At 63.2% G+C, this 55,661-nt stretch carries 57 protein-coding genes and 4 pseudogenes (2 of these 61 only partly in view); 20 read left to right on the top strand and 41 right to left on the bottom strand.

Annotated features, from left to right (window positions below):
* The 3 genes in view from IVB29_RS12140 to IVB29_RS12130 are tightly spaced (at most 60 nt apart) and all read right to left on the bottom strand, a layout consistent with a single transcriptional unit that may run on beyond the window.
* On the bottom strand, positions 1-247 hold the 5' portion of the coding sequence (locus IVB29_RS12140; RefSeq protein ID WP_247503604.1) for a hypothetical protein. The gene continues 980 nt to the left of window position 1, outside the view; the window shows 247 of its 1,227 coding nt (coding positions 1-247); its start codon is at positions 245-247; the stop codon falls past the left edge of the window.
* A gap of 60 nt (positions 248-307) precedes the next feature.
* Positions 308-1,630: a hypothetical protein gene (locus tag IVB29_RS12135; RefSeq protein ID WP_247503603.1), complete on the bottom strand. Its 1,323-nt coding sequence runs from the start codon at positions 1,628-1,630 to the stop codon at positions 308-310.
* Positions 1,631-1,648: 18 nt separating this feature from the next.
* Positions 1,649-1,942 (bottom strand): hypothetical protein, encoded by a 294-nt coding sequence (locus IVB29_RS12130; RefSeq protein ID WP_247503602.1) that lies wholly within the window; start codon positions 1,940-1,942, stop codon positions 1,649-1,651.
* 142 nt (positions 1,943-2,084) lie between these two features.
* Here IVB29_RS12130 and IVB29_RS12125 point away from each other — a divergent pair.
* A pseudogene (locus IVB29_RS12125) lies at positions 2,085-2,744 on the top strand (saccharopine dehydrogenase C-terminal domain-containing protein); the annotation flags it as partial.
* A gap of 178 nt (positions 2,745-2,922) precedes the next feature.
* On the opposite strand, the gene IVB29_RS12120 reads toward IVB29_RS12125, so the two are convergent.
* The 11 genes from IVB29_RS12120 to IVB29_RS12070 all read right to left on the bottom strand — a co-directional run bounded on the left by IVB29_RS12120 (position 2,923) and on the right by IVB29_RS12070 (position 10,968).
* Positions 2,923-3,261: a hypothetical protein gene (locus IVB29_RS12120; protein WP_247503601.1), complete on the bottom strand. Its 339-nt coding sequence runs from the start codon at positions 3,259-3,261 to the stop codon at positions 2,923-2,925.
* A gap of 101 nt (positions 3,262-3,362) precedes the next feature.
* A complete protein-coding gene (locus tag IVB29_RS12115; protein WP_247503600.1) occupies positions 3,363-4,079 on the bottom strand; it encodes an MgtC/SapB family protein in 717 nt (238 codons plus the stop codon).
* Positions 4,080-4,109: 30 nt separating this feature from the next.
* On the bottom strand, positions 4,110-5,129 hold the full coding sequence (locus IVB29_RS12110; protein ID WP_247503623.1) for a WD40 repeat domain-containing protein: 1,020 nt from the start codon (positions 5,127-5,129) through the stop codon (positions 4,110-4,112).
* Between the two features lie 2 nt (positions 5,130-5,131).
* Positions 5,132-6,172, bottom strand: a complete 1,041-nt coding sequence (locus IVB29_RS12105; protein WP_247503599.1) for a GTP-binding protein — start codon at positions 6,170-6,172, stop codon at positions 5,132-5,134.
* A 54-nt stretch (positions 6,173-6,226) separates the two neighbouring features.
* Complete coding sequence (locus IVB29_RS12100; protein WP_247503598.1) at positions 6,227-7,090, bottom strand: zinc ABC transporter substrate-binding protein; 864 nt, start codon at positions 7,088-7,090, stop codon at positions 6,227-6,229.
* Positions 7,091-7,092: 2 nt separating this feature from the next.
* Positions 7,093-7,962, bottom strand: coding sequence for a metal ABC transporter permease (locus IVB29_RS12095; RefSeq protein ID WP_247503597.1), 870 nt, complete (start codon positions 7,960-7,962; stop codon positions 7,093-7,095).
* 6 nt (positions 7,963-7,968) lie between these two features.
* Positions 7,969-8,724: an ABC transporter ATP-binding protein gene (locus IVB29_RS12090; protein ID WP_247503596.1), complete on the bottom strand. Its 756-nt coding sequence runs from the start codon at positions 8,722-8,724 to the stop codon at positions 7,969-7,971.
* Between the two features lie 2 nt (positions 8,725-8,726).
* Positions 8,727-8,954, bottom strand: a complete 228-nt coding sequence (locus IVB29_RS12085; protein ID WP_247503595.1) for a hypothetical protein — start codon at positions 8,952-8,954, stop codon at positions 8,727-8,729.
* A gap of 44 nt (positions 8,955-8,998) precedes the next feature.
* Positions 8,999-9,499: a hypothetical protein gene (locus IVB29_RS12080; RefSeq protein ID WP_247503594.1), complete on the bottom strand. Its 501-nt coding sequence runs from the start codon at positions 9,497-9,499 to the stop codon at positions 8,999-9,001.
* Positions 9,496-10,107 (bottom strand): permease, encoded by a 612-nt coding sequence (locus tag IVB29_RS12075; RefSeq protein WP_247503593.1) that lies wholly within the window; start codon positions 10,105-10,107, stop codon positions 9,496-9,498. The genes IVB29_RS12080 and IVB29_RS12075 overlap by 4 nt, the downstream gene beginning before the upstream one ends.
* 264 nt (positions 10,108-10,371) lie before the next feature.
* Positions 10,372-10,968: a superoxide dismutase gene (locus IVB29_RS12070; protein ID WP_063985730.1), complete on the bottom strand. Its 597-nt coding sequence runs from the start codon at positions 10,966-10,968 to the stop codon at positions 10,372-10,374.
* A 172-nt stretch (positions 10,969-11,140) separates the two neighbouring features.
* Between IVB29_RS12070 and IVB29_RS12065 the strand changes: the two genes are divergently transcribed.
* Positions 11,141-11,641: a hypothetical protein gene (locus tag IVB29_RS12065; protein ID WP_247503592.1), complete on the top strand. Its 501-nt coding sequence runs from the start codon at positions 11,141-11,143 to the stop codon at positions 11,639-11,641.
* Positions 11,642-11,693: 52 nt separating this feature from the next.
* Here IVB29_RS12065 and IVB29_RS12060 read toward each other — a convergent pair.
* Positions 11,694-13,422, bottom strand: a pseudogene (locus IVB29_RS12060) (caspase family protein).
* Positions 13,423-13,529: 107 nt separating this feature from the next.
* Between IVB29_RS12060 and IVB29_RS12055 the strand changes: the two are divergent.
* Positions 13,530-14,057, top strand: coding sequence for a GNAT family N-acetyltransferase (locus tag IVB29_RS12055; protein ID WP_247503591.1), 528 nt, complete (start codon positions 13,530-13,532; stop codon positions 14,055-14,057).
* A gap of 56 nt (positions 14,058-14,113) precedes the next feature.
* On the opposite strand, the gene IVB29_RS12050 is transcribed toward IVB29_RS12055, so the two are convergent.
* On the bottom strand, positions 14,114-14,278 hold the full coding sequence (locus IVB29_RS12050) for a hypothetical protein (protein ID WP_247503624.1): 165 nt from the start codon (positions 14,276-14,278) through the stop codon (positions 14,114-14,116).
* Between IVB29_RS12050 and IVB29_RS12045 the strand changes: the two are divergent.
* Both IVB29_RS12045 and IVB29_RS12040 read left to right on the top strand, forming a co-directional pair.
* Positions 14,208-15,525, top strand: a pseudogene (locus IVB29_RS12045) (MATE family efflux transporter). The gene IVB29_RS12050 and the pseudogene IVB29_RS12045 overlap by 71 nt on opposite strands.
* 108 nt (positions 15,526-15,633) lie before the next feature.
* Positions 15,634-16,068: a DUF2147 domain-containing protein gene (locus IVB29_RS12040; protein WP_247503590.1), complete on the top strand. Its 435-nt coding sequence runs from the start codon at positions 15,634-15,636 to the stop codon at positions 16,066-16,068.
* A gap of 131 nt (positions 16,069-16,199) precedes the next feature.
* Here IVB29_RS12040 and IVB29_RS12035 read toward each other — a convergent pair whose 3' ends face one another.
* The 6 genes from IVB29_RS12035 to IVB29_RS12010 all read right to left on the bottom strand — a co-directional run bounded on the left by IVB29_RS12035 (position 16,200) and on the right by IVB29_RS12010 (position 22,175).
* Positions 16,200-17,342 (bottom strand): DUF3095 domain-containing protein, encoded by a 1,143-nt coding sequence (locus IVB29_RS12035; protein ID WP_247503589.1) that lies wholly within the window; start codon positions 17,340-17,342, stop codon positions 16,200-16,202.
* A gap of 207 nt (positions 17,343-17,549) precedes the next feature.
* Positions 17,550-17,759 carry a hypothetical protein gene (locus IVB29_RS12030; RefSeq protein ID WP_247503588.1) on the bottom strand — a complete coding sequence of 70 codons (210 nt, stop codon included), beginning with the start codon at positions 17,757-17,759 and terminating at the stop codon, positions 17,550-17,552.
* A gap of 126 nt (positions 17,760-17,885) precedes the next feature.
* Positions 17,886-18,608, bottom strand: coding sequence for an SDR family NAD(P)-dependent oxidoreductase (locus tag IVB29_RS12025; protein ID WP_247503587.1), 723 nt, complete (start codon positions 18,606-18,608; stop codon positions 17,886-17,888).
* Positions 18,601-19,983, bottom strand: coding sequence for a class I adenylate-forming enzyme family protein (locus tag IVB29_RS12020; protein WP_247503586.1), 1,383 nt, complete (start codon positions 19,981-19,983; stop codon positions 18,601-18,603). The genes IVB29_RS12025 and IVB29_RS12020 overlap by 8 nt, the downstream gene beginning before the upstream one ends.
* A complete protein-coding gene (locus tag IVB29_RS12015; RefSeq protein WP_247503585.1) occupies positions 19,970-20,215 on the bottom strand; it encodes an acyl carrier protein in 246 nt (81 codons plus the stop codon). The genes IVB29_RS12020 and IVB29_RS12015 overlap by 14 nt, the downstream gene beginning before the upstream one ends.
* Positions 20,216-20,360: 145 nt before the next feature.
* Positions 20,361-22,175, bottom strand: coding sequence for a long-chain-acyl-CoA synthetase (locus IVB29_RS12010; protein ID WP_247503584.1), 1,815 nt, complete (start codon positions 22,173-22,175; stop codon positions 20,361-20,363).
* 182 nt (positions 22,176-22,357) lie between these two features.
* Between IVB29_RS12010 and IVB29_RS12005 the strand changes: the two genes are divergently transcribed.
* On the top strand, positions 22,358-23,338 hold the full coding sequence (locus IVB29_RS12005) for a tripartite tricarboxylate transporter substrate binding protein (RefSeq protein ID WP_247503583.1): 981 nt from the start codon (positions 22,358-22,360) through the stop codon (positions 23,336-23,338).
* Between the two features lie 179 nt (positions 23,339-23,517).
* On the opposite strand, the gene IVB29_RS12000 is transcribed toward IVB29_RS12005, so the two are convergent.
* The 5 genes from IVB29_RS12000 to IVB29_RS11980 form a co-directional block, all read right to left on the bottom strand.
* On the bottom strand, positions 23,518-23,787 hold the full coding sequence (locus IVB29_RS12000) for a DUF3551 domain-containing protein (protein ID WP_247503582.1): 270 nt from the start codon (positions 23,785-23,787) through the stop codon (positions 23,518-23,520).
* 34 nt (positions 23,788-23,821) lie between these two features.
* Complete coding sequence (locus IVB29_RS11995; protein WP_247503581.1) at positions 23,822-24,103, bottom strand: DUF3551 domain-containing protein; 282 nt, start codon at positions 24,101-24,103, stop codon at positions 23,822-23,824.
* Positions 24,104-24,279: 176 nt separating this feature from the next.
* Positions 24,280-26,154 carry a molecular chaperone HtpG gene (htpG, locus tag IVB29_RS11990; protein WP_247503580.1) on the bottom strand — a complete coding sequence of 625 codons (1,875 nt, stop codon included), beginning with the start codon at positions 26,152-26,154 and terminating at the stop codon, positions 24,280-24,282.
* Between the two features lie 128 nt (positions 26,155-26,282).
* Positions 26,283-26,678 carry a hypothetical protein gene (locus IVB29_RS11985; RefSeq protein ID WP_247503579.1) on the bottom strand — a complete coding sequence of 132 codons (396 nt, stop codon included), beginning with the start codon at positions 26,676-26,678 and terminating at the stop codon, positions 26,283-26,285.
* Positions 26,679-26,928: 250 nt separating this feature from the next.
* Positions 26,929-27,543: a nuclear transport factor 2 family protein gene (locus tag IVB29_RS11980; RefSeq protein ID WP_247503578.1), complete on the bottom strand. Its 615-nt coding sequence runs from the start codon at positions 27,541-27,543 to the stop codon at positions 26,929-26,931.
* A gap of 177 nt (positions 27,544-27,720) precedes the next feature.
* Between IVB29_RS11980 and IVB29_RS11975 the strand changes: the two genes are divergently transcribed.
* Entirely contained in the window at positions 27,721-28,506 is a 786-nt protein-coding gene (locus IVB29_RS11975; RefSeq protein WP_247503577.1) for a TonB family protein, read from the top strand.
* 67 nt (positions 28,507-28,573) lie between these two features.
* Here IVB29_RS11975 and IVB29_RS11970 read toward each other — a convergent pair.
* Positions 28,574-28,730, bottom strand: a pseudogene (locus IVB29_RS11970) (response regulator); the annotation flags it as partial.
* A 205-nt stretch (positions 28,731-28,935) separates the two neighbouring features.
* Between IVB29_RS11970 and IVB29_RS11965 the strand changes: the two are divergent.
* Positions 28,936-29,412, top strand: coding sequence for a TonB family protein (locus IVB29_RS11965; RefSeq protein ID WP_247503576.1), 477 nt, complete (start codon positions 28,936-28,938; stop codon positions 29,410-29,412).
* A 65-nt stretch (positions 29,413-29,477) separates the two neighbouring features.
* On the opposite strand, the gene IVB29_RS11960 is transcribed toward IVB29_RS11965, so the two are convergent.
* Positions 29,478-30,284, bottom strand: coding sequence for a response regulator (locus IVB29_RS11960; protein ID WP_164988600.1), 807 nt, complete (start codon positions 30,282-30,284; stop codon positions 29,478-29,480).
* 220 nt (positions 30,285-30,504) lie between these two features.
* Between IVB29_RS11960 and IVB29_RS11955 the strand changes: the two genes are divergently transcribed.
* Positions 30,505-30,738 carry a NepR family anti-sigma factor gene (locus IVB29_RS11955; protein WP_080135209.1) on the top strand — a complete coding sequence of 78 codons (234 nt, stop codon included), beginning with the start codon at positions 30,505-30,507 and terminating at the stop codon, positions 30,736-30,738.
* Positions 30,738-31,286 (top strand): sigma-70 family RNA polymerase sigma factor, encoded by a 549-nt coding sequence (locus IVB29_RS11950; RefSeq protein WP_247503575.1) that lies wholly within the window; start codon positions 30,738-30,740, stop codon positions 31,284-31,286. The genes IVB29_RS11955 and IVB29_RS11950 overlap by 1 nt, the downstream gene beginning before the upstream one ends.
* 72 nt (positions 31,287-31,358) lie before the next feature.
* Here IVB29_RS11950 and IVB29_RS11945 read toward each other — a convergent pair whose 3' ends face one another.
* From IVB29_RS11945 to IVB29_RS11910, 8 genes are all read right to left on the bottom strand, one after another.
* On the bottom strand, positions 31,359-32,060 hold the full coding sequence (locus IVB29_RS11945) for a nitroreductase (RefSeq protein WP_247503574.1): 702 nt from the start codon (positions 32,058-32,060) through the stop codon (positions 31,359-31,361).
* A gap of 113 nt (positions 32,061-32,173) precedes the next feature.
* On the bottom strand, positions 32,174-33,418 hold the full coding sequence (locus tag IVB29_RS11940; protein WP_247503573.1) for an acyl-CoA dehydrogenase: 1,245 nt from the start codon (positions 33,416-33,418) through the stop codon (positions 32,174-32,176).
* A 139-nt stretch (positions 33,419-33,557) separates the two neighbouring features.
* Positions 33,558-34,799, bottom strand: coding sequence for an acyl-CoA dehydrogenase (locus tag IVB29_RS11935; protein WP_247503572.1), 1,242 nt, complete (start codon positions 34,797-34,799; stop codon positions 33,558-33,560).
* A gap of 144 nt (positions 34,800-34,943) precedes the next feature.
* Positions 34,944-36,071, bottom strand: a complete 1,128-nt coding sequence (locus IVB29_RS11930; protein WP_247503571.1) for an acyl-CoA dehydrogenase family protein — start codon at positions 36,069-36,071, stop codon at positions 34,944-34,946.
* A 27-nt stretch (positions 36,072-36,098) separates the two neighbouring features.
* Positions 36,099-37,970, bottom strand: coding sequence for an AMP-binding protein (locus IVB29_RS11925; RefSeq protein WP_247503570.1), 1,872 nt, complete (start codon positions 37,968-37,970; stop codon positions 36,099-36,101).
* Positions 37,971-38,013: 43 nt separating this feature from the next.
* Positions 38,014-38,820: an enoyl-CoA hydratase/isomerase family protein gene (locus IVB29_RS11920; protein ID WP_247503569.1), complete on the bottom strand. Its 807-nt coding sequence runs from the start codon at positions 38,818-38,820 to the stop codon at positions 38,014-38,016.
* A 188-nt stretch (positions 38,821-39,008) separates the two neighbouring features.
* Positions 39,009-39,767 (bottom strand): SDR family NAD(P)-dependent oxidoreductase, encoded by a 759-nt coding sequence (locus tag IVB29_RS11915; protein ID WP_247503568.1) that lies wholly within the window; start codon positions 39,765-39,767, stop codon positions 39,009-39,011.
* Between the two features lie 54 nt (positions 39,768-39,821).
* A complete protein-coding gene (locus tag IVB29_RS11910; protein ID WP_247503622.1) occupies positions 39,822-40,424 on the bottom strand; it encodes a TetR family transcriptional regulator in 603 nt (200 codons plus the stop codon).
* A 207-nt stretch (positions 40,425-40,631) separates the two neighbouring features.
* Between IVB29_RS11910 and IVB29_RS11905 the strand changes: the two genes are divergently transcribed.
* Together IVB29_RS11905 and IVB29_RS11900 are read left to right on the top strand one after the other, a co-directional pair.
* Positions 40,632-41,804 carry an acetyl-CoA C-acetyltransferase gene (locus IVB29_RS11905; RefSeq protein WP_247503567.1) on the top strand — a complete coding sequence of 391 codons (1,173 nt, stop codon included), beginning with the start codon at positions 40,632-40,634 and terminating at the stop codon, positions 41,802-41,804.
* Positions 41,805-41,905: 101 nt separating this feature from the next.
* The gene (locus IVB29_RS11900; RefSeq protein WP_247503566.1) at positions 41,906-43,450 is read left to right on the top strand and encodes an acyl-CoA synthetase; all 1,545 of its coding nucleotides are present in this window, start codon (positions 41,906-41,908) and stop codon (positions 43,448-43,450) included.
* Between the two features lie 109 nt (positions 43,451-43,559).
* Here the strand turns inward: IVB29_RS11900 and IVB29_RS11895 are convergent, their stop codons facing one another.
* A complete protein-coding gene (locus IVB29_RS11895; protein ID WP_247503565.1) occupies positions 43,560-44,102 on the bottom strand; it encodes a methylated-DNA--[protein]-cysteine S-methyltransferase in 543 nt (180 codons plus the stop codon).
* 139 nt (positions 44,103-44,241) lie between these two features.
* Between IVB29_RS11895 and IVB29_RS11890 the strand changes: the two genes are divergently transcribed.
* From IVB29_RS11890 to IVB29_RS11865, 6 genes are all read left to right on the top strand, one after another.
* On the top strand, positions 44,242-45,060 hold the full coding sequence (locus IVB29_RS11890; RefSeq protein ID WP_247503564.1) for an alpha/beta hydrolase: 819 nt from the start codon (positions 44,242-44,244) through the stop codon (positions 45,058-45,060).
* A 2-nt stretch (positions 45,061-45,062) separates the two neighbouring features.
* Complete coding sequence (locus tag IVB29_RS11885; protein WP_247503563.1) at positions 45,063-45,875, top strand: alpha/beta hydrolase; 813 nt, start codon at positions 45,063-45,065, stop codon at positions 45,873-45,875.
* A gap of 176 nt (positions 45,876-46,051) precedes the next feature.
* A complete protein-coding gene (locus tag IVB29_RS11880) occupies positions 46,052-46,729 on the top strand; it encodes a GntR family transcriptional regulator (RefSeq protein ID WP_247503562.1) in 678 nt (225 codons plus the stop codon).
* A gap of 72 nt (positions 46,730-46,801) precedes the next feature.
* Positions 46,802-47,602 (top strand): phytanoyl-CoA dioxygenase family protein, encoded by an 801-nt coding sequence (locus IVB29_RS11875; RefSeq protein WP_247503561.1) that lies wholly within the window; start codon positions 46,802-46,804, stop codon positions 47,600-47,602.
* A gap of 159 nt (positions 47,603-47,761) precedes the next feature.
* Positions 47,762-49,075, top strand: a complete 1,314-nt coding sequence (locus IVB29_RS11870) for a Gfo/Idh/MocA family oxidoreductase (protein ID WP_247503560.1) — start codon at positions 47,762-47,764, stop codon at positions 49,073-49,075.
* A 368-nt stretch (positions 49,076-49,443) separates the two neighbouring features.
* A complete protein-coding gene (locus IVB29_RS11865) occupies positions 49,444-49,614 on the top strand; it encodes a hypothetical protein (protein WP_346731280.1) in 171 nt (56 codons plus the stop codon).
* 39 nt (positions 49,615-49,653) lie between these two features.
* Here the strand turns inward: IVB29_RS11865 and IVB29_RS11860 are convergent, their stop codons facing one another.
* Together IVB29_RS11860 and IVB29_RS11855 are read right to left on the bottom strand one after the other, a co-directional pair.
* The gene (locus tag IVB29_RS11860) at positions 49,654-51,378 is read right to left on the bottom strand and encodes a sulfatase-like hydrolase/transferase (RefSeq protein WP_247503559.1); all 1,725 of its coding nucleotides are present in this window, start codon (positions 51,376-51,378) and stop codon (positions 49,654-49,656) included.
* 117 nt (positions 51,379-51,495) lie between these two features.
* Positions 51,496-52,596 carry an NAD-dependent epimerase/dehydratase family protein gene (locus IVB29_RS11855; RefSeq protein WP_247503558.1) on the bottom strand — a complete coding sequence of 367 codons (1,101 nt, stop codon included), beginning with the start codon at positions 52,594-52,596 and terminating at the stop codon, positions 51,496-51,498.
* A gap of 289 nt (positions 52,597-52,885) precedes the next feature.
* Here IVB29_RS11855 and dctP point away from each other — a divergent pair, with 289 nt between their 5' ends.
* Both dctP and IVB29_RS11845 read left to right on the top strand, forming a co-directional pair.
* Positions 52,886-53,977 carry a TRAP transporter substrate-binding protein DctP gene (gene dctP, locus IVB29_RS11850; RefSeq protein ID WP_247503557.1) on the top strand — a complete coding sequence of 364 codons (1,092 nt, stop codon included), beginning with the start codon at positions 52,886-52,888 and terminating at the stop codon, positions 53,975-53,977.
* 337 nt (positions 53,978-54,314) lie between these two features.
* Positions 54,315-55,406, top strand: a complete 1,092-nt coding sequence (locus tag IVB29_RS11845) for a TRAP transporter substrate-binding protein (protein WP_247503556.1) — start codon at positions 54,315-54,317, stop codon at positions 55,404-55,406.
* Positions 55,407-55,633: 227 nt separating this feature from the next.
* Here IVB29_RS11845 and IVB29_RS11840 read toward each other — a convergent pair whose 3' ends face one another.
* Positions 55,634-55,661: the end of a hypothetical protein gene (locus tag IVB29_RS11840; RefSeq protein WP_247503555.1), read on the bottom strand. The gene runs 560 nt beyond the window's last position; the window shows 28 of its 588 coding nt (coding positions 561-588); its start codon lies off the right edge, out of view; the stop codon is at positions 55,634-55,636.

The following is a 55,661-nucleotide window of genomic DNA, read 5'->3' as shown; positions in this document are numbered from 1 at the left end:
CCATATCCGCCGCCAGCCTAAATATCTTCTTCGGCTGCCCTGGTCGACCATTTGGAGCCACACCAACCTGCTCAAGAAGAAGAACTCCCTCCTTCTTCCAGTGGGACAGCTGAGAGCCAAGAGTTCGAGCCGAGATACCAGCAATGGCTGCCAATTTTGCCAAAGTAAACCGATCTATCAGCTGCATCGCCTTCAAGGCGCGCAACTGCTCGATCGTGCTGACACGTATGTTGGACGGTTCGGACACTTGCCCCCCGGATCCTTGCATCCAAAAGTAGAATAACATAATATTATTGAGTATACAATCTTATTCCATCCGCACGCCGCATTCTGATTTAGCTAATTCTATCAATGGATTGACTGAAAATGGGTCGCTACCTTGCCTCACATCCAGCAGGCATTCGAGCGTCCGCCCAAGAAGATCCTTGCTCCAATAGGCAGACTTGAGGTCCGGCCAATCGAGCACGTCCTCGATCGCATACTGATCTCTCACGATGCCCAGCAATTCGATCACATCTTGCCTCTCGACCTCAGATAGGGAAGCAACGTTCAACGCGAGCACGGTCTCATGCGTCCAAAATTTCGCGTCAGCCACTTTCGATCTAGATAAGTGCGAAAACAATCCACCAACCACATACTGACCAATCATGAATAGGGTTTCGTAAGCACTGCGGCCGAGGCCCACATCGGCCGACCAACACCCCTGCGCCCCACTTTCTTCAGCTAGCTCGTCCCGCTGTGAATGGAATCGCCGAATTTGCGGAATCGCACGGAAGCTCAACGCGGTACTGGGAAAGAACTTTCGTTTTCTCAGAGCAGAGGTCAATTCTTGCCAAATCACATGATCGACAAGCCCCTCCGCGAATGCGACCCAGGATCTAGGAGGCTTAGGTTGCTGGCCTCGCAACCATTCCTGCACTACGTGTACAGCCAACTCGTGGGCTAGCACATAAGCGATCGAGAAATACGTATAGGGATTGATTTCAAGTATAGGCAGACCAATTGATATCGAAGCGCCGCGGCTCTTTGAGTCGGACTCCCCTTCGACAAAGGTAGTTTCCCCGGACAGAGGAGGAGTGCTGGTTTCGAAGCGCACTGCCAGCACCACATCAAACTCGATGTCGGGTAGATACTTCTTATAGAGCTCCTCTGTAAAAGCCACAGCAGCTTGGGTCAAAGCGAAGAGCGACTGAGTGCAAGTTGGCTGCATCGCCCGGTCGAAATGCCCTGGCAGAACAATCCCGCAGCATGAATCGTCGAACTTGCAATCGTGACAAAACTTGCTCGCCGCATCGTTCCGACACTCCGCCAGCGCACTCTCCAGAAATTTGGCCGGCCTCTGAAGAAGATAGGATCTCCGCTCCTCTATGGCCCTAGCCATCACATCTATCGTTGCCCCGAGATGACGTTGTATCCAAGCCTCATCGCCCCCCCCTGAACTCGCCGCCTGAAGCATTACGCCTTCTCGAGCTTCACCATAACCTTTCTCGAGAACAGAACTTATGTTCTCCATGTCCTTGTACGACAGGCGCGCCTCCTTGGCTGGCTCGACATAGAGAACTAACATCTCTTGTGCGAGAAAGCGCATTCGGGCTTCGCGACGAAATACAGAGAAGTTGACGGTAAACATTGGCGCTCGGCCGAAGCTTTAACTTCTCTTTTTCGGTGGCTTGGACTTCAGCCAACTTTCGAGAGATGGCCAAATTTTTTCCCAAGCGCTATCGACAGCTTTTTTGGCAGCTGCCGAGACGACGGCAATAACTATTACTTCGACGATCCCTGTTCCGTGCCCGCGCCGCGAAATCGTAAAGTCTTCTTCGTGGACGCCTTCCAGCGGTACACTCCGAGATCGGAGTTTTGTGATAATTTCCTTCAGCTCGCGCTCGACGTCAGCGGGAGTAAATTCAGTTTCAAATTCCGTTATGACATGATCTTTCGACATCTCGCTGGATCCCGCAATTGCCTCAATAAAAATTGCTCAAATTTGCCGATGAGAAGGGCAATACCACCTATGGTCGGGCAATGTATTTCATGCTACTTCTATTCACAAGCGATTTGAATGGAACGCGATCGTTAGGTTGCATACCCACGAAGCCGGCTGCGGCGCTGCGATCTATCTGATGCAGCCTGGCGCCAACACGCGCGTGCGCACCTGGTGCCCGACCCGCGGCGCGGAATACGGCTTCCTCGTCACCCACAACGAGTCGATCTCGATCTCCGATTATTTCACGGTGCGTGACGGATCGGGCAAGGCGGTCTACCGGCCGACCTGCCACTATGCCTATCATCCGGCCGACGATGCCGTGCTGTCGCTGCACGAAATGTTCGGCCGCGCCGCCAAAATGCAGGAGAAGCACCACATCCTCGACGAGAACGAGATTGTCGACGGTATCGACGAGCTCGGCGTGCTGCTGTTCGGCCACGACAACAATGCCTATTGGTACGGCTCGCAGCTCTCCATCGAGGAGACCCGCAGGCTCGCGCCCTATCAGAACGCCACCGGCCTGCAAGTGACCTCCGCCGTGCTCGGCGGCATGGTGTGGGCGCTGGAGAACCCCAGGGAAGGCATCGTCGAAGCCGACGAGATGGATTTCGATCGCCTGCTGGAAATCCAGCTGCCGTATCTCGGCCCGGTGAAGGGTTTCTACACCGACTGGACCCCGCTGACGGATCGCCCGGGACTGTTTCCGGAGGACATCGACACCAGCGATCCCTGGCAGTTCCGGAACGTGCTGGTGCGTTGAGGCGGACTCTCTTCGCTCGTCATTCCGCGGCGGCGCGTTCCTCACAATCCACTGTCATGCCCCGCGAAGGCGGGGCTTTCAGTACGCCGCGGCCTCTTCGTATCCACGCACGGCCTCTGCAATACTGGATCGTCCGCCTTCGCGGACGATGACAGCGAGGGCGTGGCCGCCACCTGAACTATTTCTCCTTGAGCGGCGGCGCGATCTTCTCGGCAGGCGCCGGAGGCAATGCTGATTTAGCCGCACCCGCCGCTCCCTGCGTCTGCGAATCGGGGCGCGCGGGCTCTGGCGCCGGCGTGGTCGGCCGGTCGCCGCCGGGCTTGGCGTCCGCGGGAGTTTTGCTCTGATCGTCGGACGGGGTGCCCTGGAGCGGCTGGGTTGCCTGCGCCAGCTCCATCCGGCTCTCGGCTCGGATCTGGGCGAGCGACATCACCGACACCAAGACGCCTGCCGCGAACAGCGAACAGGCAATGGTCAAATCGAGCTTCAGTCTACGCTTGTCATCTTGGCCGGGCATATCGATCACCGCCTTTGTCCGCGAGATCAACGAACTTGCCCGGCTGCGGTTCCGTGCCGGACGAGGCGGGAACCGCACCTTCGCGTGCCAAAACGCCGCGCTCAGTCCGAGGTGCTGACTTCCCACGTCGCATGGCGCACGCCCGGCAGGTGCTGGAGATCGGTCGCCACCGCGTTCAGCTCGTTCGGATCGACCGCGGTCGCAACCAGCTTTGCGACGATTTCGATCAAATCGTCCCCGGTCTCCACCACATCGATATCGGCCACCGGATATTTCGCGGCCTCCAGCTTCTCAACGAGCCGGTCGCGCATGTCGGGCAAGGCGTCGGCCGCGACCGCGAGCTTGAAGTAATAGGTCGCCTCCGAGGTCTTCTCATTCAGCGGGATGCGGTTGATGGCATTGACGAGCGGGCGCAGCAGCGTGTTGCCGGCGATGACGAACACGGTCAGCGCCACCGCCTGCGCGACCATGTCGGCGCCGGCGCAGGAGCCGACCGCGGCCGAGGCCCACAGCGTCGCCGCGGTGTTGAGCCCGCGCACGTCCATGCCCTGCTTCATGATGACGCCGGCGCCGAGGAAGCCGATGCCGGAGACGACGTAGGAGATCACCCGCACCGCGCCATCGGAGCCCGTCAGATGCATGGCGAGATCGACGAAGGCGGCGGCACCGACCGCGACCAGCACATTGGTGCGCAGGCCCGCGGTGCGCTGGCGGTACTGCCGCTCGGCGCCGATCAGCGTGCCCAGCACAAAGGCCGTGAACAGGCTGACCAGCGTGTCGGCGAAATCAGCAATCTGGAAGGTCGTCAGAAACCGCATGAGACCCTATACGGCCGGAACGATGACAGATTAAAGCTCCAGCAGGCCGCCGTCCCCATTTTCGTCCGCAAACGCCAGCAGCGTGCCCTTGGCGTTCCAGGCAAGCGCTGCCACGGGCGGCGTGCCGTTGCGGCGAACGAGAATCTCCGCGCCGTCTTCAAGACGCACCATCAGCACGGTGCCGTCGCTGTAGCCGGCGGCGAAGATGTCGTTCTTCGGATGGCAGGCGACGACCGAGACGCGGGCTTGGAGCGGCGCGAGCATCGCGGGCTCCTTGCCCATCGGGCCGTCCTTGCTGGCGAACGGCCATATGATGACGGTGTCGGCGCCCGAGGTCGCCAGTCCCTTGCCGCCCACGCTCCAGGACATCGAACGGACGCGGCCGGGATAGCCGGTCATGCGCATGTGCCTGTTGTCGGCGAGCCGCCAGCCGTGCAGCGCCGACTCATGCATCGTTGTGACCAGGAATTTGTTGTCCGGGCTGAAGGTGACGCCGAGATGCGAGCCGGCCCAGGGCAGGAATTCGGCCGATCCCTCCATGTTGGGAAACCACAGCGTCGCGCCGTTGTAATGGGCGATCGCGAGCCGCAGGCCCTTCGGCGCGAACGCGAGCCCGCCGACCGTCGAGGGCACCTCGAGCGACTTCTCCTCGTTCTTGCCGCTCTTGACGGTCGCAATCTTGCCGGCCGACCAGGCATAGGCACCGTCGGGATGCAGCGCCACCGCATCGATCCAGCGCCGCTTCGGATCGGTGGCGAGCAGCGTCACCTCGCCCTTGGCGTCGAGCGACACGACCTTGCCGTCGTCGCCGCCCATGACGAGGCGCTTGCCGTCGGAAGCCGTCGAGAGAATGCCGCCGCTGTGCGCGGCGACGGTGCTGATCTCGCCCTCGGCATCGACAAACGCGACGTTCTCCTCAGCGCCGACGAAGGCGGCGCGGGGCCCGAGGAAATGCACCGAGGTCACGCCCATGCCGAGCGTAACAGGCTTGACGCGGTCGGTGACGGAGACGATCGAGGCTGAATCCGGAGCCGGCGTGAACTCTTTCATCATCACGAGACGATGCAGCTTTCGAAGCCCGTGCGAATGAGCTCTTCAGGCAATTCGCGGCCGATGAACACGAGGCGGCTCTGGCGCGGCTCGCCGTCCTTCCACTTCCGCTGGTGGTTGCCCTCCAGCATCATGTGGACGCCCTGGAAGACGTAGCGGTCGTCGTCGTCGTGGAAGGCGAGGATACCCTTGGAGCGCAGGATCTTGCCGCCCTCGACCTGCACCAGATTCTGGAGCCATGGCATGAACAAATTGGGATCGAGCGGCTTGTCGGTCTTGAGCGAGAGCGACTGCATGTCCTCGTCGTGATAGTGCTTCAGGCCGTGGCCGTGATCATGGTGATGATGATCGTGGCCATGATGATCATGGTCGTGGTCATGATCATCGGCATTCAGGAAATCAGGCTCGATGTCGAGAATGCGGTCGAGGTCGAACGCGCCGCGATCGAGCACGTCGGCCAGCGCCACCGAGCAGCGCTCGGTGCGGTGGAGTTTCGCATAGGGGTTGATGGCACGGATGCGGGCCTCGACCTCGGCAAGCTCTCCCTTGGTGACGAGATCGGTCTTGTTCAGCACGATGACGTCGGCAAAGGCGATCTGGTTCTTGGCCTCGGGCGCGTCCTTGAGCCGGTCGGACAGCCATTTGGCATCGGCGACCGTGACTACCGCGTCAAGCCGCGCATTCTTCTGCACGTCCTCGTCGACGAAGAAGGTCTGGGCGACCGGCGCCGGATCGGCAAGGCCGGTGGTCTCGACGATGATGGCGTCGAACTTGCCCTTGCGCTTCATCAGGCCGTCCATGATGCGGACGAGGTCGCCGCGCACGGTGCAGCAGATGCAGCCATTGTTCATCTCGAACACTTCCTCATCGGCGCCGATGATAAGGTCGTTGTCGATGCCGATCTCGCCGAATTCGTTGACGATGACGGCGTATTTCTTGCCGTGGTTCTCCGACAGGATGCGGTTCAACAATGTGGTCTTGCCGGCACCGAGATAGCCGGTCAGGACGGTCACGGGAATTTTTGAGGAGGTCGCTTCAGACATAACAACTCCGGGTCGGGCTTTTCCGCGCGACACACGGCGGGGTGGCCCCCTGCCCTAGTGGTCAAGCGCGCTGGTCAGGGCCTTTATATTGTGCCTGACCATATCAATGTAAGTGGGTGCAAGCCCCTTTTCGCCGGTCAAACCGTCCGAAATCAGGGTCCCGCCGACCTTTGCGCCCGTCTCGGCCGCGATCCGCCGGATCAGCCGGTCGTCGCTGATATTCTCCAGAAATACCGCGGGGATTTTTTGGTCCCTGATTTGGCCGATGATACCAGCGATGTCCCGGGCGCTGGGCTCGGTTTCGGTGGAGACGCCCAGGGGGGCCACGAACTGGACGCCGTATTCGGCGGCGAAATAGCCGAAGGCATCGTGGGTCGAGATCACCTTGCGCCGCTCGGCCGGGATTTTGGCGACGGACTCGCGAACCTCCCGGTCGAGGACTTCGAGCTGTTCCAGATAGGCTTTTGCCCGGGTGCGGAAGAAGTCCGCATCATCAGGATCGGCCGCGGCCAGCGCATTGGCGATGTCGGTCACGTAGATTTTGGCGTTGGGGACGGATTGCCAGGCATGGGGGTCGGCGGCCGAGCCGAGCTTCAGGGGCGCAATGCCGGCGCTCGCTGTGACCACCTGCGCCTTGGCGCCGGAAGACTGCACGAGGCGCGGCAGCCAGCCCTCCAGCCCGAGCCCATTGACGATAACCAGCTTTGCATCCGTGATCCGCTTCGCATCACTTGGCGCCGGCGTGTAGACATGCACGTCGCTGTCAGGGCCGACCAGCGTCGTGATGTTGACCCGATCTCCTCCGACGGCGCGGACGAAATCGCCGAGGATCGAGAAGCTCGCGACGACATTGAGCCGCTCCGCCGCGTGCAGCGGCGAGGCGATCAGCAGAAGCACGCAAAGCAGGAGACGCCGCATCGTCACGCTTCCAGATGCCGACCGGGAAACAGCTGCCGGACGATACCGCCGACGCGGCCGAACAGGACGGAGACGATATAGAGCACCGTTGCCACGAGAATGATCGCAGGGCCCGACGGCACGCGGGTCTGAAACGACACCACGAGGCCGGCATAACCGGAGACTGCGGCCGCGACCACCGCGATGCAGATCATCACGGTGAGATCGCGCGACCAGAACCGCGCAATGCCGGCCGGCAGGATCATCAATCCCACCGCCAGCAACGTGCCGAGCGCCTGAAAGCCGTTGACGAGGTTGATGACGACGAGCGCGAGGAAAGCGAGATGCGCGGGTCCCCCGGCGCGGCTCACAGTGCGCAGAAACAAGGGATCGACGCTCTCGATCACCAGCGGGCGGTAGATCACTGCTAGCACCAGCAGCGTCACCGTAGCGTTGAAGGCCACCACCAGCAGCGTCTGGTCGTCCATCGCGAGGATGTTGCCGAACAACACGTGCAGCAGGTCGATATTGGTGCCCTTGATCGAGACGATGGTGACGCCGAGCGCCAGCGAGGCCAGATAGAAGGTCGCCAGCGAGGCGTCCTCCTTGAGCCCTGTCGAGCGCGCCACCACGCCGGCGAGGATCGCGACCGCAAAGCCCGCGATCAGACCGCCGGCGGTCATCGCAAACAGATTGAGGCCGGAGAGCAGGAAGCCAACAGCCGCGCCGGGCAGGATCGCATGCGCCATGGCATCGCCGACGAGGCTCATTCGCCGCAGCATCAGAAACACGCCGATCGGCGCGCCGGCGAGCGACAGCGCGATCACGGCGGCCAGCGCCCGCCGCATGAACTCGAATTCGGTGAACGGACCGATCAGCGCGTCATAGAGCATCTGCGATCACGCCGCCCGCGAACGGGCATTATCGGCCGCGCAGGCCGTGGCGCTGTCGTCGAAAGCCTCGCACATCCGCATCGCGACCAACAGATTTTCCGGCGTCAGCACCTCCGCCGTCGGCCCCCAGGCCACGGGGCCGCGCGCCAGCACCAGCGTCTCGCTGAAATGGTTGCGCACCATCTCCATGTCGTGAAGTGCTGCGAGCACCGTACGGCCCTCGCCGTGCCAGTGCTTCACCAGCGCGAGCAGGTCAGTCGTGGTCTTGGTGTCGATGGCGTTGAAGGGCTCGTCGAGCACGATCAGGCGCGCATCCTGGAGCAGCACGCGCGCGAACAACACGCGCTGCATCTGACCGCCCGAGAGCGTGCCGATGGGCCGGTTCTCAAAACCATTGAGACCCACGGACGCAATCGCACGGAGAATCTTTTCGCGCGCGGCCTTGCCGATACCGCCGAACAAGCCGGTGCCACGCCACAGCCCGGTGCCGACGAAGTCGTACACCGAGATTGGGAAGGTCCGGTCGATCTCCGCGCTCTGCGGCAGATAGGCGATATCCCGGCTGTCGAGACCGCCGAGATGAATGCTGCCGTCGAGCGGCCGGAGGATGCCGACGATGCCGCGCAGCAGCGTCGACTTGCCGGCGCCATTCGGACCGATCACCGCGACCAGCGCGCCGGGCGCGACCTCGCCGTTGAGATGGTGCACGGCCGGGTGGCGGTCGTAGCCCAGCGTGACATTGTGAAAGTGAACCGCCGCCATGGTCACCTCATCGCCAGGAAGACCACGCCCCAGAGCACGGCGCAGACGGCAACAGCGGCCACAAGGCGGCCAGCCATGGTCATGCGCAGGATCGACCATGGCGCGTCCTGGGCCGGATGCGGCGAGGCTGCATCGTGCACATGAGCGTGGGTGTGGTCGTGTCCATGCGAGTGGTCGTGGGAATGACCATGGGAGTGGTCGTGATGGGTGTGGGACGCGGCGGGAACCATGCCAAAGACGTTATATTATAACATTACCTCTGTCCACGGCCGGCTCAGGGCTTGCCGATCACCATCGCGATGGCCGCGGCCACGAATGGGAACGGCACCGATACGGCACAGCGGAACCAGACAAAACGGGCCGGCATGAACGGGATTTCCCACAAAATCACCCGCTGGAAGGCGAACAGGGCCCAGGCGACGACATAGGCGACCACCTGCGGCACCCCGCCGCCGGACTTCAGGGCCACGGTGCCGATGGAGAAGCCGATCACCGGGCCGCCCGGCGTCGCGGCACCGGCGATTACGGCGGTCGCAACCCCAAGCCAGCCGCTGTCCGGGCCAAGCCAGCCGGTGATCACCTCCTGCGGGATGATCGCGGCGATATAGCCGGAGCCGATCACGCCGAGCGCGATCCGCGGCACGATGTTGATGAAGTCCATCGAGCCTTCGCGCAGCGAGGCCTTGAAGACCGGAGGGCCGCGGCGGAAAGCGATCAGGCCGACGCCGAACACCGAGCCCCACAGCAGGATGTCGATCAGAAGCGCGGCGCTCAAGTCTCGTCGTCCTTCGCGGCGGGCGTTGGATAGACCCGGACATAGATGAAGCGGCCGAGTGCGCCGGCAAGCACCGGCAGCGGCAGCGAGATCAAAATCCGCCACAGCGTGAAGTCGGTGCCCATGATCGGGATTTCCCAGGCGACCGCCCGGCCATAGCCGATCAGGGTCCAGCTCACGACCATCGCAATGGTGGCGCCGAAATCGGCCCCGACCGCGAGCAGTGCGCTCGCCACCGGATAGGCGGTGAAGGGGCCGCCCGGCAGGATCGCGCCGAAAGCAGTGCCGATCAGAAGCCCCTTCAGGCCGGACTTCGGCCCGAGGGCGCGCGAGACTTTTTCGTGCGGCAGGATTTCGGAGATGAAGGCGCCGAGCAGGCAGCCGGCCAGCACGCGCGGCAGGATGCCGCCGAACAGCGAGAGATCGTGGGTGAGAATCTCGAGGACACCGTCGGTGCCGTCACGTCGCCAGACCAGACCCGCGCTCACCGCCACCAGCGCGGCAATCATGATGGTCGACCAGCCGATCGGCTTGCGGACACGCCCCGGCCGCGGCTCGGACTCCGCGTCCTCGGCATGCGCCGGATTGTTCGGGGAAGGTTCTGACAATTTCCGTGGGTCGGCTGGAAGGGAGGCCCTTTCTGATTAAGGGCGGCGCCCAGATGATGCAAACGGAACGATCACAGGCCGATACGCGCACTGCGCAGGACTCATTCGGTGAATTCCGCGCAGCAAAGAGGCGGCCGCAAACGCGGCCGCCTCTTCTGTCATTCCGGGGCGGCGCGTTAGCGCCGAGCCCGGAATCCATCGGGCGTCAGCCCGAGTGGATAAATGGATTCCGGGCTCGCGCTTCGCGCGCCCCGGAATGACGCCTTACGCCTTGTCGAACAGCGACTCGACGTATTCCCAGTTCACGAGGTTCTCGACGAACGCCTTGAGATAGTCGGGACGGCGGTTGCGGTAGTCGATGTAGTAGGAGTGCTCCCAGACGTCGACACCGAGGATCGGGGTGGCGCCGTGCACCAGCGGATTCTCGCCGTTCGGGGTCTTGGCGATTTCGAGCTTGCCGTTCTTGACCTGGAGCCAAGCCCAGCCGGAGCCGAACTGGCCGACGCCGGCCGCCTGGAAGTCGGTCTTGAACTTCTCGAAGCCACCGAGGTCTTCGTTGATCTTCTTCTCGAGCTTGCCCGGCAGCTTGGTGCCGCCGCCATTGGGCTTCATCCAGCTCCAGAAGTGGATGTGGTTGTAGTGCTGGCCGGCGTTGTTGAACACCGCGGGGTTCTTGCCGAACGAGCCCTTGACGATCTCCTCAAGGGACTTGCCTTCCCATTCGGTGCCCTTGAGCGCGTTGTTGCCGTTGGTGACGTAGGCCTGATGATGCTTGTCGTGGTGGAATTCCAGCGTTTCCTTCGACATGAATTGCCCGAGGGCGTCATAGGCGTAAGGAAGGGGGGGCAGCGTGAATGTCATGGGTTTCTGTCCGCAACTGTGGGAGACGAGACTTAACGAGGCCCCTTATAGAAGGTTCCCGATCGGGAAAACACTGGCATTTTCGAACCTCGACGCAATCCGTCAGACGAATAGATTGCTGATGGTCGTTTTGACGAAATAGTCTTCTAGATGAAATGCTTAAGGATGCATCATGAAAACGAGAACCGCCTTTGCAATCGCGGCGACGCTGGCCAGCGTGCTGACAATTTCCGGTGAAGCTTCCGCCCAGTCCCTTCGCGCGAAGTTTGTCTTCGAGGGGCTCGCCGACTGCACCAATCCCTCCGTCCACAATTTCCCCATCCGCGGTGAGGGCACGGGTGAGCTCTCGACCGACCGCAGCGCCAAGCTTGACCTCTCCTCGAACGTCGAGGGGCAGGTGCAGATCAATACCAAGCTTGGAGCCAAGGCCTCCGAAGCGCCCGGCGGGACGGCCTCGCTGCGTGTTGCAGGACGGCACACGCTTCGGGCCGTGCGCGACTATCCAAACAACAGCATCATCATCGACCTCACCGTCACCGGCAATTCCTGCCGCATGAAGGTCGCGAACGTGCTCAAGCGCGGCAAGAGCCAGTATACCTTCTATACCCTGACCGGCGGCTTTGCGTATTGTTCGGCGCCCCGGATCACCAAGGCCGAATGCAGCGGCTACTAGCGCATATGCAAAAATGCGCAGCTGAGCTCGGTGCCACACAGTGGCGCTGGGTTCACTCGCAGAACGACGTACCGTTATAGACGAAGCACTTGCCGCCACGCCGGGCCGTTGCCGGCGCACGGCGCTCACGAACCTGTTCGCGTTCGGGACGTTTCTGGCAGCTTCCATTTGCGCCCAACACATAACCATCGTCGCAGGTGATCTTCACGCAAATATCACCGCTGGCACGATAGCCGCGATCGCAGTCAAGCGGGCACACCCGCTGTTGCCTGGCGCGGACCGCATCCAGCGCATCGAGGCTGGCCACTTTCACGTCGAATTTGGTGCCGGCATTCTCGTTGAATTGCGACAGTGCCTTGCGGGCCGGAGCGTTCCATTCGCTATCGATCTCGCCGGCCATGCAGCCGGCCCTTTTCAATTCGGCTTTCAACAGCCGTGGCAGATCCGGCGGAATCTGCCGGACAGGCGCCGCATCGGAGGGCGTGGTGACCGCAACTTTCGTCTCGGCCGCTCGCGCGGCAGACGCAGCATCGGCGCCCGGTTTCGGCGGATCGGCCGTGGCAACATTGATTTGCTGCTGCCTCTTTGCGTTCTCGGCGGCGATGCGTTGCTGCTCGGCGATCCGGTTCTGCTCGGCCTGCTTTGCTGCTTCGCCCGCTGCGACCCGCGCTTCCTCGGCCCGCTTTTTGTCCTCGGCCGCGCGTCGTGCGGCGTCCGCCGCTTTTGACTGCTCGGCAGCACGCCCCTGCTCCTCAGCCTTTGCGCCGGCAGCAGCGAGTCTTGCCCTCTCTTCGGCAGCAACGCGCGCCCTCTCCGTCGCAACCGCGCGTTCCGTCTCGGCGATCAGCTTGTTCCGCTGCGCCTTGGCGAGATCCGTGTAGAAGCCAGCCGGATGGGCCGTGATGAATGAACTCCACGCCTCTACAGTGCCGACACGTTCGGCCAACTCATAGTCCCTGCGCATCGCAGCGTTTAGATCACTCACCACTGCCGGAGAAACCGGAGAGGCGGCCGGAGCGGGGACCAGCGACACGTCATTGCCGCCGAGCGAGTTGGTCGTATACGGCTCCTGCTGGTTGCCGGTTTCGCTCATCACATCATCGCGGACATAACCAAAGGCCTTGCGGATATCGAGGCCCGGTTGGGTCAGATGTTTCAGGACCGCTGTCGTGAACGGGCTATGATTGCCGTCGCCGTCGGAAGCGGTCGATCCCTCTTTCGCGGCGAAAGCAATGAACGTGTTCGGCCGATTGGCTTCAACGCCGATCAGCCCGCGGCTGATGGCGCGCGAGGCCAGGGTCCGCTTCATCTTCTTCGCAAACGGATTGTCACGGCAAGCGTCAAGAATGACGAGGCGCAACTTGGTCGCCGCCTCTGTTGCCATCAATACGCGGTTTAGAGAGACGGCTTCGTCGTCTACGTCGGCATCGCGCTCCAGCACCGCATCGACCGGAACCAGATAGTTGGTTCCATCTATCTCCAGACCATGGCCGGCGAAATAGATCACGGCGATGTCTGCGCCGAGCTTGGTCGGTGAATTCGCGAAGCGCCCGGCGCATGTCGAGCGACTTCAGGTCGTGTCGCGATATCACCACGTCGAAATTCGCCTTGGTGAACAGGTCGGCGATGGCCGCGGCATCATTGGCGGGGTTTGGCAGTTGCGCGACGTTCTGGTAGGTGGAATTGCCGACAACCAGCGCCACGCGCTTGCCGGCCACAGCCGGGCCATTGGCAAAACAGCATGCAAATGCGATAGCAAGCAAAGCGGCGAGCCGGTGCATAAAATTCCCGGATTTCTGTCGCGAAATCATACCAGTTGGATATATGACGGCAAGGTGGCCAGCTCCTCTGTGCGGTGGGTCACTACAGCGGCAGAAAAATTCAACCCATGAGTATCGAGATCGACATCCTGAACGGCGACGCCTCATGGCGGATCGCGGAGCCGCTGCATCGGGCGGTCTGGGGGCCGCAACAGGTTGCGGACAAGCCCTGGGCGAACGTCAAATGGGCCAATGCCGATTTGCGCGTGCTGATCGAGACCCCCGAGGATGGCCTCGTCTGCCATGTCGGCGTCTACTTCCGCACCGTCATCTGGAATGGGCAGAAGATCCATGCCGGCGGCATCGGCGGCGTCTGCACGCGGGAGGATCAGCGCGGCCGCGGCTACGCGACCATGGCGATCGACGCGGCGGTGCACACCATGCGCGCCAACGAGGCGGTTCGCTTCGCGCTGCTGTTTTGCGAGCCGCACAATTTTGGGTTCTACGAGGCGCGGAGTTGGCTATCCTTCAAGGGCGAGGTCTATTGCGAGCAGCCGGAGGGGCGGATCCAATTCACCCACATGGCGCCCTATGTCTTCAACATCGTCCGCGCACCGACGCTGGGCACCATCGACCTCTGCGGCCTGCCCTGGTGAGCCCTGCGTGACGACAGGCTGGCGCGGGCGCAGACCGCCCGGTAATATGTCGATCATCATCCAATATTCCGCCCGGTGGACATGACGATCGACGCTCCGATAGACACCGTGCCGCCGCGCGCACCGGTCGCCTCCCCCATGGCCAGCCTGTTGACGGCGCCGATCCTGCCGACGCTGCTGCGGCTCGCGATTCCCAACATGATCGCGATGGTGGGCAGCACGCTGGTTGCGATTGCCGAGACCTCCTATATCGGCCGGCTCGGCACCATTCCGCTGGCGGCGATCGCGCTGGTGTTTCCGTTCGCGATGCTGACGCAGATGATGAGTGCGGGCGCGATGGGCGGCGGTGTCTCCTCGGCCATCAGCCGCGCGCTCGGCGCGGGGAATCGCGACCGCGCCGCGACGCTGGCGGTTCATGCCGCGATCATCGGCCTCTGCGGCGGGCTGTTCTTCACGGTGATGATGCTCGGCTTCGGCCGCGCGTTCTTCACGCTGCTTGGCGGCCGTGAGCGCGTGCTCGAGGAAGCCTGTGGCTATTCGCAGATGCTGTTCTCCGGCGCGGTCGCGATCTGGCTCGTTAACACGCTGGCTTCCGTGATCCGCGGCACCGGCGACATGCGCCTGCCGTCGATGATTCTGATCGGGACCAGCGTGATCCAGATTGCGCTCGGCGGCACCCTGGGGCTCGGCCCTATTCGGCGTGACACAATTCGGCATGCCCGGTGTCGCCGCCGGCCAGCTGATCGCATTCAGCTGCGCTGCGATCTTCTTTCTCTGGTATCTGCTCTCTGGGCGCAGCCGGCTGCCGCTGAATATCCGCGCGTTTCATTTCGAACGGGCGATGTTCCTGGATATTCTCAAAGTGGGCGCGGTCGCCTGCCTGTCGCCACTCCAGACCGTGCTCACCATTTTGATCTTCACAAAAATCCTGGCGACTTTCGGCACCGAGATGCTGGCCGGCTACGGCATCGGCTCGCGGCTGGAATTCTTGCTGATCCCGATCACCTTCGCCTTCGGTATCGCCTCGGTGCCGATGGTCGGCATGGCGATGGGCGCCGGCCAGATCAAGCGCGCACGGCGCGTCGCCTGGAGCGCAGCCGCGGCTTCGGGACTCACCGTCGGCCTGATCGGGCTCGTCATCGCGCTCGATCCCGCCTTGTGGACGTCGCTCTTCACCAACGATCCCGGCGTCACCGCCGCCGCGCACAGCTATTTCCATTGGGCTGGCCCGGCCTTCGTGTTCTTCGGCATGGGCGTATCACTGTATTTTTCCTCGCAGGGCGCGGCGCGCGTCGGCGGTCCGGTGCTCGCCTCCACCGCACGGCTGCTGATCGTCGCAATCGGCGGCGTCGGCCTCATGATGGCGCAGGCGCCGCCCTGGACGTTGTTTGCGCTGGTCGGGGGCGCCATGGTCGTGTTCGGACTCTCGACCGCGGCCTCGGTCGCCCTGGTACGCTGGGGCAAATGAGCGCAGGCGAATAAGCGCAGGCAAATAAGCTCAGAAATGTGATTCCATCAGGCGTTGCACTCGCCCGATTTGCTGCTATGGAGGCGCCTCCATTCCGGGGCTCTCTCCATGACATTCAGATTCGCCGTTCTCATCGTCATTCTGGCTGCACTGTTCGGCACGGCTTCCGCCCAAGCGCAGAGCGCCGACGGGACCTGGCTGACCCAGGCCGGCGATGCCCGCGTCAAGATCGGCAAATGCGGCGGCGGCATCTGCGGCAACATCGTCTGGCTGCGCGAGCCCTATGACACCGCGACCGGCCAACCCGCCACCGACAGTAAGAATCCCAATCCCGCGCTCGCCAAACGGTCGATGATCGGCCTGCCGCTGTTCAGCGGCATGCAGCCGTCGGGGCCGAACAAATGGTCGGGCCAGATCTACAATGCCGATGACGGCAGCACCTATGCCAGCAGCGTCAGCGTGACAGGTGCGGATTCGCTACGGGTCGAAGGCTGCGTCGGCGCGCTCTGCGGCGGCGAGACCTGGACCCGCGCGGGGCGTTGAGTGGTCGCCGTGTCCCGGACGCGATGCAGCGCGCAGCGCCGCTTCGCAGAGCCGGGACCCACGCTGCGATCGGCCCCGGCTCAGCAGCGCATCATTGCATGCTGCGCTGTGTCCGAGGCACGAGGGAGGTGTCACGCCATCATCGCCTTCAGCGCCGTCGCCGCCGAGGCATAGCCGCCCCGCGCGCCGTCGATGAAATGCACATGGTCGCTGCTCAGCGCCGAGGGCGTGAAGCAGGTCATCATTGCCGCGTCCTGCGGGTAGAGGCCGTAGCGCACGATGCCGTCGCGCGCGGCGGCCGCAAGACGATCGCTGAGGGCGCGCTCGAGCTGCGGGGTGCAGTCGAGGATCATGCGCAGGCCATCGTCATATTTGCGGAAGTCCGAGTTCTCGACCACTTGGCGCTTGTAGACATCAGGCACGAAGCCGCCGATGTTGAGATTGAAACGCATGATCAGGTAGACGAACAGCGTGTAGGCCAGCACGCGGGCGCGGCGCGCGATCAGCGGGCCACCACGCTTGGTGCGAGCTTCATAATCCAGCCCCTGCGGCGGCCATTGCAGCGGCGGCCCCTGCGGCGGCACCGGGCGGCCGCCATCGGGACTACGCTCGACAAGGTGAATGATGTCCTCGATCACCTTGCGGAAAGCCGATGGATCGGCACCGTGCACCGGCATCACCAGCACCGACAGGATCAGGCCGCGCGCGGCCGGCATCACCTCGAAGCGGCAGGACAGGCCGGAAAGATCGGGCTGCGTGCCGTCGGGTGCCTCGTTGATTGCGAACTCGCTGCGCTTCATTGCGGCGTCGGCCCAGGCGAGCCCGCCGCCGGAGAACATCGCATAGGACAGATTCGCCGACGGACCGAAACGCGCGACGCGCACGTCGAGCCCTTGCGAGCGGATGGCGCTGACCGGCACCAGCGCGACGCGCATCTTCAGGTCGAGATCCTCCCGCACCCAGGTCGCGGTCGCAGCCAGCGCGTCGCGCGCGCGGTCGAGGTCATCGGGCGCAACAGCAAAACTGGCACCATCACCACCAAACACGAAGGGGAATTCGCGCCCCTCCAATGCATTCGTCACCGCCGCGATCACGGCCGCGCCGGCCATGTTGACCGCCTTGTAGCGCTGCGCCGCGATCGCCTTGGTGGAATCGACGATGTCGGCGACGCCAATGCTCCAATCGTCCGGCAGCGGCGCATAGAGCGCTGGGTCCATCAGGCTGGTGAAGCCGCGGAAGACGGGAATGCTGCCGTAGAAGGATTCGGCGGTCATTGCGGGAGCCGGTCGGGTTTCAGATGAGACGAGATACGCGGCGGGACCAGTTTGGGTTCGCCGGCCGGCGCACCCGAAAAGGCAGCGCATCATTGGCTGAAACGAGCCCGACAACAAGATGCCGGTTCACGCCAGCAGTAAACAATCAACTACGATAGCTGATCGCGGCGGGGCCAGCCTCGCGATGGTTTGGGAAGCGAATATCTGCTAATGCACCTTTTCACCTTCGCGCTTGCGCAGCGCGGATGCAGGCGCGTCGTGGCAGCCGACCAGCCGCACGAATTGCTGCGGATACATCTCGTGACCATGATCGCCGGAATTTTGATGCGCCATCGGCGGGCAGCGGACGTCATCAGGCTTCGCGCGCGACGGCTCGGTGCGGCCTTGATTTGAAGCGGTCATGTTTGATGTGCCCATCGACTGCTCCCTTTTGGTTAGGGCAGATCGATTGACATAACCCAATCGATTGCGGGGCATCTTACGACCAAATCCGGCTTGATGTCATTGCGCCGAATCAACTCAATTGTGGCGGCGGAGTTCCGTTTACGCCGTGTTGCCAGCGTCGATCGTGAACACAGTCCCGGTCACGTTGCGGCCGCCGTCGCCGAGCAGATATTCCACCATGCGCGCGACGTCTTCGGTCTCCGGCAGGCGACGTAGCGCGCTGCGGCCGGCAATGCGTTTGCGGCTCTCGTCCGAGAGATTATGCGTGAGCTCGGTGTCGATGAAACCGGGCGAGATCGCATTCACGGTGATGCCGAGCTTGCCGACCTCGCGCGCCAGCGAGCGGGTAAAGCCGGTGGCCGCCGCCTTGGTCGCGCCATACACCGAGAGGCCGTTATAGCCGGTGGTCGCGATGATCGAGGAGATGTTGATGATGCGGCCGGTTCCATCTGCCATCATCTGCCGCGCCACATATTTGGTGAGGATGATCGGCGACAGCACGTTGAGCTGCACCAGCGCCTCGATCTCCGAATTGTGCATGGTGGCAAGCAGGCCCTCGGTGCCGAGGCCCGCATTGTTGACGAGGCCGTAGATCGGACCGAATTCATCGCGCACGAGTTTGGCGTAGGCCGGGATCGCATCGATCACGGCAAGATCGCAGGCACGGAAATGCAGGCGGCCCTCGGAGACGGCGATCGCGGCCTTGAGCTCGTCGCTTTCGCGCCGCGCTGCTGCGATCACATTGTAGCCGGCATCAACCAGCCTCTTGCCGATCGCTAGCCCAATACCGCGGCTGCCGCCGGTGACGAGAACATTATGCATCGGTGCGCGCCAGTTTGCCGGCCGGAGTGACGTCGAGCGCCTCGACGAAGCGGATCACCGCCGGCACCTTGTGGGACGCGAGCTGCGCCCGGCACTGATCCAGGATCTGCTCGCGGATCTCCTTCACCCGCGCCTGATCGGTGCCGTCGGCCAGGATCACGTCGGCGACGACGATGCCGCCGGTGATCGGGCTCTTCCGCGATTTGGCCCGCGACATCCGCACATCGGGATGGCGGTTGATCACCGCCTCGATCTCCTCGGGATGAACCTTCAGCCCGCCGATATTGATGATGCCGCCGCGGCGGCCGACAAAATAGTAGCGGTCGCCGCGCAGCTCGACGATGTCGCCGCTGTCGACGAACCCGTCGCCGTCGGTGAGCGCGGCGGCGTTGCGACCGATATAGGCGTGCGCCGTGCGCGTCGAACGGATGCGCAGCGAGCCGTCCAAGACCTTCATCTCAACGCCGTTGCGATTGCCGAGATAATTCGCCGGAAAGCCTTCGAGCCCATCATTGACGGCGAAGCCGACGCCGGCCTCGGTCGAGGCATAGGCATGGCCGACGGAGGAGTGGGGAAATGCCGCCCTCAAGCCGTCAAGCACCGCCTGGTCGGCGATCTCGCCGGAGAGGCGGACGTAACCTGGTTTGAATTGTGCGGCCGAGCCGCTCATCAGCAGCTTGCGCCAGTGCGAGGGCGTCCCGGAGATGTGGGAGACGCCGCGCGCATTCAGCCGTGCAACGTGATCGCCGAGCGCCTCATACGGATCGGACAGCACCATGGAGCCGCCGGAGAGAACAGCCCGGAGGAAGATCTGGAGGCCGCCATAGCGGCGAATATCGTAGAATGTCGCCCATACCGGCGCCGGCCGGCGCGCGGGGCCCTCGGCGACGATCGCGCCGGTCAGCGCCTCCAGTGTATGGCCGACGATCTTCGGCACGCCCGATGTGCCCGAAGTGAGCATCAGCCATTCGGTGGCACGCTCGGTCCGAACAGGTACGGTCGCTTGAAGCGGCAATCGGGCGGTGACGACAAGCGATACGCCGGTATCAGCCCAGCGATCCGGCTCGTCGGTGACGACGGCATCGATCCCGGCATCCGCGATCAACGCGTCGAGATGCGTGGGATTGAGATCCGGCGGACACAGCAGCATGCGACGGGCGATGCCGTCGAGCTCGATCATGGCAAGACCCGACCGGAGCTGGTCGGACAATTTGAGCAGCACGGCGCGGCCCGACAGCTCGCGCAGGCGGCCGCCCAGAACCGTATGCGACAGGATATCGGTCAGCGACACGACATCGTGCGCATCCGACAGCGTGCGGCCGGTCAGCTCCGCGCCGAGATGGTCACGGAGCGCGAAGATCTCACGCGGGGACATTTTCGTAGGCCCGCACGAAGTCGCCCACGGTGGCGGGGAACGCGACGTCCTCGGAAATGGTGAAAGGGTCGACGCCGGTCTCGTCCTCGAGGCGCGCGACCAGGATTGCGAAGGCAAGCGAGTCGAAGCCCGTCTCGTGCAGCGACAGATCGTCCGAGATTGCGGGAAGCGTGACGTGCTGTTCCTTGGCGATCTGCTGGATCGCTTCGATGACCTTGGACCGTACCGACATGTCTGGCTCGCTCTTGTTATCGATATTTCGTGTGACGGCGGCTCTTGATGACCGCCTCCCCATGGACCGTTGTTTACCGGACAGAAGTAAATGGCTTCTTGGACAATTCAGATAAAATTGGACCTATCTCTCGATTTTGCCTCGGCTACAGCCTGATCGTGCCGTCCAGGATCTGCTCATAGGCCACCGGATCGAGCTGTACATAACCGCCGGACCTCGGGTCCAGCACGAACAGCGGATCGCTGATCGCGGCCGGATCAAATCCCTCGCGCGCGAGTTCGCCCTTCTTCTGCTTGAATGTCTCGGTCGCATCGAGCTCGCGCGAGACACGGATGAAGAGCGGGCGCGCGTAGACCGGCAAGCGCTGAGCCAGATGGGCAGGCAGCGCGGCGATATCAAAGCCCTCGTTCACGACGATGGCGCTCATGCCGGCGCGACCGTCGGTGCCCAAAATGCTGACGCCGTAGGTGGTGGCATCGATCACGCCGGTGAAATCGCGCACGGCGTCGTTGACCTCCGATGTCGCGACGTTCTCGCCTTTCCAGCGGAAGGTATCGCCGATGCGATCGACGAAATGGAAAAAGCCTTTGTCGTCGAGCCGCATCAGATCGCCGGTACGGAACCAGGCATCGCCCTTGGCAAAGACGTCGCGCAGGATTTTCTTCTCGGTCTCACCAGTGTCGGTATAGCCCTCGAAGCGGCCGCCGCCCTGGTCGGCGGTGCCGATGCGGCCGATGGCTTCGCCGGCTTCTCCACGCGCGCAGGCGATGCAAAAGCCCTCGTCATTGCGCAGCGGCGCGCCGCTATCAGGGTCGAGCTTGACGAGCCCCGCGGGAAAACGGTGTGCGAGCAGCGGCGGGATGCGGCCGATCGCGCCGGGCTGGCCCTCGACGTTGAACAGCGAGAAATTGCCTTCGGTCGCCGCATAGAATTCGAGGATACGGGGAATGGTGAAACGGCCTTGAAAATCTTCCCAGATGTCGCCGCGCAGGCCGTTGCCGCAGGCGAGCCGCAGCCGGTGGCGGTTTTCGTATTCCGACGGCGGCGCCTTGAGCAGATAGCGGCAGAGTTCGCCGATATACTGGAACAGCGTGCAGTCGTGACGCACGATGTCGGGCCAGAAATGCGAGGCCGAAAATTTCTCCGCGATCACCACCGTGCCGCCGGCGGCAAGCATGCTGCAAGGCGCGACGATGCCGCCGACCGAATGGAACAGCGGTAGGCAATCATAGAGCCGGTCCTGCGGCGTGGCACCGGAAAGGCCTGCGAACCAAAAACCCCAATTGAGGATACGGCGATGGCTGATGCTGGCGGCCTTGGGCAGGCCTGTGGTGCCGGAGGTGTAGATCAGCAGCGCGCGATCGTCGATGGTGACGTCGCCGTGCTCCTCAGGAGAGAGCGGAGCATCGTCGAGTGCGGCGAGCGCGACGTCGATGGCACGCTTGCTGCGGGCATCGCCATGGATCCAGATCTTTGCGTCCGTCTTCAGGTGCGGCTTCGCGCTCTCCAGCGTCTCCGCCAGGTCATGCGCGACGATAATGTGCAGGGGTCTCGCGACGTCGAGACAATGCGCGAGCGATGGCCCGACGAGTTTTGTGTTGATCAGCGCGACCACACCGCCGACCCGGCTGATGCCGAGCCATGCCGCAACATAGTCGATGCCGTTCGGCATGATCAGCGCCACGGTATCGCCTTTGATGACGCCGACCGAGCGCGCCCAGCGCGCATAGCGGTTGATGCGTTTCGACAGGTTCTCGTAATCGAGGCTCGCGTCATCCGCGACCAGCGCGATGCGGTCGGGCTGACGGCGCGCCCAATCGTCGACGACGTCGGCGAACAACCGGCCCGGCAGCGTCTCGATCCGCGCGGTGAGCTCGATCGCCTTGAGCCATATCTTCGATGCCGACGGCGCGCGCGCGGCTTTCGGTTGCTCGATGACGCCGGTGGTCATGCCGTTCATGCTTTCGGAACGTGTCTGCTGTTTCCCAAGCTTAGCCCGCGCGCCCTGCCCAGGTGTTAAGAGACAAGGTAAAACCGGGTTAGTCTGCGATTAACTCTAGTCATCCTTTACCAAGCCGATGGGATCGGCGTGCGCGGCGGCACAGTTCCTGCGATAGCAAGGCGATAGCGGGGATGCAGATCATGATCACCAAACGCCATTTCCTTCAAACCGCCGCCAGCGCGGTCGCCACGTTCACGACGCCGCGTGCCTTCGCGCTGAGCAATCCGTCCTATCCCTCGCGCAGCGTGAAATGGGTGGTGCCCTATGCGCCGGGCGGCGCGACCGACGTGCTGTCACGCCTGCTTTGCCAGCGCCTGTCCGACCGGCTCGGCCAGACCTTCGTGGTCGAGAATAAGCCCGGCGCCGGCAGCAATATCGGAACCCAGTCGGTCATCACCTCGGCCGCTGACGGCTATACGCTGCTGCTGACTTCGACCGCGAATGCGATCAATGCCTCGTTCGATCCGGCGCTGCCTTATGATTTCGCCAAGGGCATCACGCCGGTCGCAGGTGTCGCGCGGATTCCGCTGGTGCTGGTCGTCAACAATGATTTGCCGGTCGGAAGCGTCGCGGACTTCATCGCCTACGCCAGGGCCAATCCCGGCAAGATGTCGATCGCCTCCTCCGGCATCGGCACCTCGCTGCATCTGTCCGGCGAATTGTTCAAGTCGCTGGCCGGCGTGCAATTCACCCACGTGCCCTATCGCGGCTCGGCGCCGGGGCTGACCGACGTGATGAGCGGCCAGATCCAGGGCATGTTCGACAACGTCACTTCGTCGTTCGAGCTGGTGCGCGCCGGCAAGCTGCGCGCGCTCGGCGTTACCACGCGCGAGCATTCGGATATCTTGCCGGACGTGCCGCCGATCGCGGACACGCTGCCCGGCTACGAGACGTCGTCCTTCTACGGCGTCGGCGCTCCGCACGACACGCCGCGCGAGATCGTCGATCTGCTCAATCGCGAGATCGATACCGCGCTGTCCGATGCCGAGATCAAGGCGCGCATCGCCGAGCTCGGCGCGATCCCGCTGCACGGCAATGCCGGCGAGTTCGGCGGCATGCTGACGGCCGAGACCGACCGCTGGCGCAAAGTGGTTGAGCTGTCGGGAATCAAGAAGGAATAGCGGCAATCCCTCATCCCGAGGAGCGCGGAACGCGCGTCTCGAAGGATCAAGGCCGGTCGGTATCGGCGCACTAACAGCTTGGCAACAGCCGGGCTCTCGCCCTTCGAGACGACCGCTTCGCGGTCTCCTCGGAGTGAGGAGACGCAGTGGCGCTGGATAGTTGTGATTGCGCGCCTGCGCTAGCCGCCCCGCCTGTGGCGCGGGCGCGACTGCGGCACGTTCACCGGATAATACGGATTGAAATCGCAGCTCGCGGCCTGTCCTGCCGCGGTGGCGCGGCACTGCGGCTGTGAGGTGAATGAGCAGTCGTACCAATCCCCGCCGCCGCCACTGGCACCGGAATAGACGTGCATGCAGACGGGATAGCGGGGGTCGAAGGTCTGCGCGTGCGACGGCGCGACTGCAAGCACCGCACCGACAGTCGCGACCAGGCCGAACGAGAAACGCATCAAGAGTGCTCCTGTGCACCGCACCTAAATATCGCTACTGCACCTTCTTGTGACGCTTGCGCGGCGGCTGCGGCGGTTCGTCAAAGGCGTAATAGGGATTGACGTCGCAGCTCGCGGAGCGGCCCGACGCCGTGGCGCGGCACTGCGGCAGCGAGGTGAAGGAGCAGTCGAAATAGTCACCGCCACCACCGCCAAAGCCGCCGGGCATATAGACGTGCATGCACACCGGATAGCGCGGATCATAGGTCTGGGCGCGCGCATCCGCCGCGGCAAACAGCGTGACAATCGCGGTGAGGGTCAGGATCGGCAAACGCATGAAGACTTCCTCGAATCGGTGGCGCCGGCGGATCTGATGCCGACGGCCTCCTATGGCATAACACCAAGCCGGAGGCGACTATCCCCAGGGACAGATGACGGCAAGGTGAGGTGAGCTCTCGCAACGCACGCGTCATGGCCGGGCTCGCCCGGACATGACGACCAAGAGAAGCGGCGCTAACCCAGCCCCTGCAACACCAGCCGGTTCAACCGCGCCGCAAACGCCGCCGGGTCTTCCGGCAACTCGCCGTCCAGGATCTGCGCCTGCTCGAGCAAAAGCAGGCTGAGATCGTCGACGTCCCCGGAGCCGGCTTGCGCTCTGGCGATTGCGCCCACCATCGGATGGCGCAGATTGATCTCGAGCACCGGCCTGGTGCGCATGCCGCGATTCTGCTGCGCCAGGATGCGCTCGAGTTCGCGGCTCGGGCCTTGGCTGTCGGCGACGAGGCAGGAGGCGGAGCTGGTGAGGCGCGTCGAAGCCTTGACGTCGCTGACACGCTCGCCGAGCGCGGCCTTGATCACCGCGATGGTGGCGCCCTCGTCGGCCTCCGGCTCGTCCTTCTTCGCTTCGTCGGCCTCGTCGGTGCGCGGGATCAGGTCGAGATTGAGATCGCCCTGGCTCAGCGACTTCAGCGGCTTGCCGTCGAAATCCGTTGGCATCGAGGTCCAGAACGCATCGACCGGATCGGACAGCAGCAGCACCTCGATGCCGCGCGCGGTCGCAGCTTCCAGCCGCGGATTGGACTTCAGCCGCTCGATGCTGTCGCCGACGAGATAATAGATCTCGGTCTGGTTCGGCTTGAACCCGGCGATGACGTCTTTCAGCGAACGCTTCTCGCCCGTGGTCGTGGTGAAGCGCGACAGCGCCAGCAGTTTTTCGCGACGCTCGAAATCCTCGTAGATGCCTTCCTTCAACACCGCGCCGAAGGCATCCCAGATTTTTACAAAGTTTTCGGCATCCTTCTCGGCAAGGCTTTCGAGCTCGTTGACGACTCGGGTGGCGACGGCTTTCCGGATCTGCGCCAGTTGCGGATTGTTCTGGAGCATCTCGCGCGAGATGTTGAGCGGGAGATCCTCGCTGTCGACGACGCCGCGGATGAAGCGCAGATAGCCCGGCAACAGATCGGCATCGTCGGTGATGAAGACGCGCCGGACGTACAATTTTACGCGCCCCTTGCGTGAGGGTTCGAACAGGTCGAACGGCTTGGTCGAGGGCGCGAACAGCAGCACGGCGTAGGAGTAGCGGCCCTCGGCGCGATAGTGCAGCGTCATCGCGGGATCGTCGAAGGCGGAGGCGATCTGCTGATAGGCCTTCTTGTAGTCTTCCGCCGTCAGCTCGGATTTCGAGCGCTGCCACAGCGCACTCGCCGAGTTGATCTGGCGCGGCTCGCCCTCTTCCGGCACGAGCTCGATGGGGAACAGGATGTTGTCGGAATAGGCACTGATGATGCGCTCGATCTCGTAGCTCTCGAGATATTTCTTGGCGTCTTCCTTCAGGTGCAACACGATCTCGGTGCCGCGCACGACGTGCGCCGCTTCTTCCTCGCTGGCCCGCGCGATCTCGAAGCCGGAGCCGCCGGAGGACGTCCAGGTCCAGACGTCGCTTTCGCCCGCGCGGCGGCTGACGACGACAATCTTGTCGGCGACCATGAAGGCGGAATAGAAGCCGACGCCGAACTGGCCGATCAGGCCGAGCCCGTCCTTGGCCTCCTTCAGCTTCGACACGAAGGCCTTGGTGCCGGAGCGGGCGATGGTGCCGAGATGGTCGATCAGCTCCTGCCGCTCCATGCCGATGCCGTTATCAGCGACCGTCAGTGTTCCCGCCGTCTTGCTCGGGATGATCCGGATCTTGAGCGCGTCGCCCTCGCCCAGCAGGGCCGGATTGGCGATCGCCTCATAGCGCAACTTGTCGCAGGCATCGGAGCCGTTGGAGACGAGCTCGCGCAGGAAAATATCGGTCTCCGAATAGACCGAGTGCACCATGAGGTGCAGCAGCTCGGAAACCTCGGCCTGGAATGGCTGCGTTTGCGCGGCGGTGTCTGACGTCGTCATGCGTTTACCCGGTCAATCAGAAGTGGAGAAAGCCGGGATATAACGCGATGGGATAGAGGATCAAGTGGACATCAATAATCGCCCTCCCGGCGGGAGGCCGATTTGGTCTTGGTGGCGGCCAAAACGGTTCAGGTCACGCAACGGCCGGGCTGAAGCAGCTTGGCGACCTCGGTCAGGGAGCTGACCATCGGCTCGCAGGCGATGGTCGGCTTGTTGCGACCCTGCTTCTGGAGCAGCGCCGGCGGCTTGGCATTGCCGGTCTCGATCACCGCGGGGACCCGCAGCAGCACCGACGTATCGGCAAGCTCGTTCAGCCGCATCGACACGGTACGCGTGGGAACCGCGGCCTGCTTGATCTCGGCGAGCCGGTCGGCCTTGCCGGAGCGATTGATGATGTGGCCCGGCTTGTCGGCGGCGACCGCCTGCCAGCGGTCGGCCAGATCATGGCCGGAGGCCAGTTGCGCCGCGCCGAGTGCGAATGTAATCGCGACGGCACCCAAAAATGCTTTGTGAATCTGTGACATGGCTGTCGACCCCTCGCCCCATGGCGATCGCGGGAACAACGCGGGCGGAGGGCCGGGAGTTCTTGGCAGTAACGATCACTTAACCGTGTGCGCGGTGCCACAACCTCATGCAAAAAAATTCGCAACCCCTGGAACGACTCCGCCGCATGGGAGTCGTCTCAACAGCCGGCTATTCCCCCCTGCCCCATAAGCCGGCGACGTAGGGCGCGACTGTGGTGATGCCAGTCGCGCCTTACTTTTTTTCTGGGCTTCACTTCGCCTTCCCCGCCAGCCACTCCCGTCCCTCGCCATAGAGCTTCTCGACCTCGGGCCCGATCAGGCCCGGCATGTCGCGCTTGACCTTGTAGCCGATCAGCTCCTGCATGTAGGCGAGGTGGCGATAGCCCTCGGGGAGCGCGGCGAGCGCTTTTTGGTCGAGTTGAAGCGTCGCGGCGGGATCGACCGGGTCGATCCGGTCCTTCTCGTAGATCGGCTGGCGGCGGACGATGCCCCAGGCGCCAATACCTGATTGGTCATGCCGCTTCTCCAGGAAATCGTAGAAGCGGCCGGTGCAGACGACGTCGCAGAGCACGTCGTGCACGGGTGCGCGCTGCGAGATCGTCATCTTGGTCTGGGCAATGGCGCGCTCGCCGGACAAATCGATGCTGGTGCCGCCGAGGAAATGCAGGATGCGCACGCCCCTGGCAAACCCCTCCTGGCTGACGCGCATGAAATCCCGCGCTGGCCCCTGAAACCAGGTGGCGGACATCCAGCCTTCGTCGTGCCAGACGGTGGCAAAGCGCTCCCAGTCACCGGCGTCGCGCCACACCGCCCAGTTCTCGACGAGGTCGCGGATGGCGAGACGGTCGAGGAGTTGCTGGTCCATGGGCACATCTCCTGGCGGCTTGAAGCTGCAATGGGTGTCATCGGCCGGACGTATCAACGGGGCAATTTAACCGCCGTCAAGTGGGCTTCCCGGTCCTCCGAATTGCCCACAGCCGCACGAACGCGATACGGGCAGCGATCCTTGCAATCAACCTGACGGCGACTACTATCCGTACCGATGCAGATGAAATTCCCCTTGCTGGCCGCGCTTCTCGGATTGCTGCTGGGTTACCCCGCACATGCTCAGACTGAACCCCAGAGCGAGAGCGTCAAAGCCTGGAAGGCAAGGCTGTTGGCACACATTGCCAGCTACAGGCAATTTCCGGCCGAAGCATTGGGGCAAACCGGCGAGGCGAAGGTCACATTCGTCATCGACCGGTCCGGCGGCCTGATCTCACGGTCGCTGGCTGTGAGCACCGGCTCTCGGCCGCTCGACGTCGCGGCGCTCGAGATCGTCGCCCGCGCCCAACCGTTTCCGGCGCCGCCTTCGGAGCTCAAGGATGAGTCGCTCACTTTGACAGTGCCGATTGTCTTCGGCGGTCGACAATTCCGGGTTCAGCCTTCCGGATTGGTGCTGAGCAGGCCGGGTCCCGCCCTCACGGAGTCCGATGCCATGGCGGCCTGGCGCAAGACGGTCACCGAACATGTCTGGCAGCACAGGATGTTTCCTCCGGAGGCGATCGGTCAGAGAGCCGATGCCGGCGTCACCTTCGTGGTCGATCGCGCGGGCAAATTGATCTCGAACACTTTGGTGGAAAGCACGGGCTTCGCGCCGCTGGATGCAGCGACGCTCGCCATGATTGAGCGATCCGTGCCATTCCCGAAGCCGCCCGCCGAGGCGAAGGACGACCTGCAGAGAATGACCATTCTCATAGCTTACGACGGGACGCCGCCGATGGGCGGAGCATGGGCGGACGAAGCCAAGGTAAAGGCCAAGGTCAACAGCGTCTGCCGGGGCTGTTGAAGAGGGTATCGGCAAGAAAAACGGCGCGTCGTGCGACACGCCGTTTTTCGTTTCGATAGAGGCTTGCTTACGCCGCCGGCGCCTTCGGCGTGCGGTTGCGCGAGTTGCGCTGGAAGAACAGTGCCTGGCTCGCCACCGCCGACACCATCGCGGGCTGGAACGGTTTCGAGATCAGGAACGCCGGCTCCGGGCGCTCACCGAAGGAAGCGCTCCGCATAGGCGGTATCGAGCAGTTGCTGGTCCCATGGTACGTCTCTCCCGGCGGCTTAAGGCTGCGATGAACGTCATCGGCCCGAAACATCAACGGGGCAGTGAGGTTGGCGTCAAGCTCCCGAGACTTGGCAGCCGTTCGAATTGCCCACAGCCTGAGAAACGTGATACGAGCAGCGATCCTTACGATCAACCAGACCGCGATTAGTATCCGTACCGATGCAGATGAAATTCCCCTTGCTGGCCGTGTTTCTGGGATTGCTGGCGGTTCTCCCCGCATATGCGCAGACTGAGGCGCCCGACACCCAGGAGAGTAGTTCTATCAACTTCTGGAAGAGGCAGGTTTCCAATCGGTTGGCCAGCAAGAGGATCTATCCGCGCAACTCGCCTGCTGAAGGCGCTACGGCGAAAGTCTTGCTTGTTCTCGATCGGACGGGCAATTTGATTTCGAGCGCGCTGGTCGAAAGCACGGGCTCCAGCGAACTCGACGCTGCAGCCTTGGCGATGGTGGAAGCGGCTGCGCCATTTCCCAAGCCGCCCGCCCAGATTGAGGATGACCGCCTTCGCCTCACGGCGCCCATCGTGTTCATGGCGAAAACGACATCACCGGGGTCGGGCAGCCTGCCGCCGGCAGAGTCGGCCCCAGATCAAGCCAAGGTCGATGCCAAGATGCGCAGCATCTGCCGCGGCTGCTGAAAAGGGTAGACCAACAAAAACGGCGCGCCATGCGACGCGCCGTTTCCTTTTCGACAGAGCCTTCCTTACGCCGCCGGCGCCTTCGGCGTGCGGTTGCGGGAGTTGCGCTGGAAGAACAGCGCCTGGCTCGCCACCGCCGACACCATCGCGGGCTGGAACGGCTTTGAGATCAGGAACGCCGGCTCGGGCCGCTCGCCGGTGAGGAAGCGCTCCGGATAGGCGGTGATGAACACCACCGGCACTTCGAAGGTGCGCAGCAGCTCGTTGACGGCGTCGAGGCCAGACGAGCCGTCGGCGAGCTGGATGTCGGCGAGGATCAGGCCCGGCCGTTTGTTCTTGGCCAGCGCCACCGCGTCGGCATGGGTGCGCGCGACGCCGACGACGTTGTGGCCGAGATTCTTCACCAGGCTCTCAAGGTCCATGGCGATGAAGGTCTCGTCCTCGATGATCAGCACGTCGGTGGCGATCTCGGCCGCCATCTCGCGTCCTGCGGCGTCCGCAAGCCGCCGCGTGTCGGCGACGTCGGAGCCGAGGACGTAGGCGACTTCCTCCTCCGAAAATCCCTCGAGCGACAGCAGCAGGAAGGCCTGCCGCGGCAGCGGCGTGATGTTCGACAGCCGCCGCTCCGGCGGCATCGGCAAGGTCGTCACCTCGGAATCGTCGTTGACGGAGACCGAATTCCAGATCTGGGTGAACAGCCGGAACAGGCCGGCGCGCGGCCCGTGGCTCTCGTCGAGCACGCTGGGATCCCCAAGCATGGCTTCCAACATGGCTGCAACATAGGCGTCGCCGGAGGCCTGGCTGCCCGTCAGGGCGCGTGCGTACCGGCGCAACAACGGCAAGTGTTCAGCGACAAGCTGTGAACGGGACATCCCCACTCCATTCATTTCGGGCCCAAGCTTAAAAAATGGGAACTGCGAGGGGCGGCCCGGGTTCCCCTTCCGGTGCTGACTACGCCTCAGGATAAGAAAAGTTCCCTCGACCCGGGAACTTTTTGTCGAACCTGGAATTGAACTCATCCAGGGAACGGCTCCCGGTTGAGAAACTTCTCGATTTTGCAGTCACTTAACTCGGGGAAACGTGGAACAGGTCATGAAAGATCTCAAGTCTCAAGCCAGCAAAAGCACGACCCCCGGCAAGGGAGGCCTCACTCCGGAGATCCAATCCCGGATCGGGCATCAACTGCGCGCGATGTACGACGACGTCGTGCGGCAGGGGGTTCCGGACCGGTTCGCGGAACTGATCAAGAAGCTTGATGCGCCGGGAGGCGCACCCCAAGTGGAAACGGACGGGGGCTCTAACGACAACAACAATGGGAGGGATTAATGCCTCTCACGAACTCCCTGCGTGACGACATCCTGGCGGCCGTGCCGAGCTTGCGCGCGTTCGCCATCTCGCTGAGCGGCAATGCGGACCGCGCCGACGACCTGGTGCAGGAAACCCTGTTGCGCGCGCTCGCCAACATCGACTCGTTCCAGCCCGGCTCCAACCTGCCGGCGTGGCTGTTCACGATCCTGCGCAATTTGTTCCGCTCCGACTATCGCAAGCGGCGGCGCGAGGTCGAGGATGCCGAGGGCAATTATGCCAAGACGCTGAAGACGCAGCCCTCGCAGAACGCCCATCTCGAGTTCGAGGAGTTTCGCGGCGCGCTCGAGAAGCTTCCGCAGGACCAGCGCGAAGCGCTCATCCTGGTCGGCGCCTCCGGCTTCTCCTATGAGGACGCCGCCTCGATCTGCGGCTGCGCGGTCGGCACGATCAAGAGCCGCGTCAATCGCGCGCGCTCGAAGCTCGCAGCGCTGCTCTATGTCGACGGCGCCGAGGACTTTGGGCCCGACGAGACCATTCGTGCCGTGATCGGCGGCAGCGGCGGATAGCGGCAGGCTTTTATCGGAGACACGATGTGAAGGCGGCCGTTTCCGCGGCCGCCTTTGCACAGGTGTATCAACTCACTCGCCCACGAACGTCACCGTATCCGCCACACTCGCACGCGAGGTGCGGTAGCTGTTGACCTTATTCGCGTTGTCGGCATAGCCGAACGAGATGCCGCAGACGACGCGGCGGTCGTCGCCCAGGCTGAAATGGCGACGGATCAGGCCGGAATGGCGCGCCAGTGCCGCCTGCGGAATGGTGCCGAGTCCGAGCGCCTGCGCGGCCAGCATGAAATTGCTGACATAGGCACCGCAATCGATCGCGCCGTAGATGCCGAGCGGCTCGTTGGTGTGAATGATCGCCACATGCGGCGCGCCGAAGAAATTGTAATTTTCCATCGCCTGCTTCGCATAAGCCATCTTGTCACCGCGGGCGATGCCAAGCGTGTTGTAGAGCTGAAAACCGCTTTCGCGGCGGCGCTCGAGATAGACGCCGGCATATTCACGCGGCGGCGTGAAATCGTAATCGTCGCCGAGACCGCCCGAGGCTTCCGTGTAGATCAGCTTGCGGAAGCGTTCCTTAGCCTCGCCGCTGGCGATGATGACTTGCCAGGGCTGGCTGTTGCACCAGGACGCGGTGCGCTGCGCGGTGGTCAGCACATGCTCGATGGTGGCGCGGTCGACTTCCTTGTCCAGGAAGGCGCGGACGGAATAGCGCTCGTTGAGGAGCTCTTCGAGCACGCCGATGCGGTCTTGGGTCTGGCTCACTTTTGCGTCCATGGATTCGCTCACTCTTCGTAGGGTGGGTTAGCTGAAGGCGTAACCCACCTCTTCTGCTTCCGCCTCGACAGCCGTGGTGGATTACGCTTCGCTAATCCACCCTACAAGTCACATCACCGCCCCTTGGTCGGGATCTTGTTATACGGCACATCCTTGTCAACGCGGATGTCGCCCGGCAGGCCCAGCACGCGCTCGGCGATGATGTTGCGCAAGATCTCGTCGGTGCCGCCGGCGATGCGCATCGACGGCGAGGACAGCAGCATCTGCTGGAACTGGCCCTGCACCGTCTCCTCATCCGTGCCGGTGAGAGCACCAGCCGCGCCCTGGAGGTCCATGGCGTAGGTCGCGATGTCCTGCAGCATCATGCCCGACACCAGCTTGCCGATCGAGTTTTCCGGCCCCGGCCGCTCGCCCTTCGAGAGCGCCGAGATCGCTCGGTAGCTGGTGTATTTCAGCCCGCTTGATTTCACCGCCCAGCTCGCGAGTTTCGAGCGCACGGCGGGATCGTCGATCGCGAGCCCGTCCTCCAGCATCAGGTTAGAGCAAAAATCGAACAGCTCCGGTACGCCGGTCGCGAGCCGCGAGCCGATCGACATGCGCTCGTTCATCAGCGTCGTCAGCGACACACTCCAGCCCTCGCCGACGGCGCCGAGACGCTGGCTGTCCGGAATCACGACGTCGGTGAAGTAAACCTCGTTGAACTCCTGCATGCCGTTGGCCTGCTTGATCGGGCGCACCTCGACACCGGGGCTCTTCATGTCCAGGAAGAACATGGTGAGGCCCTTGTGTTTGGGCACATTCGGATCGGTGCGCGCGATCAAAAGGCCGAAGTCGGAATAATGCGCGCCCGAGGTCCAGATCTTCTGGCCGTTGACGATCCAATTGTCGCCCTTCTTCTCTGCGCGGGTGCGCAAGCCGGCGACGTCGGAGCCGGCGGACGGCTCGGAGAACAGCTGGCACCAGATCTCCTCGCCCGCGGCGAGTTTTGGCAGATGCCGGCGCTTGGCGTCCTCACTGCCCCAGGCCATCACGGTCGGGCCGCACATACCCTCGCCGATCTGGAACGGCTGCGTCAGCTTGCCGTAGACGCCCTCCTCCTGCTGCCAGATCACCTTCTCGATCGGCGTGGCGTCGCGGCCGCCATATTCCTTCGGCCAGTGCAGGCAGGCCCACCCGCCCTCGGCCTTCTTCTTCTGCCAGGCCTTGCCGACATCGACGATGTCGTGGTTGGCAAGACGGATGCGGCCGAGAGAGGATTTTGACAGCTCGGCGTGCAATTCCTTCGGCGCATTGGCGGCGACCCATTTGCGCGCGGTCTCGCGGAATGCGGCTTCCTGCGGGGTGTCGTCGAAATTCATCTTCGAACTCTCCTCTCTCGTGCCCCGGACGCTGCGCAGCGCGAAGCGGTGCGCTGCCGAGCCGGGGCCCATTGTGGCCTTCTGGGTCCCGGCTCTGCGAAGCAGCGCTACGCGCTGCATCGCGTCCGGGACAAGAGACTCATCTTCCCTTGGTCGGGATCATGTTGAACGGCACGTCCTTGTCGACACGGATATCGCCGGGCAGGCCCAAGACCCGCTCGGCAATGATGTTACGCATGATCTCGTCGGTGCCCCCTTCGACGCGCGTGCCCGGCGCGCGCAGCAGCATCGCCTGGAAGCGGCCGGCGAGTTCGGCATCCTCGCCGCTAACCACGCCTGCGGCGCCTTGCAGATCGAGCGCGTAGGTCGCGACGTCCTGAATCATCGAGCCCGCGACCAGCTTGCCGATGGAATTTTCCGGACCCGGCCGCTCGCCCTTCGACAGCGCGGAGATCGCGCGCATGCTGGTGTAGCGCAGCCCACTCGCCTTCACCGCCCAATTCGCCAGCTTCGAACGCACGGCACGATCCTCGATCGCAGGACCGTCGTCGAGCATCAGGCTCGAGCAATATTCGAACAGCTCCGGGAAACCGGTCGAAACGGCCGCGCCGATTGCGCTGCGCTCGTTCATCAGTGTGGTCAGCGAGACGTTCCAGCCGTCACCGAACTCGCCGAGGCGCTGATGATCGGGAATGCGGACATTGGTGAAATAGACTTCGTTGAAATCCGAGGCCCCGCTCGCCTGCTTGATCGGCCGCACCTCGACGCCCGGGCTCTTCATGTCCAGGAAGAACATGGTGAGGCCCTTGTGCTTGGGGACGGTCGGATCGGTGCGGGTCAGCAAAATGCCGTAGTCGGAATAATGCGCACCCGACGTCCAGATCTTCTGGCCGTTGATGACCCAGTCGTCGCCGTCCTTCTCGGCGCGCGTGCGCAGGCCCGCAACGTCGGAGCCGCCGGCCGGCTCGGAGAACAGCTGGCACCAGACCTTTTCGCCGGAAGCAAGCGGCGGCAGATAGGAGCGCTTATGTTCTTCGCGCGCGAACGCCATCATGGTCGGCCCGCACATGCCATGGCCGATGATGAACATGCGGGACAGCTGGCCGAACGGCCCTTCTTCCTGCTGCCAGATCACGCGCTCGATCGGCGACGAGCCGCGCCCGCCATATTCCTTCGGCCAGTGCAGGCAGGCCCAACCGGCATCGGCCTTCTTCTTCTGCCAGGCCTTTGCCACTTCGAGGATGTTGGCGTTCTTGAGCACAGTGCGGCCGAGCGAGGATTTGCGCAGCTCGTCCTCGTATTGCCTGGGTGCATTCGCGCCGATCCAGGCGCGCGCGATCGCGCGGAATTCGGCTTCCTGCGGGGTATCGTCGAAGTTCATGACGCTTCTCTTGTCTTCGTAGGGTGGGTTAGCCGAAGGCGTAACCCACCTCTTTGGTTTCCTCGTCGACAGAAGTGGTGGGTTACGCCGCGCGGTTTGCGCTTCGCGCAATCCGCAGGGCTAACCCACCCTACGATCTCTCGCTTACGCCGCGTTCTTCTTGCGCATGCGGTCGATCAGCTGGTCTTCCCAATAGGTGAGGCTGCCGAGCCCGAGCGCCATGGCATTGGCGCGGCGGTAGTACATGTGGCAGTCGAACTCCCAGGTGAAACCCATGCCGCCGTGAACCTGGATGTTGTTCTTGGCGCAGTGCTGGAACGCCTGCGTCGCGCTGATGCGCGCGGCGGCTGCCGCTTCCGGCAGCTCAGCGGCATTGGTCGAGAGCGCCCAGGCGCCATAATAGCTGTTGGAGCGCGCCAGCGTCGCCGAGACGTACATGTCGGCCAGCATGTGCTTGACCGCCTGGAACGAACCGATCTGACGGCCGAACGCGATGCGGTCGAGCGCGTAGTCGCGCCCCATCTCGAGCGCGCGGTCGGAGCCGCCGACCTGCTCAAACGCGCACAGCACCGCGGCGCGATCGAGCACCTGGGTCAAAATGCTCCAGCCTTCGCCGACAGCTCCCAGTGGCTCGGCCTTGCAATCTTTGAAGGTGATGTCCGCCTGCCCGCGGGTCGGATCGAGATTGGTGAGGCTTTTCACCTCGACGCCACCAGCCTTGAGGTCAACCAGGAACAGCGAGATGTCACCGTCGCGCCCGCTCGATCCCGTGCGCGCGGCAACCACCGCGAAACTGGCGATCGCGCCGTCGGCCACCGGCCTCTTGAAGCCGTTGAGCACGCCATTCGCGGCCGTGAGCTTGACGTTCTTCGGCGAGGGATTGCCCTTGCCCTCGAACAGCGCCAGCGTGCCGATCGCCTCGCCCGAGGAGATCGCCGGCAGCCACTTTTTCTTCTGCGCGTCGCTGCCGGCGATCAACAGTGCTTCGGCGGCAAGATAGACGGTCGAGGAAAACGGCACCGGCGCGTTGGCCCGCCCCATCTCTTCCGCGATCACGCAAAGCTCGAGATGACCGGCGCCGGCGCCGCCAAACTCCTCGGGGATCGCGACGCCGAGAAAGCCCATCTCGGCGAGGCCCTTCCACAGCTCCTTGTCGTAGGGCGCCTTGCCGTCGAGCACGACGCGCACCGCCTTGGGCGAGCATTTCTCGGCGAGGAACTTGCGCACCTGGTCGCGGAGTTGCTTCTGGTCGTCGGAGAAATCGAAGTTCATGGCGCGTACCCGTGTTGATGATGTCGATTACTTGAAAATGATGACGTCTTGGTCCGGTCTGTCCGCATAGAGCCGCTCCACCAGCGCGGCGCGGCGCTCAAGGCCGGCGCGCTGGTTGATGTAGCCCTTGTCGGTGAGCTCGTTGCCGTCGATCGAGGGCGGCTCGGCCATCAGCATCGCGCGAGCGATGATGCGGCTGCTGGCGCCTTCGCATTCCCGGTTGTGCGCCTCCAGCCCGCGCTTAAAGCAAGCGATCACGTCGGGATGCTTCACCGCGTCCTCGAAGCTGAGATCGGGATTGCCGACGAGTTGGCGGCAGGCATGCAGGCTCGGCCAGGCCAGCAGGCCGATGAAAGCACGATCCTGCCCCGCGACCAATGCGTCATGCACGACAGGCGTCGCAGCCGCGATCGCATCGGTGCGCAGCGAGCCGACATGCACGAAGGTGCCGGTGGTGAGCTTGAAATCCTCGACGACGCGACCGGCGAAGATGATGCCCTTCACCGGATCGGCATCATCAACGAAAATGCCGGCATCGCCGATGCAGTAAAAACCTTCCTCGTCGAACATCTTCTTGGTGAGATCGGGCTGGCCGAAATAGCCGGGCGTGACGTTGACGCCGCGCAGGCGCAGTTCGTATTTCGAGCCGCACGGTACCATCTTCAACTCTACGCCGGGGAATGGCAGGCCGATCAGGCCGACGCGCTCGGTATCCCAATAGGTGCCTGTCGAGGTCGGCGCGGTCTCGGTCGAGCCCCAGCCGGTATAGAACACGATGCGCTCGCCGGTGGTCTTCACGGCGAGGGCCTGCATGCGATCGTAGAGATCGTCGGGCAGGCGCGCGCCGCCATAGGCCATGATCGTAAGGTTCTTGAAGAACGAACGACAAAGCGCGTCATCCTTCTCCATGGCGGCTGCGAGCGCGGCATAGCCGGCCGGCACGTTGGCGTAATAGGTCGGCGATATCTCGCGCAGGTTCTTGATGGTTTCCTCGAGCTGCCCCGGCATCGGCCGGCCGTCGTCGATGTAGAGCGTGCCGCCGTCAACCAGAACGGGGTGGAACGCGGCGTTGCCGCCCATGGTGTGATTCCACGGCATCCAGTCCAGCACGGTGGCCAGCGGTCCGCCCGCGGTGCGCGGCCGCACCTGCATCATCTGCGCCGCGTTCGCGCACATCATCTGCTGCGTATTGATGACGGCCTTGGGCATCCCGGTCGAGCCGGAGGTGAACAGCAGCTTGCCGACGGTGTCGGGCGTGATTTTTGCGATCGACGCTTCGACATCCTTCGTCACCGGAGTTGCCGCCAGTTCAGCAAAGCTGACGCTCTCGACGCCGTCGCAGGGGCGCACGACGTGAACGACGGTCACGCCGGTGAGGTCGAGCGCTTTCAGCGCCTTCTCGAAGGTCGGGCCGTCCTGCACCATCACCACGGCCGGCTTGATCAGGTCGAACAGGTACTTCAGCTTGACGTGATCGTGGCTCATCAGGGAGTAGGCCGGCGACACCGGCGCAGCCGGAACGCGCGCCTGCATCGCGGCCTGCGTCATCAACGCGTGCTCGATCGAATTGCCGGAAAGGATCGCGACCGGGCGGCTGTCGAGATTGAGGTTGAGCAGCGCCTGCGTCAACGCATCGACGGTGAGCTTGGCTTCGCCATAGGAGACCTTGCGCCATTCGCGGTTTGGACCACCGCGCTGCGCGAGCCAGATGCGCTCGGGCGCTTGCTTCGCCCATTTGGCCAGCGAAGCCGGAAGATGCGTCTCGTAAGCCTGCAGCGGAATGCGCGACTTCAGCACCACCGTGCCGTCGGCGCGGCGTTCGACGTCGATGTCGCGCGCGAGCCACTCGACCTTGCGAAAGGCGGGCTTTGACATCACCGCCGCCGCGCTTCCACTCATTTTGCGTCTCCCGGAATTATTGTCCTTGGCGGATCGTTGTCGTTCAGCGCTTGATATAGACAGGCTTTCGCTTCTCAAGGAAGGCCCTGATGCCTTCCGAAAACTCTTCCGAGCGACTGCACAGGACCTGGTTGCGATCCTCCATCGCGATAACAGCTTCCAAAGATCCGGCGTCGACGCTCATGTTGAGACATTCTTTCGACAGGCGCAGCCCCACGGGCGAAGCCGTCATCATCGCATCGACATAAGGCTCGGCCGCGGCGTCGAGCTTGTCTTCATCCACGACCTCAGAGACGAGGCCGACCGCGAGCGCGCGCTCTGCACCGATGAAACGTCCGGTGAGGATCAGCTCGGATGCCACGGAGACGCCGACCAGCCGAGGCAGAAAATAGCTGGTACCGATGTCGCAGCCGCCGAGGCCAAGCTTGATGAAAGCGCAATTCATCCGCGCCGACTTCGTCGCGATGCGGATGTCGGAGGCCAACGCCAGAGCAAAGCCGCCAGCGGCCGCCGCGCCCTGCACCAGCGAGATGATCGGCTGCGGACAGCGCCGCATCAGCATCACGATGTCAGAAATGCGGCGCTGCGAGTCCAGGGACTCGGTGACGCCGGGCGGCTCCTGCTGCCCGGCACGGCGGGTCATCGCCGCCTTGAGGTCGAGGCCCGCGCAAAAATTCTTGCCGGCGCCTTTGAGCACCACAACACGCGTATCGCGGTTGCGCTGAAGCCCTTGGAAATAAATGTTGAGCGCATCGATCAGCGCGGGATCGAGCGCGTTGAGACTGTCAGGACGATTGAGCGTCACCCGGTCGACGCCGTCGTCATGCTCGATCAGCAGCGGTTGGGACATGGGGCGTTCCTGCATCCGCTCTTTGATTGGCGGTTATTGCGCCCTCTCCCCCTTGTGGGAGAGGGCATGTACGTCGCTTGCCGCATACTCGCTTGGGTGAGAGGTTTGTCTCTGCCGACAGAGACCCCTCATCCGGCGCGCTCAGAAGCGCGCCACCTTCTCCCGCAAGGGGAGAAGGAAGAGTCCCCCTACCGCGGCGCCATGCGAATGGCGCCGTCGAGGCGGATGGTCTCACCGTTGAGCATCGCGTTCTCGACGATGTGCACGGCGAGCGAGCCGTATTCCTTGGCATCGCCGAGGCGCGAGGGATGCGGCACCTGGGCGCCGAGGCTCTTGCGGGACTCTTCGTTCAGACCCATCAACAGCGGCGTGAGAAACAGGCCGGGCGCGATGGTGTTGACGCGGATCTTCTGGCTGGCGAGGTCGCGCGCGGCCGGCAAGGTCAGGCCAACGACGCCGCCCTTCGAGGCCGAATAGGCGATCTGGCCGATCTGGCCTTCGTAAGCGGCAACCGAGGCGGTGTTGATGATGACGCCGCGCTCCTCACCGACCGGCTCGATCGTGACGAGGCGCTCGGCGAACAGGCGCAGGCAGTTGAAGGTGCCGATCAAATTGACGTTGATGATGCGCGCGAACTTCTCCAGCGGATAGACGCCGTCGCGGCCGACGATGCGCTGCGAGCCACCGATGCCGGCGCAGTTCATCAGCACGCGGGCAACGCCATGCGCGGCTTCCGCCTTCGCGATCGCCGCCTTGATCTGCTCCTCGGAGGTGACGTCGGCATGGAGCGCGACGCCCTTCACTTCGGCGGCGACCTTCTCGGCGTTGTCCTTGTTCTGGTCGATCACGCCGATCCTGGCGCCCTTGGCCGCCATGGCGCGTGCGGTCGCTTCGCCGAGACCCGAACCACCACCGGTGATGAGAACGGCTACGTCTTTCAATTCCATGATAGCTACCTTTCCTTGGGCGTTTCTTCCCTAGACTTGAGAGTCTCGGCCGGATTATCCGGCCGCGACAGCGTCCTCGGCTTGCGTGAGGATGCCACCGCAGATCAGCGTTTCCATGTGCTTGATATATTGCCGGCAGACGTCATCGGTGACCGGACCGACGCCGGTCGCGCGGGACATCGCGTGCCGGCCGAAGAACAGATGATCGCAGGCGCCGATCAGACTGGTGTAGAACAGCACCGGATCGGTGGCGCGGAATTCGCCGCGGCTGACGCCTTCCGCGAGCAGGCGACGATGGAAATCCAGCAGCGGCGCGACGAAGAACTTTGAAACTTCATCCGCGGAGCCCGCAACGCTCTCGTGCAGGAGATAGTGGATCAGCCGGTTCATATAGGGGAACCGGTGATAGGCGCGGATGATGCCGGCGATATGCAGCTTCAGCTTCGCCGTCGGCGTGATCGGCTGTGCCAGCAGATATTCGAGATTGGAGAGCTCGGTCCCCGCGTCGCGCTCGAGCAGCGCCAGCAAGAGGCCGTCCTTGTTGCCGAAATGATATTTGACCAGCGCGGCGTTGGCGCCTGACTTCTGGGCGATGTCGGAGAGCGAGATCTCGATCGACGAGCGTTCGATCATCAGCTCGCTCGCGGCCACGAGCAATTTCTCTGCCGTGGAATTCTTCCCGCTGGGGAGCCTGTTCGGTACGCTGGTAGTCACGGGGATCCCTGTTTTCGCCGCTCGAAGCCGCCGCAGATAAGCCGAAGCAGCGCCTCATCACAAGAGTTAATTGATCGATTGACTAAACGATAGCTCGCCCCTTAAATCCGCCCGACAACCCAATTCAGAACAATCCAGGGAGAGACCGAAATGGCCGAGGCATACATCGTCGCCGCTGCGCGTACCGCCGGCGGGCGCAAGGGGGGCCGCCTCGCCGGCTGGCATCCGGCCGATCTCGCCGCAAAGGTGCTGGACGAATTGGTCGATCGCACCAAGGTCGATCCCGCTTTGGTCGAGGACGTGATCATGGGCTGCGTGATGCAGGTCGGTGAGCAGTCCAACAACGTCGCGCGCAACGCGATCATGGCCTCAAAACTGCCGGAGAGCGTGCCGGGCACCTCGATCGACCGTCAGTGCGGCTCCTCGCAACAGGCGCTGCACTTTGCCGCTCAAGCGGTGATGTCAGGCGCGATGGATGTTGTTATTGCCGCTGGCGTGGAATCGATGACGCGCGTGCCGATGGGCCTGTCCTCGCAGCTTCCCGCCAAGAACGGCTTTGGCAATTACAAGAGCCCGGGCATCGAGACCAAGTACCCGAACATCGTGTTCAGCCAGTTCACCGGCGCGGAGATGATGGCCGAGAAGTACGGCCTGTCGAAGAACGATCTCGACGAATATTCCTACAACAGCCATCAGCGCGCGATCGCAGCGACGCAAGCCGGTCACTTCAAGAAGGAGATCGTGCCGCTGGAGATCACCCGCGCCGACGGCTCCAAGGTCACCCATCACATCGACGAGGGCATCCGCTTCGACGCGACGCTCGACGGCATCAAGGGCGTCAAGCTGATCGCCGAGAACGGCAAGCTCTCGGCGGCCAGCGCCAGCCAGATCTGCGACGGGGCCTCCGGCGTCATGGTCGTGAACGAGCGCGGCCTCAAGCAGCTCGGCGTGAAGCCGCTGGCACGCATCCATCACATGACCATGATGGGCGGCGATCCCGTGATCATGCTCGACGCTCCCCTGCACGCCACCAAGCGCGCGCTGGAGAAGGCCGGCATGAAGATCGATGACATCGACCTGTTCGAGGTCAACGAGGCCTTCGCCTCGGTGCCGACCGGCTGGCTCAAGACCACGGGTGCCGATCCTGAGCGTCTCAACGTCAACGGCGGCGCCATTGCGCTCGGCCATCCGCTCGGCGGCTCCGGCACCAAGCTAATGACGACGCTGGTCCACGCCCTGCACCAGCGCGGCAAGCGCTACGGTCTGCAAACCATGTGCGAGGGCGGCGGCATGGCTAACGTGACGATCGTCGAACGACTGTAAGAAGAAAAGCGAAGAACAAATGGCGAGTGGTGAATGGTGACAGGGAGCGGTATCCGCCCCCGTCTCCATTCACCGCTCGCCTCTTTTTTTGAGGAAACGCCATGACCCATCCGTCCGTCTACGCCAGGACGACGCCCGACAAGATCGCCTACCAGATGGCCGGAACCGGCAAAGCGATCACCTATCGCGAGCTCGACGAGCTCTCGAACCAGGGCGCAAACCTGTTCCGCTCACTCGGCCTGAAGGCCGGCGACCACATCGCACTGTTGATGGAGAACCGGCTCGCGTTCATGGAGATCTGTTGGGCGGCGCAACGCAGCGGGCTCTATTACACCGCGATCAGCCGCTACCTGAAGCAGGACGAGATCGACTACATCATCGGCGATTGCGGCGCCAAGGTCGTCATCACCACGCCGAAATGCTCCGACCAGATCAAGGATCTGATCAAGGGCACGACCGGCGAGCCGATCTTCTACATGGTCGACGAGCCCCTGCCCGGCTTCCGCTCCTACGACAAGGAAGCAGCCGCGCAAGCCGTAACGCCGGTCGTCGACGAAGTCGCCGGCTACGACATGCTGTATTCGTCGGGGACCACCGGCCGCCCCAAGGGAATCAAGAAGGCGTTCGAGGGTAACAAGATCGACGTGCCGAACGCCTTCCTCCGCGTGCTCTGCGCCGACATGTGCGGCATGAATGCGGAGAGCACCTATCTGTCGCCGGCGCCACTCTATCATGCGGCTCCGCTGCGCTTCAACATGATGGCGATCGTGCTCGGCGGCACCTCCATCATCATGGAGCATTTTGACGCCGAGGATTTTCTCAAGCTCGTCGAGAAGCACAAAATCACGCAGTCGCAGCTGGTGCCGACCATGTTCGTGCGCATGCTGAAGCTGCCGGACGAGGTCCGCGGCAAATATAACATCTCGACGCTGAAGGGCGCGATCCACGCCGCCGCGCCCTGCCCGGTCGACGTCAAGGCCAAGATGATCGAATGGTGGGGACCGATCCTGATCGAGTATTACGCGGGCTCGGAAGGCAATGGCGTCACCGTCTGCAACTCGCAGCAATGGCTGGAGCATCGCGGCAGCGTCGGCCGCGCCGTGGTCGGCAAGATCAAGATTCTGGACGAGAACGAGGACGAGCAGCCGACGGGCGAAATCGGCGCGGTCTATTTCGCGGACGCACCCGTGTTCACCTATCACAACGATCCCGAGAAGACGAAGAAGGCCTACAACGCCAAGGGCTGGTCGACGCTCGGCGACGTCGGCTATCTCGACAAGGACGGTTTTCTGTTTCTCACCGACCGCAAGTCCTACATGATCATCTCCGGCGGGGTGAACATCTACCCGCAGGAGACAGAGGACGTGCTCATCACCCATCCTGAGATCGCGGACGTCGCGGTATTCGGCGTGCCGAACGAGGAGATGGGCGAGGAGGTGAAGGCGGTGGTGCAGCCGCACGACATGAAGCGCGCCGGCAAGGCGCTCGAGGCCGATCTGATCGCCTACTGCAAGACGCGTCTGTCCGCGATCAAGTGCCCGCGCTCGATCGATTTCGAACCCGAGTTGCCGCGCACGCCGACCGGCAAGCTGGTGAAGCGCCATCTGCGGGATAAATATTGGCCGAAGACGGCCGCGAAGATTTAGGAGGATTCGGAGGGTGGATTAGCGGAGCGTAATCCACCTCTTCTTGCGCCGCGAAAAAGTGGTGGATTACGCCTTCGGCTAATCCACCCTACGACGCCAGCGCAAGCTCTCAATCAAACAAACTCGGCGTGTGGTTCACCAGCGCGCCTTCGATCTCAAGCATCTTCAGCTTCGTCACGACGCCGCCATTCGCCGAAAAGCCGCCGGGCTTGTTGCCGGCCGCCAGCACGCGATGACAGGGCACGACGATCGGGCATGGATTGTGCCCGAGCGCCTGGCCGACATCGCGCGACAGCTGGACGCCGCCGAGCTGCTTGGCGATATCACCATAGGTGACGGTCTTGCCGGGCGGGATGGCACGGGCGATCGCGTAGACGCCGCGGTTGAAGTCGGGGACGCCGTCGAGATCGAGCGGGATGTCGGTGAGATCGTCGGGCTCGCCCGCGAGCAGTTTGACGATGCGGTCGATCGCCTGCTGCACTTCCTCGGTCGGCTCGGCTTCGCTGGCATCGGCGTGGCGCTGGTTGATACGGGTGCGGATCTTGTCCTCGCCACCCATCGGCAATTGGGTGCCGTTGATGCCGCGCGGGCCCCAGGCGATGGCGCAGAGGCCGATCCTGGTCTCGAACAGGGTGAAATGCTGGTCGGTCATGGCTTGGTTCCTGGCTTGCGCCCTCGACGCATGCCCCCATTGTGATCTCGGCCCAAATCTAGGCTTGGAAATAGTTGCGATCCACCCGGTTTCCGGGAATCTTGCACAAGAGTTCCGCACTCCTTTCCGAGAGCCCAGAATGCAAAGCCTCCACGTCAACGGATACGACATGCCCTATCTCGACGTGGGCGACGACCGGAACCGCCCGCCGCTGGTCTGCGTGCACGGCTCGCTCAACGACTTCCGCGTCTGGGGCTGCGTACTCGGGCCGCTGACGCAGCGGCACCGGGTGATCGCCGTCAGCTTGCGGCACTTCTTCCCGGCGCAATGGGACGGGTTCGGCGACACCTATTCGATCGCCCAGCATGTTCAGGACGTTATCGCTCTCATCAAGACGCTCGACCTCGGCCCTGTCGACCTGATGGGCCATTCCCGCGGCGGGCACATCTGTTTTCGCGTGGCGCAGCAGCGGCCGGACCTGCTGCGGCGGCTGGTGCTGGCCGAGCCCGGCGGCGAGCTCGATGCGAGCCTCGATCCGGATTACGCCGGCGGTCCTTCGCCGCTGCTGGCGCGGTTCATGGCTTCGGCCAAGAAAATCGCGGCCGGCGATGTCGACGGCGGCCTTGCCGTCTTCGTCGACACGCTGGAGGGCGCCGGCACCTGGCCGCGGCTGCCGGCGATGGTGAAGCAGAACCTTCGCGACAATGCCTATACCCTGATCGGCCAGGTCCGCGACAACCGCCCGCCATTCTCAAAGGCGGATGCGGAGGCGATCAAGATGCCGACGCTGTTCATCCTGGGCGCGCGGACCAAGGGCCTGCTGCCGAAGGTGCTGCATGCGCTCGCCGCGCATGTGCCCTACTCGAAGACGGCGATCATCCCGAACGCGACGCATCCGATGTTCGAGCAGGCGCCGCAAAAATACTCCGAAGTCGTTCTCGATTTTCTGGCGAGCTGATCATGCAGAGCTTTCGCGTCAACGGTTACGACATGGCCTATCTCGAAGTCGGCGAGGGCCATCCACTCGTCTGCATCCACGGCACGCTCGGGGATTTCCGCACCTGGTATTCGGTGCTCGGTCCGCTGTCGAAGAGCCATCGCGTGATCTCGGTCAGCCTGCGGCATTTCTTCCCCGAGCATTGGGATGCCGTCGGCGACGATTACAAGATGGCGCAGCACGTCGCGGACACGATCGCCTTCATCGAACAGGTCAAGCCCGGCCCGGTCGATCTGATGGGCCATTCGCGCGGCGGCCACATTGCGTGTCGCGTGGCGCAGGCGCGGCCTGATCTGTTGCGAAAGCTCGTGCTGGCCGAGCCGGGCGGCGATCTCGATGCCAGCCTGCCGGTCCCCGAAGGCACGCCCGCGCATCCGCCGCTGGCCGCACGCACGGCGCGCTCGGTCGAGATGATCCGCGCCGGCGATCTCGATGGGGCGCTGCAAAATTTTTACGAAGGCATCGAGGGCGACGGCTCGTGGCGGCGCGTGCCGGCGGCGGCCAAGCAGCAATTGCGCGACAACGCGCTGACCTTCCTCGGGCAGATCAACGAGCAGCGGCGACCCTATACGCTGGCCGATGCGCAGGCGATCAAAACGCCGACGCTGCTGATCGGCGGCGGCGCGACCACCGGTAGTCTGTCGGTGATGTGGCGGGTGCTGGCCGAGCACATCGCGGGCAGCAAGACGGCGGTGATCGAGAATGCCGGCCACTGGATGTTCGAGCAGGCGCCGCTGGAGTTTGGCGAGGTGGTGAGCCGGTACTTGGCGGAGTAGCTGAGGGGCCCCCTCAAATTTTCTGCGAAAACAACCCCATGCACAGTAGGCGACCTCAATTAAATCAATGACTTACTCGGCCGCAAAATAGCAATTTAGGGCGGCGCTTGACGCCCTCCCCCTCCTGCAATACCTTCGAATACGGAATTCCGTATTCCCTTTTCGGAGCTGCCGGCGTGATTCCTCTCGACCCGCTCCCGAACCTGATCGACCAGGTCTATGCGCGCATTCTGGAGGCGATCTCCGATCGCACGCTTCAGCCCGGTCAGCGCATCCGGCAGAACGAGCTTGCCGACAAGCTGGGCGTCTCGCGCCAGCCGGTATCGCATGCGCTGCATCTGCTGCACCGGCAGGGTCTCGTCGCCGAGAGCGGCAAGCGCGGCTTTGAAGTCACCCAGCTCGACCCCTCACGCATCCGCCAGCTCTACGAGGTGCGCGGCGCCATCGATGCGCTCGCCGCGCGGCTCGCCGCTCAGCGCGCCGCAAGCGATGCGGCGGGACGCGCGCGGCTGGATGCGGCACTTGGCGCAGGACGCCGCACCGATCGCAATACCTCGCTTGCCGAGCTCATCACGCTCGACGTCGATTTTCACCGCGCGATCTATCAGCTCGCCGGCAATCCCGTGATCGAGGAAACCATCACGCCGCAATGGCCGCATATGCGGCGCTCGATGGCGACGGTGCTGTCGGAGCTCGACTATCGCGGCAGCGCCTGGGCGGAGCATGCGACGATTGCCGGGCACATTCTCGCAGGCGAGGCCAACGCGGCCGAACGCGCGGCGCTCGCGCATGCGCAGAAGGCGGGGCGGATGACTGAGGAAAGATTGAGGGCGACGGACGAGGCGGCGGCGTAGCGATCAGCGCCGCCATGCGGCGGGCACGAAGCGTGAACCCGGAACGACAAAAGCAAGCAAGGAGGACGACCCATGAAACTGTCCGAGGCACAATTGGAGTTCTTCCACCGCGAGGGCTGGCTGTTCCTGCCAGAACTGTTCAGCCAGGAGGAAGTCGATTTCCTCGCGCGCGAGGCGGTCGGCATTTATGACGCCAACCGGCCGGAAGTCTGGCGCGAGAAGAGCGGCGCGCCGCGCACGGCCTTTGCCGCGCATCTCTACAACGAGGCCTTCGGCCTTCTGGGCGCGCATCCGCGCATGATCGACCCGGTCGAGCAATTGTTCGGCGAGCCTGTCTACATGCACCAGTTCAAGATCAACGCGAAGTCGGCCTTCACCGGCGACGTCTGGCAGTGGCACCAGGATTACGGCACCTGGAAGCGTGACGACGGCATGCCGGAGCCGCGCGCGATGAACATCGCGATCTTTCTCGACGAGGTGATGCCGATCAACGGCCCGCTGATGCTGGTGCCGCAGAGCCAGAATGCCGGCGATCTCAAAGCCTCGCATGATCTTGCCACCACGTCCTATCCGCTGTGGACGCTGGACGAGGAGACCGTGACGCGGCTGGTCAAGCAGGGCGGCATCGTCGCGCCGACCGGCAAGCCCGGCGGCATGCTGATGTTCCACGGCAATCTCGTGCACGGCTCGGCCGGCAACATCACGCCCTACCCGCGCAAGATCGTGTATCTGACGCTGAACGCGGTCTCGAATTACATCCGCACGCCGACACGGCCGGAGTACATCGCGCACCGCGATTTTGCGCCGATCGAGAGAGTGGAGGATGATGCGCTGGTGCGGCTTGCGCGGGCGCCGCGACAGGCAGCGGAGTAAGACGCTTTCGTGCCCCGGACGCAGCGCAGCACGTCAGTGATGCGCTGCTGAGCCGGGGCCCACCGACACGGATAGTTTTCTTTCTGGGTCCCGGCTCTGCGGAGCAGCGTTTCACGCTGCACCGCGTCCGGGACACGATCATTCCGCAGGACATTCCCCATGAACCTCTTCCGCCTCCTCCAGGCCCGCGCGTCCACCGGCAAGCCTGTTCGTGTCGCGCTGATCGGCGCCGGCAAATTCGGCTCGATGTTTCTGGCCCAGGTGCCGCATACGCCCGGGCTGGAAGTGCCTGTTATCATCGACATCGACCGCGAGCGCGCACGCGAGGCGTGCCGCACCGTGGGCTGGAGCGACGAGCGGATCGCGGCCACCGTGTTCACCGATGACGGCGCGCGCGCGGTTGCCGGCGGGGCAATGGATGTAGTTGTGGAAGCCACCGGCAATCCCGCTGTCGGCATCAAGCACGCGCGCGCGGCGATCGCGGCGGGCAAGCATATCGTGATGGTCAACGTCGAAGCCGACGTGCTGGCGGGCCCGCTGCTCGCCGAGGAAGCGCGCAAGGCCGGCGTGGTCTATTCGCTCGCTTATGGCGACCAGCCGGCGTTGACGGCGGAGATGGTCGACTGGGCCCGCGCGACGGGCTTTCACGTCGTCGCCGCGGGCAAGGGCACGAAATATCTGCCGGCCTATCACGACGTGACGCCCGACGGCGTCTGGCAGCACTATGGTCTCACCGCGGGCGAAGCGCAGTCGGCCGGCATGAATCCGCAGATGTTCAACTCCTTCCTCGACGGCACCAAATCGGCGATCGAGATGGCCGCGATTGCGAATGCCTGCGGGCTCGACGTGCCCGCGGGCGGCCTGCTGTTTCCACCCTGCGGCGTCGACGATCTGCCCCACATCATGCGCCCCCGCGACAAGGGCGGTGTGCTGGAGCGATCCGGCGTGGTCGAAGTCGTCTCTTCGCTTGAACGCGACGGAAGGCCGGTGTTTCGCGACCTGCGCTGGGGCGTCTATGTCGTGCTGGAGGCGCCGAACGACTACGCCGCCGACTGCTTCAGGCAGTATGGCCTGAAGACCGACGGCAGCGGACGCTTTGCCGCGATGTACAAGCCCTATCATCTGATCGGGCTCGAGCTGAACATCTCGGTGCTCTCGGCCGCGCTGCGCGGCGAGCCGACCGGGCAGCCCTACGGCTTCCGCGGCGATGTCGCCACCGTGGCCAAGCGTAACTTGCGCGCCGGCGAGATGCTGGACGGCGAAGGCGGCTACACCGTGTGGGGCAAGCTGGTGCCGGCAGCCGCAAGCCTGAAAGCGAGCGCCCTGCCGATCGGCTTGGCGCATCGCCTCAAGTTGAAGCACGACGTCGCCCATGGCGAGATCGTGCGCTGGAGCGATGTCGAGTGCGATGCGAATAACGAGACGATCAGGACAAGGAAGGCGATGGAAGCGGCGTTCGCGAAGGAAGGTTAGCAGCTGTCGTTCTCGGTGCTGAAAGGCACCTGGAAGCAGCTCTACCCGGTCGTTGGTGATCGAGCGAACGTTGTCACGCCACGCGCCAATGTCCCTTGTGAATATCGAACTTCACGGCGCCGTCGTCACGCATCTTCAACAGGAGCGATTGGCAGTCGTCCTGATGCTTGATGTTCACGCGCTTCATGATTTCGAAAGCCTTCAGAGGCTTTTCGCGAAGGGCAATTAAAATCTTTTCTCGATCAGTCATTGGAGTTCCTTGCATTGGAAGCGACGACGGTACGCGTTGTACAGATCGTCTGCAACGAGCGCTTTCGCTTGACGGGTCGGTTCCCGGTTATTCGCTTCAATTTCGCCGTAGCTGCGATATGTGCGGCGGACCTGAAAGCAAGTCCCAGCCGATCGGGCTGGCGCATCCGCTGAAGCTGAAGCACGACTTCGCCCATGGCCAGATCGTGCGCTGGAGCGATGTCGAGTTCGATGCGAATAACGAGACGATCAGAACAAGGAAGGCGATGGAGGCGGCGTTCGCGAAATAGCGACCAGAGAGGAGATCCTGTCGCAGCGAGCGCGACGAGCTAGCGAGCTTGCCTGGGGTTTGGCATCAGGTCGATCAGGCCCAGATCCACCAGCGTGCGGTGGAATCGACGTTTCCGTTCGGAGGCTGACGCGAAGTAGGCTGCTCCGCAATCATCAAGCAAGCTCGCGCGCGTGGCAAATATCGTGTCGAGCGCGATACCTGCCCGCTGCAAGGCAACAGTTCCGAGAAAAGCGATATCGAGGTCGGCACCCGGTCCGGGGCTGAAGTGGGGAATATTCAAAGCTTCTATCGCATAGAATGTACCAAACGGGCGGCGCCCATCTCCCGGCCGTTTCAGCTGTCGATCGATCTGTTTCGTCATCACGGGTTGATGGTCCCCGTAGTGCACCATGAGAACAGGTCGTCCAGGGGAGCTGCTTGCCAGCTTGGCTCTGAGCCTTTGCCAGACAGACGCGGTCTCTGCCAGTCGGGTGTAGTACTCGCCGTATCCAGCATCGGGAAAGCTCGCCAGGGCAAAGGCACGCTCCCTCTCAAATTGACCTGATGGCACCAGCTGCCGATGATGCGGACCGTGATTGAAATTTGTCAGCGCATAAAGAAACCTCGGTGTCGGGTCGTCAGCGATCCGCTTGGTATGCGCATCGATGACAGCATCCAGGAACATCGCATCGGAATTTGTTGCCTCGAAACGTCGTACATCGAACGGTAGCGGAAGCTCGTCGACGAAGATGCGTTCGTCGATGCCGATCGATCTGTAGAATTTATCGTAACTGAGAAACTCGCGGCGACAGCTGGATATGGGTGTGGTCTTGTAGCCGAGCGACGCCAACGAACGTGGCAAGCTGCTGTGAAAACGGCCGGCGCCCTTCTCGAAGAGGTGGTAGGCGCTTGAACCGAAGCTGGCACTTGAGAGACCGGTGAGCAGGCTAAATTCGGACTGCCACGAACCTCCGCCAAAGATGTCGACGTTCAGGCGCCCAAATTCCCCATCTGGCGGGGACAGGAAAGCTTCGACGACTGGCTCGACCGGCAGCCCGAAAATGCGAGGGTCGAAGACAGACTCGTGCTGGATGACAATAATGTCTGGAGAACAGGCGTAACGCGCAGGCGTGGCCTCCCTCAATGGCAGTGGCTCGTTTGCGATATCGCTCAGAGCCAACCCGCCGAACTGTCGCCAGCAAGCGGAGTCACCCAGCGAGGCCGTGAAGGTCGAGTAGAAGAACCGCCCTTGCGTCAGATTCAGCCGCAAGAACGTTGCACTCTTTGACTTGGAAGCCTTTGCAAAGCCAATGAGTGCGAGAAGGAAGAAAAGAATTCGAAACGCGATGGGAATGGAATATCCGGCCGCGTAGAGCAGAACCGCGCTCGAGGCAAAGGCGAATATCACGCTTCCCGCCAGAACACCCAGCATCATCCGTGGGTATTGCAGCACAAAAAATGGGACTGTGCCCGCAAGTGCCAGAGGCAGATCGGAAACTGTCAGCTTGAGCGCGCTGTGATTGAATTTAACGATTGATATGCCGGCGATTGCTACGGCCAGCATGCCGGACAGCAGGATCGCTCGCTCAGCATCGGCAAGAAAGACCAGCAGCACAGCCGCGTTGAACAGGAGAGCCGCGACCGCGAGCGACAGGTGTTCAACGCTCCGTTCCGTCAGCGCAATGGCGGCGATGGCCACCACGAGAATCAAAACCAAAATCATGGGATCAAGATGCGCCGATGATTTCAATTTTTCAATCTGGGTCGCTGGCTCTTCGAGCATCGTGTGCCGTCAGCGGCGACGACAGATTCTCCCCCGGGAGATACTCCATCTACATCATTCCGGTGATGCTGCACGCGTCATTGCGGATTTGGCGGAGGCACGACCAAACTTCAATTTTCAAGGCAGCAACCGCTCTTTCTTCGCCTGCCTGAACCACTTCCGGAACATGTCCTCGGTGTCCATCATCTCAGTGAAGCCGGCGCGGTTGATTTTTACGGTCGAGACGATCGAGGGCGGACCTGACGCGGTCTGGCCGTGGCGGAGGCTGTAGTCGGCATACTGGAATGAGAGGCCGACGAAGTCGGCGAGGCCGGGCGAGACTAGGTTGTGCCTGGTCCGCAACTCGTCCCAAGGGGCAATCCAGTTCGGGAATTCCTTCGCAAGCGATAGCGGGACCGGCTTGCCGGGCTTCATCTCCAGCACGTCCGCCACGGCAGGCCAGATGTTTTCCCAGGTGAATACGTCGCCATTCGTGACATTGAAGGCTTCGTTTTGCGCGGCCTTGGCCTCGCCCGACCAGGCGATCGCACGTGCGAGGAGATCGACATCGACGGCCTGCGCCACCCGCGCGGCGCCGCCGGGAAAATCGAGCGGCCTGCCCCGTTCGCGCAGCATCGCGGCGTAGACGCCGAGCGGCGGGATCAGGTCCATGGCGCCGCCCATGGCGAGGCCGACGACCAGAACGGGGCGCAAGATGCTCCAGTGCCAGGCCTTTTCCTTATGAGCTTTGCCCGCCTGAAGCTCGCGCAGGAAGTTTTCCTGCGCCCAATAGAAGTTGGGCTGCTCATACATTTCGGAGCGGCCTTCGCGCGCCGGCACGGTCAAAGGGCGGACATGGACGCCGTAGGCTTTGGTGCCTTGCAGCAATGCGACGTGCTTGAGATCCGGCGCAACCGGCTCGAGCGCGCCCATCAGGTTGCGCAGCATGAGATCGTTGGTCCTGATCTGCTGCGGGTCGCGCCAGCCGTCGACGAGCTGCGGCGCCTCGTAAAGTGCTGCGTAGATCAGGTGGGTGGCGCCCTTAAACTCGGCGGCGGCGCGGCGGCAATCGGCTTCGCTGGTGAGATCGATCTGGACGTGGCGGGCGCCATAGAGATGACGCGGCTTGCGCCGCGACAGGGCCACAACCTCGCAGGGCTCCGATATGCCGAAGTGTCGCAACGCGGCGTTGCCGACGAGACCGGTCGCTCCGGCGACCACGACCCTCTTGCCGGTCATGCGCGAGCCTCCCTTTTTTATTGCCCAATTCCGTAGCAGATCGCAGGTCAATCCGACTTGCGTCTGGCCTGCATTCGCAGCTGCGGGGCGGCATGAGGCTTGATTATCCGGAGGTGACCGGTCATCCTCACTGACGGAACCGCAATGATCGGACTTCCAGCAGAAAGAGCCCGTCAGGGCCATTCGGAAACGCTACCAAACCTCAAACAAAACAATCTCGAGCCTCGGCAAGAATAGACGACACCAAGATCGTTCCCCGGTCGACGCCTCGACATAGCGGAGGGTACGCATGAAACGTCGTGATTTTCTGAAGGTGACCGGCGCAGGCCTGGCCGCGAGCACAGCAGTGGCTGCGCCCGCGATCGCGCAAGGCTCGCCCGAGGTCAAGTGGCGTTACGCCACGAGCTGGCCGAAGTCGCTCGACACGCTCTACGGCGGCTGCGAATATTTCAGCAAGAAGGTCGCCGAGATCACCGACAACAAATTCCAGATCCAGGCGTTCGCGGCGGGCGAAATCGTCCCGGGTCTGCAAGTGCTCGACGCCGTGTCGAACGGCACCGTCGAGATGGGCAATACCGCGCTCTATTACTATTGGGGCAAAAACCCCGCCTTCACTTTCGCCACCGCGCTTCCGTTCGGTTTGAACACACGCCAGCAGATCTCGTGGCTGCTGTGGGGCGGCGGGCAGGAGCTCGTGAACGATCTCTTGAAGGAGTACAATTGCTACGGCATTCCGACCGGATCCACCGGCGCCCAGATGGGCGGCTGGTTCCGCAAGGAGATCAAGACGATCGACGACCTCAAGGGCCTGAAGATGCGCATCGGCGGCTTTGCCGGCACGATCATGGCCAAGGTCGGTGCCGTGCCGCAGCAGATCGCCGGCGGCGACATCTATCCGGCGCTCGAAAAGGGCACGATCGACGCGGCCGAATGGGTCGGTCCCTACGACGACGAGAAGCTCGGCTTCGTCAAGGTCGCCAAGTACTACTACTATCCCGGCTGGTGGGAAGGCACGAGCCAAGGCCACAACATCGTCAACCTCGACAAATGGAATGCGCTGCCGAAGCATTATCAGGCCGCGGTCGATGCCGCCTCGCGCGATACCTTTACCTGGATCACCGGCAAGTACGACGCGTTGAACGCGCCGGGGCTGAAGCGGCTCCTCGGATCGGGCGCGATTCTGAAGGCGTTCCCGCAGGACGTTCTCGAAACCTGCTACAGCGCCGCCAACGAAATCTATGCCGATCTCTCCAAGACCAATCCGCATTTCGGCAAGATGTATGCGAGCATGTCCGCCTATCGCACCGAGGCGCTGCCGTGGTTCCAGGTTGCCGAGCTCAGCTTCGACAGCTTCATGATGCGGATGCGGACGAAGACGTGAGGCGTTAAGCCGCTTACACGACCAAAGACGGAGAAGCCCCGGAGACGCTGTCATCTCCGGGGCTTTTGCGTGTCGTGATGCCGCTCTTTCGTTCGCTCCTTGTGGGAGAAGGGAAGCGCGGCCTTCGCAACTGCGAGCGCCCGGACGGCGCTTGATTATCGCAAGACGACCGGTCATCCTGATCTCGGAACCGCAACGCACGGGATCCGCCAAGAGCCCTGAAGGGCCGCCGGACACGCTCACACCTTCAACAACACCACGCCGGTTATCGACGAAGCCAAGACGACACGAAGATCGTTCCCTTAAGTCGAGCAATCGGCACAACGGAGGGATACGCATGAAACGTCGTGATTTCCTGAAAGTGACAGGCGCGAGCCTGGCCGCAGGCACAGCGGTTGCCGCACCGGCCATCGCGCAGTCGACGCCGGTAGTGAAATGGCGGCTCGCCGCGAGCTGGCCCAAGGCGCTCGATACGCTCTATGGCGGCTGCGAATATTTCTGCAAGCGCGTGGCTGAGGCCACCGACAACAAATTCCAGATCCAGTCGTTCGCGTCCGGCGAGATCGTCCCGGGCCTGCAAGTGTTGGATGCCGTGTCGAACGGCACCGTCGAGATGGGCAACACGGCGCTGTATTATTACTGGGGCAAGAACCCCGCCTTCACGTTCGGCACGTCGCTGCCGTTCGGGCTGAACACGCGCGCGCATATTTCCTGGCTGCTGTTCGGCGGCGGCACCGAGATGCTCAACGACCTGCTGAAGGAATACAACACGGTCGGCATTCCAACCGGCTCGACCGGCGCCCAGATGGGCGGCTGGTTCCGGAAGGAGATCAAATCGATGGAGGATTTCAGGGGATTGAAATTCCGCGTCGGCGGTTTTGCCGGCACGATCATCGCCAAGGTCGGCGGCGTGCCGCAGCAGATCGCGGGCGGCGACATCTATCCGGCACTGGAGAAGGGCACGATCGACGCAGCGGAGTGGGTTGGCCCCTATGACGACGAGAAGCTCGGCTTCGTGAAAGTGGCAAAGTATTATTACTATCCGGGTTGGTGGGAAGGCACCGGCCAGGGCCACAACCTCGTGAATCTCGACAAGTGGAATGCTCTGCCGAAACATTATCAAGCCGTGATCGAGTCGGCCTCGCGCGACACCTTCACCTGGGTCACCGGCAAATACGACTACGTCAATCCGCCGGCGCTGAAGCGCCTGCTGGTCGCCGGCGCGATCCTCAAACCGTTCCCGCAGGAAGTGCTCGAGGCCTGCTACAGCGCCGCGAACGAGATCTACGCGGATCTCACCAAGACAAATCCGCATTTCAACAAGATGTACACGAGCCTGTCGGCATTCCGGAACGAGTCGCTGGCCTGGATGCAGGTGGCGGAGCTCAGCTACGACAGCTTCATGATGCGGATGCGGACGCGGACGTGAGCGCCTGACGATACGCTGGGTAGGAAACAAAAAGCCCCGGAGATGTCTCCGGGGCTTTTTGTTTCGGAAAAGTGCTCGGTCTCGTGCCCCGGACGCAGCGCGGCGTCTCTTCGACGATGCGCTGCAGAGCCGGGGCCCATGCTGCCGAGAAGCCGGAGCTTCTGGGTCCCGGCTCTGCGCAGCAGCGTTTCACGCTGCAGCGCGTCCGGGACACGAGAGTTACGCGTTCAGTTCTGATCGTCGCCCAGCGCGGCA

This window comes from Bradyrhizobium sp. 1, assembly GCF_023073315.1.
Taxonomy (GTDB): domain Bacteria; phylum Pseudomonadota; class Alphaproteobacteria; order Rhizobiales; family Xanthobacteraceae; genus Bradyrhizobium.
This window is presented reverse-complemented; position numbering and strand designations above follow the sequence as displayed.

Coding starts and splice junctions, on each gene's coding strand:
- IVB29_RS12135 (WP_247503603.1), bottom strand. CDS start 1,630: ATGTTTACCGTCAACTTCTCTGTATTTCGTCGCGAAGCCCGAATGCGC.
- IVB29_RS12130 (WP_247503602.1), bottom strand. CDS start 1,942: ATGTCGAAAGATCATGTCATAACGGAATTTGAAACTGAATTTACTCCC.
- IVB29_RS12120 (WP_247503601.1), bottom strand. CDS start 3,261: ATGCCCGGCCAAGATGACAAGCGTAGACTGAAGCTCGATTTGACCATT.
- IVB29_RS12115 (WP_247503600.1), bottom strand. CDS start 4,079: ATGCGGTTTCTGACGACCTTCCAGATTGCTGATTTCGCCGACACGCTG.
- IVB29_RS12110 (WP_247503623.1), bottom strand. CDS start 5,129: ATGAAAGAGTTCACGCCGGCTCCGGATTCAGCCTCGATCGTCTCCGTC.
- IVB29_RS12105 (WP_247503599.1), bottom strand. CDS start 6,172: ATGTCTGAAGCGACCTCCTCAAAAATTCCCGTGACCGTCCTGACCGGC.
- IVB29_RS12100 (WP_247503598.1), bottom strand. CDS start 7,090: ATGCGGCGTCTCCTGCTTTGCGTGCTTCTGCTGATCGCCTCGCCGCTG.
- IVB29_RS12095 (WP_247503597.1), bottom strand. CDS start 7,962: ATGCTCTATGACGCGCTGATCGGTCCGTTCACCGAATTCGAGTTCATG.
- IVB29_RS12090 (WP_247503596.1), bottom strand. CDS start 8,724: ATGGCGGCGGTTCACTTTCACAATGTCACGCTGGGCTACGACCGCCAC.
- IVB29_RS12085 (WP_247503595.1), bottom strand. CDS start 8,954: ATGGTTCCCGCCGCGTCCCACACCCATCACGACCACTCCCATGGTCAT.
- IVB29_RS12070 (WP_063985730.1), bottom strand. CDS start 10,968: ATGACATTCACGCTGCCCCCCCTTCCTTACGCCTATGACGCCCTCGGG.
- IVB29_RS12065 (WP_247503592.1), top strand. CDS start 11,141: ATGAAAACGAGAACCGCCTTTGCAATCGCGGCGACGCTGGCCAGCGTG.
- IVB29_RS12055 (WP_247503591.1), top strand. CDS start 13,530: ATGAGTATCGAGATCGACATCCTGAACGGCGACGCCTCATGGCGGATC.
- IVB29_RS12040 (WP_247503590.1), top strand. CDS start 15,634: ATGACATTCAGATTCGCCGTTCTCATCGTCATTCTGGCTGCACTGTTC.
- IVB29_RS12035 (WP_247503589.1), bottom strand. CDS start 17,342: ATGACCGCCGAATCCTTCTACGGCAGCATTCCCGTCTTCCGCGGCTTC.
- IVB29_RS12030 (WP_247503588.1), bottom strand. CDS start 17,759: ATGGGCACATCAAACATGACCGCTTCAAATCAAGGCCGCACCGAGCCG.
- IVB29_RS12025 (WP_247503587.1), bottom strand. CDS start 18,608: ATGCATAATGTTCTCGTCACCGGCGGCAGCCGCGGTATTGGGCTAGCG.
- IVB29_RS12020 (WP_247503586.1), bottom strand. CDS start 19,983: ATGTCCCCGCGTGAGATCTTCGCGCTCCGTGACCATCTCGGCGCGGAG.
- IVB29_RS12015 (WP_247503585.1), bottom strand. CDS start 20,215: ATGTCGGTACGGTCCAAGGTCATCGAAGCGATCCAGCAGATCGCCAAG.
- IVB29_RS12010 (WP_247503584.1), bottom strand. CDS start 22,175: ATGAACGGCATGACCACCGGCGTCATCGAGCAACCGAAAGCCGCGCGC.
- IVB29_RS12005 (WP_247503583.1), top strand. CDS start 22,358: ATGATCACCAAACGCCATTTCCTTCAAACCGCCGCCAGCGCGGTCGCC.
- IVB29_RS12000 (WP_247503582.1), bottom strand. CDS start 23,787: ATGCGTTTCTCGTTCGGCCTGGTCGCGACTGTCGGTGCGGTGCTTGCA.
- IVB29_RS11995 (WP_247503581.1), bottom strand. CDS start 24,103: ATGCGTTTGCCGATCCTGACCCTCACCGCGATTGTCACGCTGTTTGCC.
- htpG (WP_247503580.1), bottom strand. CDS start 26,154: ATGACGACGTCAGACACCGCCGCGCAAACGCAGCCATTCCAGGCCGAG.
- IVB29_RS11985 (WP_247503579.1), bottom strand. CDS start 26,678: ATGTCACAGATTCACAAAGCATTTTTGGGTGCCGTCGCGATTACATTC.
- IVB29_RS11980 (WP_247503578.1), bottom strand. CDS start 27,543: ATGGACCAGCAACTCCTCGACCGTCTCGCCATCCGCGACCTCGTCGAG.
- IVB29_RS11975 (WP_247503577.1), top strand. CDS start 27,721: ATGCAGATGAAATTCCCCTTGCTGGCCGCGCTTCTCGGATTGCTGCTG.
- IVB29_RS11965 (WP_247503576.1), top strand. CDS start 28,936: ATGCAGATGAAATTCCCCTTGCTGGCCGTGTTTCTGGGATTGCTGGCG.
- IVB29_RS11960 (WP_164988600.1), bottom strand. CDS start 30,284: ATGTCCCGTTCACAGCTTGTCGCTGAACACTTGCCGTTGTTGCGCCGG.
- IVB29_RS11955 (WP_080135209.1), top strand. CDS start 30,505: ATGAAAGATCTCAAGTCTCAAGCCAGCAAAAGCACGACCCCCGGCAAG.
- IVB29_RS11950 (WP_247503575.1), top strand. CDS start 30,738: ATGCCTCTCACGAACTCCCTGCGTGACGACATCCTGGCGGCCGTGCCG.
- IVB29_RS11945 (WP_247503574.1), bottom strand. CDS start 32,060: ATGGACGCAAAAGTGAGCCAGACCCAAGACCGCATCGGCGTGCTCGAA.
- IVB29_RS11940 (WP_247503573.1), bottom strand. CDS start 33,418: ATGAATTTCGACGACACCCCGCAGGAAGCCGCATTCCGCGAGACCGCG.
- IVB29_RS11935 (WP_247503572.1), bottom strand. CDS start 34,799: ATGAACTTCGACGATACCCCGCAGGAAGCCGAATTCCGCGCGATCGCG.
- IVB29_RS11930 (WP_247503571.1), bottom strand. CDS start 36,071: ATGAACTTCGATTTCTCCGACGACCAGAAGCAACTCCGCGACCAGGTG.
- IVB29_RS11925 (WP_247503570.1), bottom strand. CDS start 37,970: ATGAGTGGAAGCGCGGCGGCGGTGATGTCAAAGCCCGCCTTTCGCAAG.
- IVB29_RS11920 (WP_247503569.1), bottom strand. CDS start 38,820: ATGTCCCAACCGCTGCTGATCGAGCATGACGACGGCGTCGACCGGGTG.
- IVB29_RS11915 (WP_247503568.1), bottom strand. CDS start 39,767: ATGGAATTGAAAGACGTAGCCGTTCTCATCACCGGTGGTGGTTCGGGT.
- IVB29_RS11905 (WP_247503567.1), top strand. CDS start 40,632: ATGGCCGAGGCATACATCGTCGCCGCTGCGCGTACCGCCGGCGGGCGC.
- IVB29_RS11900 (WP_247503566.1), top strand. CDS start 41,906: ATGACCCATCCGTCCGTCTACGCCAGGACGACGCCCGACAAGATCGCC.
- IVB29_RS11895 (WP_247503565.1), bottom strand. CDS start 44,102: ATGACCGACCAGCATTTCACCCTGTTCGAGACCAGGATCGGCCTCTGC.
- IVB29_RS11890 (WP_247503564.1), top strand. CDS start 44,242: ATGCAAAGCCTCCACGTCAACGGATACGACATGCCCTATCTCGACGTG.
- IVB29_RS11885 (WP_247503563.1), top strand. CDS start 45,063: ATGCAGAGCTTTCGCGTCAACGGTTACGACATGGCCTATCTCGAAGTC.
- IVB29_RS11875 (WP_247503561.1), top strand. CDS start 46,802: ATGAAACTGTCCGAGGCACAATTGGAGTTCTTCCACCGCGAGGGCTGG.
- IVB29_RS11870 (WP_247503560.1), top strand. CDS start 47,762: ATGAACCTCTTCCGCCTCCTCCAGGCCCGCGCGTCCACCGGCAAGCCT.
- IVB29_RS11865 (WP_346731280.1), top strand. CDS start 49,444: ATGTGCGGCGGACCTGAAAGCAAGTCCCAGCCGATCGGGCTGGCGCAT.
- IVB29_RS11860 (WP_247503559.1), bottom strand. CDS start 51,378: ATGCTCGAAGAGCCAGCGACCCAGATTGAAAAATTGAAATCATCGGCG.
- IVB29_RS11855 (WP_247503558.1), bottom strand. CDS start 52,596: ATGACCGGCAAGAGGGTCGTGGTCGCCGGAGCGACCGGTCTCGTCGGC.
- dctP (WP_247503557.1), top strand. CDS start 52,886: ATGAAACGTCGTGATTTTCTGAAGGTGACCGGCGCAGGCCTGGCCGCG.
- IVB29_RS11845 (WP_247503556.1), top strand. CDS start 54,315: ATGAAACGTCGTGATTTCCTGAAAGTGACAGGCGCGAGCCTGGCCGCA.